At 67.3% G+C, this 57,326-nt stretch carries 49 protein-coding genes and 1 pseudogene (2 of these 50 only partly in view); 4 read left to right on the forward strand and 46 right to left on the reverse strand.

Annotated features, from left to right (window positions below; genetic code table 11):
* The 3 genes from betA to betI form a co-directional block, all read right to left on the reverse strand.
* Positions 1-1,597 carry the 5' portion of a choline dehydrogenase gene (betA, locus tag SriyCCGPB3_RS10005; protein WP_049429885.1) on the reverse strand. It extends 86 nt beyond the left edge of the window, so only the first 1,597 of its 1,683 coding nucleotides appear in the window; it begins with the start codon at positions 1,595-1,597; its stop codon lies off the left edge, out of view.
* 101 nt (positions 1,598-1,698) lie between these two features.
* Complete coding sequence (gene betB / locus SriyCCGPB3_RS10010; protein ID WP_110712190.1) at positions 1,699-3,171, reverse strand: betaine-aldehyde dehydrogenase; 1,473 nt, start codon at positions 3,169-3,171, stop codon at positions 1,699-1,701.
* A gap of 38 nt (positions 3,172-3,209) precedes the next feature.
* Entirely contained in the window at positions 3,210-3,800 is a 591-nt protein-coding gene (gene betI / locus SriyCCGPB3_RS10015; protein WP_110712191.1) for a transcriptional regulator BetI, read from the reverse strand.
* A 170-nt stretch (positions 3,801-3,970) separates the two neighbouring features.
* On the opposite strand from betI, the gene SriyCCGPB3_RS10020 reads away from it, so the two are divergent.
* Positions 3,971-5,521 carry a BCCT family transporter gene (locus SriyCCGPB3_RS10020; protein WP_110712192.1) on the forward strand — a complete coding sequence of 517 codons (1,551 nt, stop codon included), beginning with the start codon at positions 3,971-3,973 and terminating at the stop codon, positions 5,519-5,521.
* Positions 5,522-5,672: 151 nt separating this feature from the next.
* Here the strand turns inward: SriyCCGPB3_RS10020 and acnA are convergent, their stop codons facing one another.
* Entirely contained in the window at positions 5,673-8,426 is a 2,754-nt protein-coding gene (gene acnA, locus SriyCCGPB3_RS10025) for an aconitate hydratase AcnA (RefSeq protein ID WP_350260245.1), read from the reverse strand.
* A 302-nt stretch (positions 8,427-8,728) separates the two neighbouring features.
* Here acnA and SriyCCGPB3_RS10030 point away from each other — a divergent pair, with 302 nt between their 5' ends.
* From SriyCCGPB3_RS10030 to acnB, 3 genes are read left to right on the forward strand one after another with little or no spacing between them, the layout of a single operon-like run.
* Complete coding sequence (locus SriyCCGPB3_RS10030; protein WP_005409505.1) at positions 8,729-8,953, forward strand: AbrB/MazE/SpoVT family DNA-binding domain-containing protein; 225 nt, start codon at positions 8,729-8,731, stop codon at positions 8,951-8,953.
* Positions 8,954-8,959: 6 nt separating this feature from the next.
* Positions 8,960-9,358, forward strand: coding sequence for a type II toxin-antitoxin system VapC family toxin (locus SriyCCGPB3_RS10035; RefSeq protein ID WP_008267153.1), 399 nt, complete (start codon positions 8,960-8,962; stop codon positions 9,356-9,358).
* Between the two features lie 40 nt (positions 9,359-9,398).
* Positions 9,399-11,990, forward strand: a complete 2,592-nt coding sequence (gene acnB, locus SriyCCGPB3_RS10040; RefSeq protein WP_032129839.1) for a bifunctional aconitate hydratase 2/2-methylisocitrate dehydratase — start codon at positions 9,399-9,401, stop codon at positions 11,988-11,990.
* Between the two features lie 130 nt (positions 11,991-12,120).
* On the opposite strand, the gene SriyCCGPB3_RS10045 is transcribed toward acnB, so the two are convergent.
* From SriyCCGPB3_RS10045 to SriyCCGPB3_RS10250, 42 genes and pseudogenes are all read right to left on the reverse strand, one after another.
* A complete protein-coding gene (locus SriyCCGPB3_RS10045; protein WP_350260246.1) occupies positions 12,121-12,930 on the reverse strand; it encodes an alpha/beta fold hydrolase in 810 nt (269 codons plus the stop codon).
* Positions 12,931-13,248: 318 nt separating this feature from the next.
* The gene (locus SriyCCGPB3_RS10050) at positions 13,249-14,322 is read right to left on the reverse strand and encodes a protein-glutamate methylesterase/protein-glutamine glutaminase (RefSeq protein WP_153854877.1); all 1,074 of its coding nucleotides are present in this window, start codon (positions 14,320-14,322) and stop codon (positions 13,249-13,251) included.
* Entirely contained in the window at positions 14,319-14,915 is a 597-nt protein-coding gene (gene cheD, locus SriyCCGPB3_RS10055; protein WP_008264676.1) for a chemoreceptor glutamine deamidase CheD, read from the reverse strand. Before cheD ends, SriyCCGPB3_RS10050 begins: the two co-directional genes overlap by 4 nt.
* Positions 14,912-15,781, reverse strand: a complete 870-nt coding sequence (locus tag SriyCCGPB3_RS10060; RefSeq protein ID WP_350260247.1) for a CheR family methyltransferase — start codon at positions 15,779-15,781, stop codon at positions 14,912-14,914. Before SriyCCGPB3_RS10060 ends, cheD begins: the two co-directional genes overlap by 4 nt.
* A 37-nt stretch (positions 15,782-15,818) precedes the next feature.
* Complete coding sequence (locus tag SriyCCGPB3_RS10065; RefSeq protein ID WP_350260248.1) at positions 15,819-18,089, reverse strand: methyl-accepting chemotaxis protein; 2,271 nt, start codon at positions 18,087-18,089, stop codon at positions 15,819-15,821.
* Positions 18,090-18,993: 904 nt separating this feature from the next.
* Positions 18,994-21,208, reverse strand: a pseudogene (locus tag SriyCCGPB3_RS10070) (methyl-accepting chemotaxis protein); the annotation flags it as partial.
* 101 nt (positions 21,209-21,309) lie between these two features.
* Positions 21,310-21,693, reverse strand: a complete 384-nt coding sequence (locus SriyCCGPB3_RS10075; protein ID WP_110712203.1) for a hypothetical protein — start codon at positions 21,691-21,693, stop codon at positions 21,310-21,312.
* A 136-nt stretch (positions 21,694-21,829) separates the two neighbouring features.
* Entirely contained in the window at positions 21,830-22,321 is a 492-nt protein-coding gene (locus SriyCCGPB3_RS10080; RefSeq protein ID WP_110712204.1) for a chemotaxis protein CheW, read from the reverse strand.
* A 260-nt stretch (positions 22,322-22,581) separates the two neighbouring features.
* Complete coding sequence (locus SriyCCGPB3_RS10085; protein ID WP_350260249.1) at positions 22,582-23,355, reverse strand: flagellar brake protein; 774 nt, start codon at positions 23,353-23,355, stop codon at positions 22,582-22,584.
* Positions 23,356-23,512: 157 nt separating this feature from the next.
* A complete protein-coding gene (locus tag SriyCCGPB3_RS10090) occupies positions 23,513-25,762 on the reverse strand; it encodes a methyl-accepting chemotaxis protein (RefSeq protein ID WP_350260250.1) in 2,250 nt (749 codons plus the stop codon).
* Between the two features lie 392 nt (positions 25,763-26,154).
* A complete protein-coding gene (locus SriyCCGPB3_RS10095; RefSeq protein WP_180847599.1) occupies positions 26,155-28,146 on the reverse strand; it encodes a chemotaxis protein CheA in 1,992 nt (663 codons plus the stop codon).
* 45 nt (positions 28,147-28,191) lie between these two features.
* Complete coding sequence (locus SriyCCGPB3_RS10100) at positions 28,192-28,557, reverse strand: response regulator (protein WP_005409521.1); 366 nt, start codon at positions 28,555-28,557, stop codon at positions 28,192-28,194.
* On the reverse strand, positions 28,554-28,862 hold the full coding sequence (locus SriyCCGPB3_RS10105) for an STAS domain-containing protein (RefSeq protein WP_350260251.1): 309 nt from the start codon (positions 28,860-28,862) through the stop codon (positions 28,554-28,556). Before SriyCCGPB3_RS10105 ends, SriyCCGPB3_RS10100 begins: the two co-directional genes overlap by 4 nt.
* A 297-nt stretch (positions 28,863-29,159) precedes the next feature.
* Positions 29,160-30,386, reverse strand: a complete 1,227-nt coding sequence (locus SriyCCGPB3_RS10110) for a chemotaxis protein CheW (RefSeq protein ID WP_350260252.1) — start codon at positions 30,384-30,386, stop codon at positions 29,160-29,162.
* Positions 30,383-31,165 (reverse strand): ParA family protein, encoded by a 783-nt coding sequence (locus SriyCCGPB3_RS10115; RefSeq protein ID WP_094001345.1) that lies wholly within the window; start codon positions 31,163-31,165, stop codon positions 30,383-30,385. Before SriyCCGPB3_RS10115 ends, SriyCCGPB3_RS10110 begins: the two co-directional genes overlap by 4 nt.
* A 4-nt stretch (positions 31,166-31,169) precedes the next feature.
* Positions 31,170-32,186 carry a flagellar motor protein MotD gene (gene motD / locus SriyCCGPB3_RS10120; RefSeq protein ID WP_110712209.1) on the reverse strand — a complete coding sequence of 339 codons (1,017 nt, stop codon included), beginning with the start codon at positions 32,184-32,186 and terminating at the stop codon, positions 31,170-31,172.
* Position 32,187: 1 nt separating this feature from the next.
* Positions 32,188-32,928, reverse strand: a complete 741-nt coding sequence (locus tag SriyCCGPB3_RS10125; protein WP_049444851.1) for a flagellar motor protein — start codon at positions 32,926-32,928, stop codon at positions 32,188-32,190.
* A 90-nt stretch (positions 32,929-33,018) separates the two neighbouring features.
* Entirely contained in the window at positions 33,019-34,863 is a 1,845-nt protein-coding gene (locus tag SriyCCGPB3_RS10130; protein WP_350260253.1) for a chemotaxis protein CheA, read from the reverse strand.
* A gap of 2 nt (positions 34,864-34,865) precedes the next feature.
* A complete protein-coding gene (locus SriyCCGPB3_RS10135; RefSeq protein WP_350260254.1) occupies positions 34,866-35,471 on the reverse strand; it encodes a protein phosphatase CheZ in 606 nt (201 codons plus the stop codon).
* On the reverse strand, positions 35,471-35,863 hold the full coding sequence (gene cheY / locus SriyCCGPB3_RS10140; protein ID WP_006365466.1) for a chemotaxis response regulator CheY: 393 nt from the start codon (positions 35,861-35,863) through the stop codon (positions 35,471-35,473). Before cheY ends, SriyCCGPB3_RS10135 begins: the two co-directional genes overlap by 1 nt.
* Positions 35,864-35,920: 57 nt before the next feature.
* Positions 35,921-36,664, reverse strand: a complete 744-nt coding sequence (locus tag SriyCCGPB3_RS10145; protein WP_350260255.1) for an RNA polymerase sigma factor FliA — start codon at positions 36,662-36,664, stop codon at positions 35,921-35,923.
* Entirely contained in the window at positions 36,661-37,548 is an 888-nt protein-coding gene (locus SriyCCGPB3_RS10150) for a MinD/ParA family ATP-binding protein (RefSeq protein ID WP_008267550.1), read from the reverse strand. The genes SriyCCGPB3_RS10145 and SriyCCGPB3_RS10150 overlap by 4 nt, the downstream gene beginning before the upstream one ends.
* Positions 37,535-39,157, reverse strand: coding sequence for a flagellar biosynthesis protein FlhF (gene flhF, locus SriyCCGPB3_RS10155; protein ID WP_350260256.1), 1,623 nt, complete (start codon positions 39,155-39,157; stop codon positions 37,535-37,537). Before flhF ends, SriyCCGPB3_RS10150 begins: the two co-directional genes overlap by 14 nt.
* A gap of 145 nt (positions 39,158-39,302) precedes the next feature.
* On the reverse strand, positions 39,303-41,363 hold the full coding sequence (flhA, locus tag SriyCCGPB3_RS10160; RefSeq protein ID WP_180855435.1) for a flagellar biosynthesis protein FlhA: 2,061 nt from the start codon (positions 41,361-41,363) through the stop codon (positions 39,303-39,305).
* Between the two features lie 44 nt (positions 41,364-41,407).
* Positions 41,408-42,538 (reverse strand): flagellar biosynthesis protein FlhB, encoded by a 1,131-nt coding sequence (gene flhB, locus SriyCCGPB3_RS10165; protein ID WP_110712214.1) that lies wholly within the window; start codon positions 42,536-42,538, stop codon positions 41,408-41,410.
* Positions 42,539-42,676: 138 nt separating this feature from the next.
* Positions 42,677-44,809 (reverse strand): putative bifunctional diguanylate cyclase/phosphodiesterase, encoded by a 2,133-nt coding sequence (locus SriyCCGPB3_RS10170; RefSeq protein ID WP_110712215.1) that lies wholly within the window; start codon positions 44,807-44,809, stop codon positions 42,677-42,679.
* A 275-nt stretch (positions 44,810-45,084) separates the two neighbouring features.
* A complete protein-coding gene (gene fliR / locus SriyCCGPB3_RS10175; RefSeq protein ID WP_350260257.1) occupies positions 45,085-45,876 on the reverse strand; it encodes a flagellar biosynthetic protein FliR in 792 nt (263 codons plus the stop codon).
* Between the two features lie 13 nt (positions 45,877-45,889).
* Positions 45,890-46,159, reverse strand: a complete 270-nt coding sequence (locus SriyCCGPB3_RS10180; protein WP_012510965.1) for a flagellar biosynthetic protein FliQ — start codon at positions 46,157-46,159, stop codon at positions 45,890-45,892.
* An 82-nt stretch (positions 46,160-46,241) separates the two neighbouring features.
* Positions 46,242-47,021: a flagellar type III secretion system pore protein FliP gene (gene fliP / locus SriyCCGPB3_RS10185; protein ID WP_350260258.1), complete on the reverse strand. Its 780-nt coding sequence runs from the start codon at positions 47,019-47,021 to the stop codon at positions 46,242-46,244.
* 1 nt (position 47,022) lies between these two features.
* Complete coding sequence (gene fliO / locus SriyCCGPB3_RS10190) at positions 47,023-47,442, reverse strand: flagellar biosynthetic protein FliO (RefSeq protein WP_433963292.1); 420 nt, start codon at positions 47,440-47,442, stop codon at positions 47,023-47,025.
* On the reverse strand, positions 47,439-47,774 hold the full coding sequence (gene fliN / locus SriyCCGPB3_RS10195) for a flagellar motor switch protein FliN (protein ID WP_005409543.1): 336 nt from the start codon (positions 47,772-47,774) through the stop codon (positions 47,439-47,441). Before fliN ends, fliO begins: the two co-directional genes overlap by 4 nt.
* Positions 47,771-48,775 carry a flagellar motor switch protein FliM gene (fliM, locus tag SriyCCGPB3_RS10200; protein WP_049431106.1) on the reverse strand — a complete coding sequence of 335 codons (1,005 nt, stop codon included), beginning with the start codon at positions 48,773-48,775 and terminating at the stop codon, positions 47,771-47,773. The genes fliN and fliM overlap by 4 nt, the downstream gene beginning before the upstream one ends.
* Before the next feature lie 10 nt (positions 48,776-48,785).
* A complete protein-coding gene (locus SriyCCGPB3_RS10205) occupies positions 48,786-49,301 on the reverse strand; it encodes a flagellar basal body-associated FliL family protein (RefSeq protein WP_164162381.1) in 516 nt (171 codons plus the stop codon).
* A gap of 192 nt (positions 49,302-49,493) precedes the next feature.
* Entirely contained in the window at positions 49,494-50,630 is a 1,137-nt protein-coding gene (locus SriyCCGPB3_RS10210; RefSeq protein ID WP_164162382.1) for a flagellar hook-length control protein FliK, read from the reverse strand.
* Positions 50,630-51,097 carry a flagellar export protein FliJ gene (fliJ, locus tag SriyCCGPB3_RS10215; protein WP_110712220.1) on the reverse strand — a complete coding sequence of 156 codons (468 nt, stop codon included), beginning with the start codon at positions 51,095-51,097 and terminating at the stop codon, positions 50,630-50,632. Before fliJ ends, SriyCCGPB3_RS10210 begins: the two co-directional genes overlap by 1 nt.
* Positions 51,098-51,100: 3 nt before the next feature.
* A complete protein-coding gene (locus SriyCCGPB3_RS10220; protein ID WP_088435729.1) occupies positions 51,101-52,486 on the reverse strand; it encodes a FliI/YscN family ATPase in 1,386 nt (461 codons plus the stop codon).
* Positions 52,483-53,124, reverse strand: coding sequence for a FliH/SctL family protein (locus SriyCCGPB3_RS10225; RefSeq protein WP_164162383.1), 642 nt, complete (start codon positions 53,122-53,124; stop codon positions 52,483-52,485). The genes SriyCCGPB3_RS10220 and SriyCCGPB3_RS10225 overlap by 4 nt, the downstream gene beginning before the upstream one ends.
* Positions 53,121-54,107 carry a flagellar motor switch protein FliG gene (gene fliG, locus SriyCCGPB3_RS10230; RefSeq protein ID WP_024958226.1) on the reverse strand — a complete coding sequence of 329 codons (987 nt, stop codon included), beginning with the start codon at positions 54,105-54,107 and terminating at the stop codon, positions 53,121-53,123. The genes SriyCCGPB3_RS10225 and fliG overlap by 4 nt, the downstream gene beginning before the upstream one ends.
* A gap of 7 nt (positions 54,108-54,114) precedes the next feature.
* The gene (gene fliF, locus SriyCCGPB3_RS10235) at positions 54,115-55,761 is read right to left on the reverse strand and encodes a flagellar basal-body MS-ring/collar protein FliF (protein WP_110712222.1); all 1,647 of its coding nucleotides are present in this window, start codon (positions 55,759-55,761) and stop codon (positions 54,115-54,117) included.
* A gap of 13 nt (positions 55,762-55,774) precedes the next feature.
* A complete protein-coding gene (gene fliE, locus SriyCCGPB3_RS10240; RefSeq protein WP_005409552.1) occupies positions 55,775-56,140 on the reverse strand; it encodes a flagellar hook-basal body complex protein FliE in 366 nt (121 codons plus the stop codon).
* 510 nt (positions 56,141-56,650) lie between these two features.
* Entirely contained in the window at positions 56,651-57,070 is a 420-nt protein-coding gene (locus SriyCCGPB3_RS10245; protein WP_350260259.1) for a hypothetical protein, read from the reverse strand.
* Between the two features lie 185 nt (positions 57,071-57,255).
* Positions 57,256-57,326: the 3' portion of a sigma-54 dependent transcriptional regulator gene (locus tag SriyCCGPB3_RS10250; RefSeq protein ID WP_350260260.1), read on the reverse strand. It continues 1,435 nt past the right edge of the window; the window shows 71 of its 1,506 coding nt (coding positions 1,436-1,506); its start codon lies off the right edge, out of view; its stop codon occupies positions 57,256-57,258.

Genomic DNA, 57,326 nt, shown 5'->3' on the forward strand with positions numbered 1-57,326 from the left:
CGGCCAGCTTCTCGGCCATCATGATGGTCGGTGCGTTGAGGTTCCCGGTCACCACCTGCGGCATGATCGAGGCATCGACGATGCGCAGGCCTTCCAGCCCGTGCACGCGGCCCTGGCCGTCGACCACGGCCATCGGGTCATCGGCATGGCCCATCTTGTTCGAGCACGACGGGTGGTAGGCGGTCTCAGCGTGCTCGCGCACGAACGCATCGATCTGCGCATCGGTCTGCAGCGCGCTGCCCGGCGAGATTTCGCGGCCGCTGTACGGAGCCAGCGCCGGCTGCGCGAAGATCTCGCGGGTGATCCGGATCGCCGCGCGGAACTCGCGCCAGTCCTGGTCGTGCGACATGTAGTTGAACAGGATGCTCGGATGTTCGCGCGGGTCCTTCGAACGCACGTGGATGCGGCCGCGGCTGGGCGAGCGCATCGAGCCGACGTGCATCTGGAAGCTGTGCGCCTTGATCGGGTTGGAGCCGTTGTAATTGATCGCCACCGGCAGGAAGTGGTACTGCAGGTTCGGCCAGTCGAACTCGGCGTCGCTGCGGATGAAGCCACCGGCTTCGAACTGGTTGCTGGCGCCGATGCCGGTGCCCAGGAACAACCACTCGGCACCGATCGCCGGCTGGTTGTACAGCTTCAGTGCCGGCGCCAGCGACACCGGCTTCTTGCACTCGTACTGCAGGTACATTTCGAGGTGATCCTGCAGGTTGGCGCCGACGCCCGGCAGGTGGTGCACCAGGTCGATGTCGAGGCTGCGCAGCAGGTCGGCCGGGCCGACGCCCGAGCGCTGCAGGATCTGCGGCGAGGCGATGGCGCCGCCACACAGCAGCACTTCGCGGCGCGCGGTGGCACGCTGCGGCTGGTCGTTGTGCAGCCACTGCACGCCCACCGCACGCTTGCCCGAGAACAGGATGCGGTCGGTCAGCGCGTGGGTGACGATGGTCAGGTTCGGGCGCGGCTTGGCCAGGTCCAGGTAGCCACGGGCGGTGCTGGAACGACGGCCCTTCGGGGTGACCGTACGGTCCATCGGGCCGAAGCCTTCCTGCTGGTAGCCGTTGAGGTCGTCGGTGCGCGGGTAGCCGGCCTGCACGCCGGCTTCGACCATCGCAGCGAACAGTTCGTTGTTGCCGGCCTTCGGCGTGGTCACCCGCAGCGGGCCGTCGCCACCGTGGTAGTCGTTGGGGCCGATGTCACGGGTTTCCGCCTTGCGGAAGTACGGCAGGCAGTCCAGGTAGGTCCAGTCTTCCAGGCCGGGCATGCTGGCCCAGTTGTCGTAGTCCATCGCGTTGCCGCGGATGTAGCACATGCCGTTGATCAGCGACGAGCCGCCCAGGCCCTTGCCGCGGCCGCAGTCCATGCGGCGGTTGTTCATGAAGGGCTCGGGATCGGTCTTGTACGCCCAGTTGTAGCGCTTGCCCTGCAGCGGGAAGGCCAGTGCCGCCGGCATCTGGGTACGGAAGTCGAGCCGGTAGTCCGGGCCACCGGCTTCCAGCAACAGCACGCTGACATCGGCATCTTCGGTGAGGCGGGTGGCCAGCACGTTGCCGGCCGAACCGGCGCCGATGATGATGTAGTCGTACTCGTTATGGGTGCTCATGGGTGTCTCCTGCGGGCCGGGGCGCGCTGCGTGCAGGCGTCCCGGCGGAATGTCGGATCGGCGCGGTGGCCGGACGAAGGTGCGCGCTCGCGGCGCGCCGATCAGAACACGCTGGCGTAGTCGCCCAGTTCCACCTGCACCGACTTGATGCGGGTGTAGTGGCCGAGGGTGGAGATGCCGTTCTCACGGCCGACGCCGGATTCCTTGTAGCCGCCAACCGGCATTTCGGCCGGCGATTCGCCCCAGGTGTTGATCCAGCAGATGCCGGCTTCCAGGCGGTGGATGATGCGATGGGCGCGGCTGACGTCCTTGCTGACCACACCGGCGGCGAGGCCGAAGGTGGTGTCGTTGGCACGACGCACCACTTCGTCTTCGTCGTCGTAGGCGAGGATGCTCATCACCGGCCCGAAGATCTCTTCCTTGACGATGGTCATGTCATCGCGGCAGTCGGAGAACACGGTCGGCAGCACGTAGGCGCCATTGGCCAGCGCGCCTTCGGTGGCACGGCCGCCGCCGGTCAGCAGGCGAGCGCCTTCGGCCTTGCCGCTTTCGATGTAGCGCAGCACGTTTTCCATGTGCGGGAAGCTGGTCAGCGGACCGAAGTTGGTCTCGGCGGCCATCGGGTCGCCGATGCGGATGCGCTTGACGCGCTCGACCACAGCGGCTTCGAACGCGGCCAGCATGCTGCGCGGCACGAACACGCGGGTGCCGTTGGTGCAGACCTGGCCGGAGCTGAAGAAATTGGCCATCACCGCGATGTCGGCGGCGCGGTCGAGGTCGGCGTCATCGCAGATCACCAGCGGCGACTTGCCGCCCAGCTCCATGGTCACTTCCTTCAGCGACGAGGACGCGGCGCTGGCCATGACCTTCTTGCCGGTGGCGACGCCGCCGGTGAAGGAGATCTTCTCGATCACTGGGTGCTCGGTCAGCCACTGGCCGATCTCGCGGCCCGGGCCCTGCACGACGTTGAACACGCCGGCCGGCACACCGGCTTCGGTGTAGATCTCGGCCAGCCGGATCGCGGTCAGCGGGGTCACTTCGGACGGCTTGAACACCATCGCGTTGCCGGCGGCCAGGGCCGGGGCCGACTTCCACATGGCGATCTGGACCGGGTAGTTCCAGGCGCCGATGCCGGCGACCACGCCCAGCGGCTCGCGGCGGGTGTAGAAGAAGCTCGATTCACGCAACGGCAGCTGGATGCCTTCGATGGCGGTGGCCAGGCCGGCGTAGTACTCGACCACGTCGGCACCGGTGACGATGTCCACGGTGGTGGTTTCGGCCAGCGCCTTGCCGGTGTCCAGGGTTTCCAGGTGCGCCAGTTCGTCGTTGCGCTCGCGCAGGATTTCGACCGCGCGGCGCAGGATGCGCGAACGCTCCATGGCGGTCATCGCGGCCCACACCTTCTGGCCTTCGGCCGCGCTCTGCACGGCGCGTTCGACGTCGGCCTGGCTGGCGACCTGCACTTCAGCGATCACGTCGCCGGTGGCCGGGTTGACGGTCTTGAAGGTCTTGCCGCTGGTGGCGTCGACGCGCTGGCCGTGGATGTAGAGCTGTTGGACGGGCAGGGTGGTCATGGGGCGTACTCCTTGGAAGGGGGCGGGTGCTGAAGCGCTTATAGCGCGACAGCCTGCAACTGGAAGTCGATGTAGCCGTAAGCGATGCGCCGGGACTTCTCGGCGTTGAACTGGCCGCCGACCAGGCTGCCGCGCAGCCACAGGCCGTCGATCATCGCGGCCAGGCCACGGGCGGCCAGGCGGGCCTGCGGGTGGGGCAGCAGGCGGTTGAACTGGTGGCACAGGTTGGAGAACAGGCGCTGGTCGTTGGCGCGCTGCAGCCGGGCCAGTTCCGGCTGGTGCATGCTCGCAGCCCAGAAGGTGAGCCAGACGCGCATCGCGGTGCCGTTGATCTGGCTGTCGTCGAAGTTGCCGTCGACGATGGCGCGCAGTTGCTCGCGCGGGTCGTCGCCGGCGCCGGCGCGGTAGCGGGCCACTGCGTCCTTCAGTTCGCGCAGGATCTGCCGCATTGCAGCATTGAGCAGGCCGTCCTTGTCGCCGAAGTAGTGGGCGACGATGCCGCTGGACAGCCCTGCCTTCTTCGCGATGGTGGCGACGGTCGCATCGGCCATGCCGATCTCGTCGATGGTCTGGAAAGTGGCCCGGATCAGCTGTTCGCGCCGTACCGGTTCCACGCCTTTCTTCGGCATTGTCTCTCCACGGATTGCGACCCGAAGGATCGGGCTGCCCGCCATTATGCTTTTTATTGATTGAACGTTCAATCAATAAACCCTAGGATGCGCTCGCGCCCCACGCCATGGGCCCGGTTTACCGGTCCGGCCCCGCCCATGTGCTCCCTCGGACTTGATGAGACGACCCCATGTCTTCCCTGGCTCATCCCAAGCGTTCGCCCCTGCGCTTGAACCGTTTTGTCTTCTTCAGCTCCTCGGTGTCGATCGGCATCCTCGGGCTGCTTACCGTTCTCTATCCCGAAAGCAGCGAGCACTGGCTGCAGTGGGCGCAGGCCGAAGTCTCGGCGGCGTTCGGCTGGTGGTACATGCTGCTGATCGTGCTGTGCCTGGGCTTCGTGCTGTGGCTGGCGTTCTCGCCGTACGGCCGCATCCGCCTGGGCCACAACGAGGAATCACCGGCGTTCGGCTACGTGGCCTGGGTGTCGATGCTGTTCTCGGCCGGTATCGGCATCGCGCTGCTGTACTACGGCGCCTACGAGCCGCTGGACCATTTCCTCAACCCGCCCGGGCAGCCCGGCGGAACCGTGGCCGCCGGCCGCGAGGCGATGGTGCTGACCTTCCTGCACTGGGGCCTGCACGGCTGGGCGCTGTATGCGCTGGTCGGCGTGGCGCTGGGCTATTTCGCCTACCGCCGCGACCTGCCGCTGGCGTTGCGCTCGGCGCTGTACCCGATCTTCGGTGAGCGCATCCATGGCCGCATCGGCGACATGGTCGATGGCTTCGGCATCCTTGCCACGCTGATCTCGATGGTGACCAACCTCGGCATCGGCGCGCTGGTGGTGCAGTCCGGCCTGGTCTACCTGTTCAACATTCCGGATACGCCGCAGGTGCTGGTGGCGATCGTGCTGGTGATGATGGTGGTGGCTACCATCGGCGTGGTGGCGGGTGTGGAGAAGGGCATTGCCTGGCTCTCCAACCTCAACGTGCGCCTGCTGTGCGGCCTGCTGCTGTTCGTGCTGGTCACCGGCCCGACCCTGCACCTGTTCGATGGCCTGATCCAGAACACCGGCGATTATCTCGGCGCATTCGTGCGCAAGAGCTTCGACATGTACCTCAACGATCCGAAGGGCCGTGAGTGGATGGGCTCGTGGACGCTGTTCTACTGGGCGTGGTGGATCGCCTGGGCGCCGTTCGTCGGTCTTTTCGTGGCGCGCATCTCGCGTGGCCGCACCATCCGCGAAGTGATCATGGGCGTGCTGCTGATCCCGCTCGGCTTCACCCTGGCGTGGCTGTCGATCTTCGGCAACACCGCCATCGACCTGGTGCTCAACCACGGCCAGGCGATCCTGGGTGACGTGGCCCAGCATGATGCGGCGATGACGCTGTTCAAGCTGCTGGAGTACCTGCCCGCCGCGCCGTACGTGGCCGGTGCCGCGGTGGTGATCGGCTTCGTGCTGTTCCTGACCCCGGTCGACTCCGGCACGCTGATGATCGCCAACCTGTGCACCCGTCGCGTTGACGACGGCGTGGAGGATGGCCACGACGCGCCGATCTGGCTGCGCGTGTTCTGGGCGGCCGGCATCACCGTGGCCAGCGTCGGCCTGCTGCTGGCCGGCAACTTCAGTGCGATGCAGACGGCGGTGGTGCTGTGCGGCCTGCCGTTCTCGTTCACCCTGGCGTTCTACATGTGGGGCCTGCTGAAGGCCCTGCGCACCGACCCGGACGCACCGCGCCGCTGAGCGCGCACCTGGCGCCCATCCCGGTGCCGCCGGAGATGCGGTAGAGCCAGGCCATGCCTGTCTGCAGAGAAACAGGAAGGGCCGGATCCGCGAGGATCCGGCCCTTTTGTTGGGTAGTCGACTAGCAGTCGACTCTACCGAGAGCGGAACGTTACTTGCTGGCCAGCTGGCGCAGCACGTACTGCAGCAGGCCGCCGTGGCGGAAGTACTCCACTTCCTTCGGGGTCAGCAGCATCACCGAGACCTCGAAGGTCTTCTTGGTGCCGTCGGCCTTGGTCGCGGTGACCGTGGCGCGCTTGCTGGCACCGTCCTGCAGGCCGGTGATGTCGATCACTTCCGAACCGTCCAGGCCCAGGCTCTGTGCGTTCTCGCCGTTGCGGAACTGCAGCGGCAGCACGCCCATGCCGACCAGGTTGGAGCGGTGGATGCGCTCGAAGCTCTCTGCGATGACCGCCTTCACCCCCAGCAGCAGGGTGCCCTTGGCCGCCCAGTCACGCGACGAGCCGGTGCCGTATTCCTTGCCGGCCAGCACCACCAGCGGCACCTTGTCGGCCTTGTACTTCATGGCGGCATCGTAGATCGCCAGCTTCTCCGGCTGGCCGCCGCCGGCCGGGTAGTACAGGGTGTTGCCGCCTTCCTCGCCACCGAACATCAGGTTCTTGATGCGGATGTTGGCGAAGGTGCCGCGGACCATCACGTCATCGTTGCCGCGGCGGCTGCCGTAGCTGTTGAAGTCGGCCGGCTGCACGCCGCGCTCCTGCAGGAAACGGCCTGCCGGCGAGTCCTTCTTGATGTTGCCGGCCGGGGAGATGTGGTCGGTGGTGATCGAATCGCCGAACAGGCCCATCACGCGTGCGCCGTGCACGTCGTCGATGCTGCCGGTCTGCATGGTCATGCCATCGAAGTACGGCGGGTTCTTGATGTAGGTGGAGGCATCGCTCCACTCGTACAGGTTGCCGTCCGGCGAGGCGATGGTGTTCCAGCGGGTGTCACCCTTGAACACGTCGGCGTAGTTCTGCTTGAACATCTCCGGGCCGATGGTGGCGGCGATGACATTGCCGATTTCCTTGTTGCTCGGCCAGATGTCGCGCAGGAACACCGGCTGGCCATCGCTGCCGGTGCCCAGCGGCTGGGTGGTCAGGTCGATGTCGGTGGTGCCGGCGATGGCATAGGCCACCACCAGCGGCGGGCTGGCCAGGTAGTTCATCTTCACTTCGGGGTGCACGCGGCCCTCGAAGTTGCGGTTGCCGGACAGTACCGAGGTGACGACCAGGTCGCCGGTGGCGATGCCGGCGCTGACTTCGGTCGGCAGCGGGCCGGAGTTGCCGATGCAGGTGGTGCAGCCGTAGCCGACCACGAAGAAGCCGATCTTCTCCAGCTCCTTCAGTACACCGGCCTTTTCCAGGTAGTCGGTGACCACGCGCGAACCCGGCCCGAGCGAGGTCTTGACCCACGGCTGGCGGTTCAGGCCCTTGGCGGCCGCATTGCGGGCCAGCAGGCCGGCGCCGATCATCACCGCCGGGTTGGAGGTGTTGGTGCACGAGGTGATGGCGGCGATGACCACCGCGCCATCCTTCAGCCGTACCTTGCGGTTCTCGATCTCGATGTCGGCGAAGCCCTTGGCCAGCTGCTCGTTGCCGACCGCGGCGCCGCCGCCTTCGTTGACGAACGAGGAGACGTCGTCGCTGCGCTTGTCACGGTTGGCGGTCATGCCGACCAGGGCTTCGCGGTAGTTCTTCTGCACGTCTTCCAGCAGCACGCGGTCCTGCGGGCGCTTCGGGCCGGCCAGCGACGGCTTCACCGTGCCCATGTCCAGTTCCAGCGTGGTGCTGTACTGCGCATGCGGGCTGCCCGGTTCGTGCCACAGGCCCTGTGCCTTGGCATAGGCTTCGACCAGATCGATCTGCTCTTCGCTGCGGCCGGACAGGCGCAGGTAGTTCAGCGACTCGGCGTCGATCGGGAAGATGCCGCAGGTGGCGCCGTATTCCGGCGCCATGTTGCCGATGGTGGCACGGTCGGCCAGCGGCAGGTGCTGCAGGCCGTCACCGTAGAACTCGACGAACTTGCCGACCACGCCCAGCTTGCGCAGCATCTGGGTGACGGTCAGCACCAGGTCGGTGGCGGTGGCGCCTTCGGGAAGCTTGCCGGTCAGCTTGAAGCCGACCACCTGCGGGATCAGCATCGACGACGGCTGGCCAAGCATGGCCGCCTCCGCTTCGATGCCACCCACGCCCCAGCCCAGCACGCCGATGCCGTTGATCATGGTGGTGTGGCTGTCGGTACCGAACACGGTATCGGGGTAGGCAACCGCCTTGCCGTCCTTGTCCGCCGTCATCACCACGCGGGCCAGGTTCTCCAGGTTCACCTGGTGGACGATGCCGGTGTTCGGCGGCACCACCTTGAAGTTGTCGAAGGCCTTCTGGCCCCAGCGCAGGAAGCCGTAGCGTTCCTGGTTGCGCTGGAACTCGATTTTGCCGTTGAGGTCCAGCGCGTCCGGCTTGCCGAACACGTCGACCTGCACCGAGTGGTCGATGACCAGTTCGGAGGGAATCTGCGGGTTGATCTGCTCAGGCGAGCCGCCGAGCTTGACCACCGCGTCGCGCATCGCGGCCAGGTCGACCACGCAGGGCACGCCGGTGAAGTCCTGCAGGACCACGCGCGCCGGCATGAAGGCGATCTCGGTGTCCGGCTCGGCGGCCGGGTTCCAGCGGGCCACGGCTTCGATGTGGTCCTTGCCGACGGTGACGCCGCCGTCCTCGTGCCGGAGCAGGTTCTCCAGCAGGATCTTCATCGAGTAGGGCAGGTGGGAGATATCGAAGCGCTGGCCCAGCGTGGGCAGGCTGAAGTAGTCGTAGGTCTTGCCGCCGACGTTCAGCTGGCTGCGGGTGGAGAACGAATCGCTCATGCGGGGTAACTCCTTCTTGCGGATGGCTTGCAGTGGCCCGCGCATGGGCGGACCTGCTTGCGGTCGCCGCGGGCCTGACGGCCCCGGTGGTCCCAGTATGAACCCCAGACTGAATGGATTCATCCGGGCCGGGTTCCGGCCTGCGGCATCGGTTCCAGACTACAGGGGAAGGTGTATGGCGTATGTCACGTTTGTGGCCGATCCTTTGCGAGGCAAGGGCTGGCGGGTTGCCGGTCCTGTTCAGGGTGGAAGTATGCCCGGGGAAGTATGTATAATTTGTGCATACTCTGGAGGGCCTACCGATGGAAGCCACTGTTGCAGAACGCGGACAGATCACCCTGCCCAAGGCGGTGCGTGATGCCCTCGGCCTGACCAAGGGCACGCTGCTGAAGGTCGAGCTGGACGGCAGCCGCATCATCCTGCGCAAGAGTGTTGACGATGCCATTTCACGGGCGCGCGGCAAGTTCGCGCTGGACGGTTTCGAATCGTCCGACGCAGCGGTACGTGCGGTGCGTGACGAGGAATAAGCCGTGATGATCGCCGTCGACTCTCCGGTGCTGGTCGAGCTGCTCAGCAATGGTCCGCAGGCCGATGCCGTGGAAGCCATCCTCAGGCAGAGCCTGGTAGGCGGCCGTGTGGTGGTCTGCGGCGCGACCCTGGCCGAGGTCTGCGCATCGCTGCGCGGCGGCGCCGAGGTGCTCGAAGCGCTGGAAGAAATGGGCGTGCACTTCAACCCGATGGAAGCCAAGTCGGCGCTGCGCGCCGGCGAGATGCACCGCCGTCACCGCCAGCGCAGCGGCAGTCGCCGCAGCCTGGACGAATTCATGGTCGGCGCCCACGCACTGCTGCAGTGCGATGGCCTGATCACCTGGAACGACACGTTTTACCGCGACTACTTCAAGGGCCTGAAGCTGATCGTGCCGCAAGCCTGAGCCCACTTTTTTTCAACCTACGCATTACCCGGGAGTTGTCATGTTGGAAGCCTACCGCCACCACGTCGCCGAGCGCGCTGCGCTTGGCATCCCGCCGCTGCCGCTGAGCGCGCAGCAGACGGCCGATGTCATCGAACTGCTGAAGAACCCGCCGCAGGGCGAGGCCGAGTTCCTGCTCGACCTGCTGACCCACCGCGTGCCGGCCGGCGTCGATGACGCGGCCAAGGTCAAGGCCTCGTACCTGGCGGCGATCGCCCTGGGCAGCGAGCAGAACCCCCTGATCAGCCGTGAGCGCGCCACCGAACTGCTGGGCACCATGCTCGGCGGTTACAACGTTGCCCCGCTGGTGCAGCTGCTGGACGACGCCAGCGTCGGCACCATCGCCGCCAACGGTCTGAAGAAGACCCTGCTGGTGTTTGATGCCTTCCACGATGTGCAGGAAAAGGCAAAGGCTGGCAATGCCAATGCCCAGTCCGTGCTGCAGAGCTGGGCCGATGCCGAGTGGTTCACCAGCAACCCGGAAGTGCCGCAGAGCCTGACCGTCACCGTGTTCAAGGTGCCGGGCGAAACCAACACCGACGACCTGTCGCCGGCGCCGGACGCGACCACCCGCCCGGACATCCCGATGCACGCCCTGGCGATGCTGAAGAACAAGCGCGACGACGCGCCGTTCACCCCGGAAGAAGACGGCAAGCGCGGCCCGATCCAGCAGATCCTCGACCTGAAGGACAAGGGTCACCTGGTCGCCTACGTTGGCGACGTGGTCGGCACCGGTTCCTCGCGCAAGTCGGCCACCAACAGCGTGCTGTGGTGGACCGGCGATGACATTCCGTTCATCCCGAACAAGCGCGCCGGTGGCGTCTGCCTGGGTTCGAAGATCGCCCCGATCTTCTACAACACCATGGAAGATGCCGGCGCACTGCCGATCGAGCTGGACGTGTCGAAGATGGAGCACGGCGATGTGGTCGAGCTGCGTCCGTACGAAGGCAAGGCGCTGAAGAACGGTGAAGTGATCGCCGAGTTCCAGGTCAAGTCCGAAGTGCTGTTCGACGAAGTGCGCGCCGGTGGCCGCATTCCGCTGATCATCGGCCGTGGCCTGACCGGCAAGGCGCGCGAAGCGCTGGGCCTGGCCCCGACCGACCTGTTCCGCCTGCCGGTGCAGCCGGTCGATACCGGCAAGGGCTTCTCGCTGGCGCAGAAGATGGTCGGCCGCGCCTGTGGCCTGCCGGAAGGCCAGGGCATGCGCCCGGGCACCTACTGCGAACCGAAGATGACCTCGGTCGGCTCGCAGGACACCACCGGCCCGATGACCCGTGACGAGCTGAAGGACCTGGCCTGCCTGGGCTTCTCGGCCGACCTGGTGATGCAGTCGTTCTGCCACACCGCCGCCTACCCGAAGCCGGTGGACGTGAAGACCCACCACACCCTGCCGGAGTTCATCTCCACCCGTGGCGGCGTCTCGCTGCGCCCGGGCGACGGCGTGATCCACAGCTGGCTCAACCGCATGCTGCTGCCGGACACCGTCGGCACCGGTGGTGACTCGCACACCCGTTTCCCGGTGGGCATTTCGTTCCCGGCCGGTTCGGGCCTGGTTGCCTTCGCCGCTGCCACCGGCGTGATGCCGCTGGACATGCCGGAGTCGGTGCTGGTGCGCTTCAAGGGCAAGATGCAGCCGGGCGTGACCCTGCGTGACCTGGTCAACGCGATCCCGCTGTACGCGATCAAGTCGGGCCTGCTGACCGTGGCCAAGGCTGGCAAGAAGAACATCTTCTCCGGCCGCATCCTGGAAATCGAAGGCCTGCCGGAGCTGAAGGTCGAGCAGGCGTTCGAACTGTCCGACGCCTCGGCCGAGCGTTCGGCGGCCGGTTGCTCGGTGCGCCTGAACAAGGAGCCGATCATCGAGTACCTCAACAGCAACATCACGCTGCTGAAGTGGATGATCGCCGAGGGTTACCAGGACCCGCGTTCGCTGCAGCGCCGTATCGAGAAGATGGAAGCGTGGCTGGCCAACCCGGAGCTGCTGGAGCCGGACGCCGACGCCGAGTACGCCGCTGTCATCGAGATCGACCTGGCCGACATCCACGAGCCGATCGTGGCCTGCCCGAACGACCCGGACGACGTGAAGACCCTGTCCGAAGTGGCCGGCGCCAAGATCGACGAAGTGTTCATCGGTTCGTGCATGACCAACATCGGTCACTTCCGTGCGGCTGCCAAGCTGCTGGAAGGCAAGCGTGACCTGCCGACCCGCCTGTGGGTGGCCCCGCCGACCAAGATGGATGCTTCGGAGCTGACCAAGGAAGGCGTGTACGGCACCTTCGGCGCCACCGGCGCACGCATGGAAATGCCGGGCTGCTCGCTGTGCATGGGCAACCAGGCGCAGATCCGCGAAGGCTCCACCGCGATGTCGACCTCGACCCGCAACTTCCCGAACCGCCTGGGCCGCAACACCAACGTGTACCTGGGTTCGGCGGAGCTGGCGGCGATCTGCTCGCGCCTGGGCCGCATCCCGACCAAGGAGGAGTACATGGCGGACATCGGCGTGATCAACGCCAATGGTGCGGAGATCTACCGCTACATGAACTTCGACCAGATCGAGGAATACCAGGACGTGGCCAAGACGGTCGCTGCCTGATGCGGTAACGCCGGCCGCTGGCCGGCATCCCGTTGAAACAAGGAACCCCCGGTGAGCGCCGGGGGTTTTTTGTTGGGTGAGACGTGTAGAGCCGAACCCCTGCCAGGCGGCTGTTTCCCTTGCCTGCGCGTCAGCAGGACGGTGCCAGCGAGAGTGAGCGCTGCAGCCAGGCATCGAGCTGGACGCTGACGAAGGTCGGATTCTCCAACGTGGAGATGTGGCCGGCGTCAGGTATCGATTGCAGGCGGTAGCCGATCCTTTCCGCCATCTGCCGCGCCTCGGTGAGGGGGCGCGGCAGATCCAGTTCGCCGCTCAGGATCAGTGTTGTTTCCGGGTCCAGATCCTTCAATGCCGACAATCGATCCGGGCGGCCGAAAATCAGGCGGCCGAGCGGCACTACCGCATTCAACAGGCGCTCGCGGGGCCAGGACAGCAGCCGTTGCCGGAACAGCAACCGGATCGGATCGTCGGTGGCGATGCCCGGGCGGAAGAACAGTGGCACGATCTGTTCGGCCATCGCTTCGGGGATGCAGCCCAGCTGTTCGATCAGGTCGAGCATGCCGAAATAGCGCTGCCGTGACGCCTCCGGTTCCGCACCGAGGTAGGTGTCCATCAGGATCATCGAGCGGACCTGTTCGGGGCGCTGCAGTGCCAGTTCCGCTGCCCACATGCCGCCCACCGAGAGCCCGGCCACCGCGTACTGCCGGATGTCCAACGCATCCAGCAAACGGCCGACTTCGCGCGCGAGGGACGCCGGTGTGGTGAGGGCGGCTGACAGGGGCAGATCGTTGTCGTGTCCGGGCAGTTCCGGAATGATCAGGCGGTAGCGTCGCGACAGCAGCTGGATCTGGGGCGCCCACATGCTGCGGCCCCAGAGATAGCTGCCGCCAAGGACGATGGGAAAGCCGGTGCCGATATCGTGATGAGTGAGAAGGGGCAAGGGGAGGCTCCATGGAAGGGAGTCTCACGCTGCGGCGGGTGGGGGATGCACGTCCAATGTGGCAGATCGACGAGGTTCCCCCCCGGGTGCAAACGAGGTGATTGCGTCATGCATGTGCGTAAGCAGCACTAGTGAAATGCCAGTGTCCGACGGTATTGCCAGATCGAACGGGTTGAATGCGACGTCTGGTCGGTGTGTTTGGCCTGATGCTGAGCCGAGCATGGGCTATGCCGGGCGTCCTTGCCCGGCCCCCTGCGGGCCGTCGCAAGCGACGTTGGCAACGGCTCCTGCCGTTGCCTTCGGCTCTACAGCTCCCCATCAACCGCGCGCCAGCGCCAGCAAGCGCTCGGCAATTCGTTCCAGCGGCACCTGTTCCTCGGCGGCGCCGAGCTTGAACGCTGCACCGGGCATGCCCCAGACCACGCTGGTGGCCTCGTCCTGCACCAGCGTCGGTGCGCCGGCCTGGCGCATTTCCAGCAGGCCGCGTGCGCCGTCATCGCCCATCCCGGTGAGGATGGCGCCGATGGCGTTGCCGCCGGCGTTCTGCGCGACCGAGCGGAACAGCACGTCCACCGCGGGCTTGTGCCGGTTCACCGCAGGGCCGTCGTCGACGCGGCAGCGCCAGCGCGCACCGTCGCGGATGATCCGCAGGTGCTTGCCGCCGGGTGGCAGGTAGGCATGGCCAGGCAGCACTGCTTCGCCATCGCTGGCCTCGCGCACGGCCATCGCCGAGTGCCGGTCCAGGCGTTCGGCGAAGGCACTGCTGAAGCTGGCCGGCAAGTGCTGGGTCATCACCACGGCCGGGCCGTCGGCGGGCATGCCTTCCAGCACCACACGCAGCGCTTCGGTGCCACCGGCCGATGAGCCGATTGCGATCAGCCGGTCGGTGGTGCGGAACTGCGGTGCAGCTGGCCGCATTGCAGGAGCTGCTTCGAGCAGGAGTTTCGGAGCGGCCGCACGCACCAGCGGGCGCACCCGTGAGCGCGCCGCCATCTTGACCTTGGCGATGATCTCATCGGCGTAGCCCTGCAGGCCGCGCGCCACGTCCAGCTTCGGCTTGGAGACGAAGTCGACCGCACCCAGCGCCAGCGCCTGCAGGGTGGTGTCGGCGCCGCGTTCGGTCAGCGAGGAGATCATCACCACCGGCAGCGGGTGCAGGCGCATCAGGTTTTCCAGGAACGCCAGCCCGTCCATGCGCGGCATTTCCACGTCCAGGGTGATCACGTCCGGGGCCAGGCGCTTGATCTTCTCGCGTGCCAGCAGCGGGTCGGCGGCGGTGCCGACCACGTCGATGGACGGATCGCTGGACAGGATCTCGGTGAGCATCTGGCGCACGACGGCGGAGTCGTCGACGATCAGGACCCGGCAGGGGGCGTTGCCGGTCAGGGTCATTCGAACAGCTCCACGCCACCGGTGACCGGGGCCTTGGACAGGCGTGCACGCACGGCCGATTCGGTCGCAGCCACTTCGGCTTCATGGGCATGCGGCAGACGCTGCACCACCACGCGGCCGGTATCGGCGAAGAACCAGATCTTGCGCGGATGGATGCCGCACAGGTCCTCGGCGATGATCGGAATGTGCTCGGCCTGCAGGTACTGGCGCACGAACTCGGCGTTGCGGGTGCCGACCGGGTTGCTGGTGAAGCCCTTGAGGACGTTGGCGCCGCCGAACACCTTGGCTTCGATGCGCTTGCGGTGCGCGCCGCGCTTGAGCATGTCGTTGATCAGCAGTTCCATCGCGTAGCTGCCGTAACGCGCGGGCGCGCCGTCGCCGGCGTTGCCCTCGGGCAACAGGAAATGGTTCATGCCGCCGATCTTCAGCACCGGATCGCGCAGGCAGGCGGCCACGCAGGAGCCCAGCGTGGTGGTCAGCGCGGTGGTGTCGTCGACCACCAGGTACTGGGTCGGCAGCAGCTTGGCCGCAATGGTCTTGAAGCGCGCGTCCTGGTAACGCATCACATCATCGGTGCGCAGCGATGCGTTCATGCGCTGGCCTTTGCCGCACGGCGGTACAGGGTGCGTCCGCAGGGCTGGATCAGGTCGGCGGCGTGCAGGTAGTTCTCCGAGTGGCCGGTATACAACAGGCCGTCGTCGGCCAGGTGCTGTACCAGACGGCCGAGGATGGCGCGCTGGGTCGGCTTGTCGAAGTAGATCATCACGTTTCGGCAGAACAGTGCGTCGAACGGGCCGCCGACGTCGTAGCGCGGGGCAAGCAGGTTCAACGGGCGGAACTCGATCAGCTCGCGCAGCGCCGGCAGCACACGGCACTGGCCCTCGTTGGGGCCGCTGCCACGCTGGAAGTAGCGACGGCGCAGGTCCGGATCGAGGTTGGTGACGCGGTCGATGTTGTAGACGCCGCGGCCGGCGGTGGCGAGCACCTGGGTGTCGACGTCGGTGGCGATGATGCGTACCGGTGGCTTCAGGGTGCCGAAGGCTTCGCAGGCAGTGATCGCCATCGAGTAGGGCTCTTCGCCGGTGGAGGCGGCGCACGACCACAGCAGCAGCGGCGTGCGGCTGGAGCGTTGCTGCAGCTCCTCGCGCAGCTTGTCGAAGTGGTGCGGCTCGCGGAAGAACGAGGTCAGGTTGGTGGTCAGCGCGTTGGTGAACGCCTGCCACTCGTCACCGTCTTCCTGCTCCAGATGGTCCAGATACTGCTGGAAGCTGCGCATGCCCAGCGTGCGCAGGCGGCGCGACAGGCGGCCATAGACCATGTCGCGCTTGGCCGGCGCGAGGGCGATGCCCACGCGCTGGTAGATCAGGTCGCAGACGCGGCGGAAATCACGGTCGGCGAACTCGAATTCGCGCGGGCCGGTGACGATGGGAGTAGGACTTTGCACGGGGGACGTGTCCATCGGCAGAGGCGGCGGCCGAAGCCGCCGCGGGTGGGTCTCAGAATTCCTGCCAGTCGCTGTCGCTGGCGACGAAGGTGCTGGCGTTGCTGCTGCGACGGACCGGGGCGGGCGTGCTGGTCGGCTGCGGACGCGCCACGGTGGTGACGCGGGCCGGCTCGACGCGCGCGGCCACGGCCTTCATGGCGGCCGAGACCTGGTTGTCGAGGCGGAAAATCGCTACGGCATCAGCCAGCTGTGCGGCCTGGTCTTCCATCGCACGTGCAGCGGCGGTGGCTTCTTCCACCAGTGCCGCATTCTGCTGGGTGGTTTCGTCCATCTGCACCACGGTCTGGTTGACCTGCTCGATGCCGGCCGACTGCTCCTGCGAGGCGGCGGAGATCTCGGCCATGATGTCGGTGACGCGCTGCACCGAGGCGACGATCTCGCCCATGGTGCTGCCGGCCTGGTGCACCAGGCTGGAGCCTTCGGCGACCTTGCCGACGGAGTCGTCGATCAGGCCCTTGATCTCTTTGGCCGCGGCGGCCGAGCGCTGGGCGAGGGTGCGTACTTCGCTGGCGACCACGGCGAAGCCGCGGCCCTGTTCACCAGCACGTGCGGCTTCCACTGCGGCGTTCAGCGCCAGGATGTTGGTCTGGAAGGCGATGCCGTCGATGACGCTGATGATCTCGGCGATCTTCTTCGACGAGGCTTCGATGGCCGACATGGTGTTGACCACCTGGCCGACCACGCTGCCACCCTGCGAGGCCACGCCTTGCGCGCCGATGGCGAGCTGGTTGGCCTGGCGGGCATGCTCGGCGTTCTGGCGCACGGTGGAGGTCAGTTCCTCCATCGAGGCGGCGGTTTCTTCCAGATTGGCGGCCTGCTGCTCGGTGCGGCGCGACAGGTCGTTGTTGCCCGACGCAATCTCGCCGGCGGCGAGGGTGATGCTGGAGGCGCTGGCCTGGATCTGGCCGACGATCTGGGTCAGCTGCGCGACGGTGGTGTTGGCGTCGTCACGCATGCGCGCGAACACGCCCTGGTAGTCACCGTGCATGCGCGCGGTCAGGTCACCCTCGGCGATGGCCGACAGCAGCTGCGAGAGCTTGCCGAGGTTGTCATCGCTGACCGCCATCATCGCGTTGAGGTTTTCCAGCATCAGGCGGAAATCGTGATCGAAGCGCTGTGCGTCGCCACGGCGGCTGAAGTCGCCGGCCGCGGCGGCGCTGGCCAGCTGCTTGATCTCGGCGTTGATGCGGCCGAGGTTGGCCTTGACCGTATCGACGGTGGTGGTCATCGCGGCTTTTTCGCCGGGGTAGCGCGCGATATCGCGGCTGAGGTCGCCGACCGCGTACTGCTGGACCACGTCCAGCACGTCGTGCAGGGTCTGCACGTGGCCGCCGACCAGCGCATTGGTTTCCTGCACCATCAGCCCGTACTCGCCGGGGAAGGCGCTGGCGTCGATGCGGTAGCTCAGTTCGCCGGCATCGTGGCGGCGGGCCATCTCGCGCTGGCCACTGATCACCGCGTGCAGCTGCTGCTGCATGCCGGACATCGCCTCCAGCAGTCGGCCGGTTTCGTCATGCGGCTGCGGGCCGATGTGGCTGTCCAGCCTGCCACCGGCGATACCCTCGGCCACGGCCGTGGCCTGCTTCAGCGGCACGGCGATGCGGTTGCCGATGACCCAGCTCAGGGCCAGCACGATCAGCACCAGCACGCCACCAGAGACGGCCATGATGGCGGTGAACACCAACGCCTGCTTCTGCACGTCGTCCATGTAGACGCCGCTGCTGACCACCCAGTTCCAGGGCGCAAACAGGCCGGCGTAGGCGACCTTCTCGACGTCGCCCTTGCTGCCCGGCTTGGCCCAGCGATAGTTGACGAAGCCACCGCCGGCCTTGGCCGCTTCGACCTGGTCGTAGTAGATCCGCACGCCGTCGTCGGTGCGGAAGTCCTTCATGTCCTTGCCGACCAGGTCCTTGCGGAACGGGTGCATCAGCAGGCGGTAGCCGGTGTCGTAGATGTTGAAGTAATACGTATCGTTCTCGGCGCGCATGACTTCCAGTGCCTGCAGCGCAGCGCTCTTGGCGGCCTCTTCGCTGAGCTCGCCGGTACCGGCCAGGCGATGGTAGTGCTGCAGGATGCCGTAGCTCATTTCGACCTGGGTCTTCAGCGCGGTCTTGCGGGTCTCGGTCAGGTCCAGGTACTGCATGCGGGCGGCGATCACCGAGAGCGCGATCACGCCGAGCGCGATGAGCAGCGTCAGCAGGTTGAGCTTGCGCCGGACGGAGAGGTTGCTGAAGTAGTGTTGCCAGCGATGCATGAGATTCATCGAGCAGGACCAGGTCGAAACGGGCGGGCGGCGCCGAGCCGGTCACAGCGGGACAAGCGGTGACAACCCCGTTATCGGCCGCGCGGGCGGGGGATTGAGGTGCGGTGCCCGAACGTATTCAGGTTTCCTTGCAGCGGCGGCTGCGGCGCTGCCTGCGGCAGGCTTTTGAAGCGACGGCAACAGCAACAGCAACGGCCGGTCATGGCGATGGGTTGCTACGGGTTGGCCGGGTTGGGGTGGGCAGGCAGGACACGCCGTGAACCCATCCATGGGGGCTCGATGGCGCCATCCATGGCGCCAACGGTCCTGCCTGCCCACCCCGACCCGGCCCGCCAGGGCTTCACTTCGGCGGACGGCAAGAGCGTTGGGTTTCCAAGTGGAAAGAGGGGTCAGATCCGTTTTCCTGCGGAAAACGGATCTGACCCCGGAAGCGGTGTGGCTGTTGCTGTTGCTCTTGCTCTTCTTTCTTCAATCCGGGGTGGACGCGCACGGAAAGTGTCCGTGGCCGGGAGGGTGGGTTGCGCAGGGGCGTAAGCGCCATGGATGGCGCGCCCGAGCCTACAAGGACGTATTCACGGCGGCCCCTGCGCAGCCCACCCTCCCGGGCAACCCTCAGTAGCCACGCGCCTACCGCGACCACCCCGAGGGGCATCGCCGTTGGCTGGATATCCAGATACCCCGTAAACGAAAACGCCCCGGCGCAGGGCCAGGGTGTTCTCGTACACCAGGTCAGGCAGGCATCAGAACTCCTGCCAGTCTCCGTCGGCCAGTTCGGTGGCCATCGGGCGACCACCGGCGGTGCGGCGGGCCGGCGGGGCGATCGGGGCCGGTGCGGCCGGTGCGGCAGCACGCGGGGCCGGGGCAGCGGTGATGCGCGGGGCAACCACGGTCTCGGCTTCGTCCACCACGAAGATCGACACCGCTTCGCTGAGGTGGCCGGCCTGTTCTTCCATCGCACGTGCGGCGGCGGTGGCTTCTTCCACCAGTGCAGCATTCTGCTGGGTGGTTTCGTCCATCTGCACCACGGTCTGGTTGACCTGCTCGATGCCAGCACTCTGTTCCTGCGAGGCGGCGGAGATCTCGGCCATGATGTCGGTCACGCGCTGCACCGAGGCGACGATCTCGCCCATGGTCGCACCGGCCTTGTGCACCAGCGCCGAGCCGTCGTTGACCTTGCCGACGGAGTCGTCGATCAGGCCCTTGATCTCCTTGGCGGCCGCGGCCGAGCGCTGGGCGAGGGTACGCACTTCGCTAGCGACCACGGCGAAGCCGCGGCCCTGTTCACCGGCACGGGCGGCTTCCACTGCGGCGTTCAGCGCCAGGATGTTGGTCTGGAAGGCGATGCCGTCGATGACGCTGATGATCTCGGCGATCTTCTTCGACGAGGCTTCGATGGCCGACATGGTGGTGACCACCTGGCCGACGACTTCACCGCCCTGCGAGGCGACGCCATGCGCGCCGATGGCGAGCTGGTTGGCCTGGCGGGCATGTTCGGCGTTCTGGCGCACGGTGGAGGTCAGCTCCTCCATCGAGGCGGCGGTTTCTTCCAGGTTGGCGGCCTGCTGCTCGGTGCGGCGCGACAGGTCGCTGTTGCCCGATGCGATCTCGCCGGCGGCCGAGCTGATCGCACGACTGGACTGCTTGATGCGGGTGACGATCTCGCTCAGCTGCGCGGCGGTCGCGTTGGCGTCGTCGCGCATGCGGGCGAACACACCCTGGTAGTCGCCGTGCATGCGCACGGTCAGGTCACCCTGCGACAGTGCGGCAAGCAGCCCGGAGATCTGTTCGATGCTGCCGGCGTTGGCGTCCAGCAGGCCGTTGATCTGCTGGGCCAGCTGCAGGAAGAAGCCTTCCTTGTCGGTGGCATCGATGCGGCCGGACAGGTCGCCAGCGGCGGCCTGGGCGATCACGCGGGCCACTTCGGCTTCGACCTGCGCTTCCTGGGTGCGGTCGCGCCATTCCACCACGTAGCCGACGGTGTCGCCGCCTTCATTGCGGATGGTCGAGACCACCTGGGCGAACTGGGCATCGCCGTATTGCATCGGGCGACGGGCGACGCCGTGTGCCTTCAGGTTGCCCAGCAGGGTCTGGTCCATCTCGCCGCGGTGCTCGAGTACGGTGACCGGCTTGCCGATCAGCGAAGCCTGCGCATCGAAGTCCGGCAGGTCGCGGCGGACTTCGTCCTGGTACTGGCTCAGGGTCTGCTGCAGGGCGCGGTTGCTGTAGACGATGGTGTTGCTGGTGTCGGTCAGGTACACGCCGGTCGAGCTGTAATCCAGCGCGGTACGGATGCGCAGGTTCTCGCGGGCGACGGCCTGGTCGGTCTCGATGCGCTCGCGCAGGTCGCGCTGCATGCGCTGCATCGCCTGCATCAGTTCGCCCACTTCGTCCTGGCGGCTGACGTCGATGTGGCCATCGAGCTTGCCGCCGGCCACATCGTTGGCAACCGAGACGGCGCCGCGCACGCTGCCGACCAGGGCACGGGCAAACAGCCACACCAGCACCAGGCCGAGTGCGGCGCCGCCCAGCAGGGCGATCACGGTCAGCACGGCCGAGGCGGAGTAGGTGGATTCGGCCTCTTCGCGCGAGGCGCGGGCGAGGCGGTTGTCTTCGGCGATCAACGCTTCCAGCGCCGAAGCGGCCTTGCGGTGCTTGGTGCGGGTCTCGCCGACGAAGGTATCGATGGCGTCGTCCGGCAGGTCCAGTTCCAGCATCTCGGTGACGCTGTCATAGGAGGCCAGGGCGTCCTTCCATTCCTTGGCGAAGGTGTCGAACAGCTTCTTCTGCTGTGCATTGTCGACCAGTGCCGGGTAGCCCTTGATCGACTTGTCCATGCTCTCCCGCAGTTCAACGGTCTGCTTGCGTGCGTCGGCCTTGACGTCGTCGCTGGCGCGGATCAGCTGCTGGTACGCGGCGTTGCGGTACTCACCGAGCATGCCGCGCATTTCGCCCGCCATGCGGATGCTCTCCATGCGTGAACCGGCCAACTCGGTGGTGACATTGTTCAGCGAGTGCAGGCCGCGATAGGCGACGATGCCCTGCAGCAGCATCACCAGCAGGAGGACACCGAAGGTCAGCAGCAGCTTCGGCATCAGTTTCAGGTTGTTGATCCACGGCATGGGCGTTGCGAGCTCCTAAGGCAGACGCGCCCGGGCATCGGGCCCGGTTGCAGCAGAAACCACGCCGGCGCGAAGTCCGGCGTGGTTCGACGGACAGCGGATTACTTGATGTTGGCCAGCTTCAGGCCAGCCGGCGAGCTGACTTCGATTTCCGCACGCGAGGCGTCGCGCTGGATCTTGCCGATCACGCACACGGTCTTGCCTTCCAGGGTTTCCAGCGGGAAGGCGAACTTGCCGCGGTTCTCGCCAGCGATACGGGCCGAGAAGGTGTGGCGCGGGAAGGCGCCGCCCATGTACAGGAAGGTCGGCTGGCCTTCGGAACCTTCTGCGTAGCGGGCCTTCTCGACCTTGCCGCAGACCATGCCGTCCTTGCCGACCGAGCGCGGTGCCAGTTCCGGCGGGATCATGTCGGCCGACTGCGCGAACGCGGCGGAAGCAGTGGTAGCCAGGACAGCGGCCGAGACGAACGCAAGCAGGGACTTCATCGAGATGTATCTCCGGGGATGGTGATGGTCGTTCCGGTCCTGCGCGCTCCTGCGCGACCGGCTTCTGTCCCCCTATCGGCATCGCGAAGGGGAACTGAAGGGTTTTGTGACCAGAACGTGAAGCAGGTCCGCTGGATCAGGCGGCAGCGTCTTCGGCAAGGGCGGTCTGGCCCATGTCGGCGCTGTCGAGCAGGGTTTCGATGTCCAGCAGGATCAGCATGCGGTCGTCGTGGGTACCGATGCCGGAGATGAAGCGGGTATCGACGGCGGCGCCGAATTCCGGGGTCGGGCGGATCTGCTCTGCCGACAGCGGGATCACGTCCGAGACGCTGTCGACGACGATACCGACCACGCGGTCTTCCACGTTCAGTACGATCATCACGGTGAAGGCGTCATAGCGGGCGTTGTCCAGGCGCAGCTTCAGGCGCAGGTCGATGACCGGCACGATGGTGCCGCGCAGGTTGATCACGCCCTTGATGTAGTCCGGGGCATCCGGCACGCGGGTCACCGCGTCATAGCCGCGGATTTCCTGGACCTTGAGGATGTCCACCCCGTAGTGCTCGGCACCGAGGGTGAAGCTGAGGAATTCGCCACCGGCGCTGGCGGCGGAGCTGGTCTTGTCGTTCATCGAGGGGTCCTGGTTCTGCCGGAAGTCCCGGTGTCAGGCTCGATATCGGCCCCTCGGTGGGGGACTTTAGGTGCCCGGGGAAGGCATCCACGCATGGCGTGGATCTACACGGGAAGCGGTAGTGCCGGCCGCTGGCCGGCAGCGGCCGTCTCCACGTTGTCGGGGATGGGGGTCAGATCCCTTTTCAGGGAAAGGGGATCTGACCCCGGTATACGTTCCAGGGTTGCCGGCCAGCGGCCGGCACTACCGGTTGGACCGTCTCAGAGCTCGCCGTTGCGGCGTGCCTTGCGCTGCCGGTCGATGCGGAAGATGTAGCGCTGGATGGCGCTGTCGGCGCCGCGCGGCAGGGTTTCGAAGCGCATGCCCACGCGCTTGACTTCGATGCCGTTGGGCTGGCGCTGCGGCAGTAGATTGCAGACGACCAGCTCGATGTCCAGGTCGGGGCCGTCGGGCAGCGACAGCTGTGCCGGATAACGCTTCTGCAGGCCGAACACCGCACAGTCATTGGGGACCACCACGGCCAGGCCGCCACCGCTGATGTCCACCACCCGCATCGACAGCGCTTCGGCACGTGCTTCGCCGGGTGGCAGCAGCAGCTGCGGCGAGTCGGTGACCGGGGTCTCCAACCGGTACAGCTCGCGGCGCTGCAGGTGCACCAGTTCGTCCGGCAACGGGGCGCGGAAGGCGACGTGACCGTCGTTGTCCACGCGTTGCAGTTCGTGCAGGCGGAACCGCACCAGCACGCGCTCGAGCTGGGCAAAGCACAGCAGGTGGTCAGCCTGTTCGGCGGCGCGGTTGGACGCCTCCTGCGGGCTGCCATCGAGCAGCAGAGTGTCCTCGTCCTCATCGAGATCGAGCAATGCGGTCGGGAACGAGCGGTCGCGACCGTCGATATGCGCATTGATCAGTGATCGCTGGTCGATCAGCGAGCGCAGCAACTGCCGCAGCTGGCGCGGGTTGCGGACCAGGAAACGTTCGTCGGCGGCATCAGCCGCGTGGACATCATGCACTGCAGTGTCGTTGCCGTCGGACATGGAATCTACGGTCAGGGGCGGGCGCCAGCACGCGTTGGCGCGAGGCTCGATGGGGATATCGGCCTCTGCCCCGGATTATGAAGTGAGAATTACATCACTTTCCATGCGTGCGGGATCGGATCCCTCTTCCGCAGAAGAGGGATCCGACCCCGGTAGATCAGAACTCCTGCCAGTCGCCGTCCGCGGCCAGTGCCGGCTGTGCCGCCGAGCTGCGCAGCGGGCGCGCGGGAGCCGGCTTTGCCGCAGGTGCGGCGGCCGCGACCTGGCGCGGTACCGGTGCCGCCAGCGGGCGTGCCGGGATGGCCGTCGTTCCCTGAGATGCCAGCCGGAAGCGGGCCACGGCTTCACCCAGCTGCACCGCCTGGTCTTCCATCGCACGCGCGGCGGCGGTGGCTTCTTCCACCAGTGCCGCATTCTGCTGGGTGGTTTCGTCCATCTGCACCACGGTCTGGTTGACCTGCTCGATGCCGGCCGACTGCTCCTGCGAGGCGGCGGAAATCTCGGCCATGATGTCGGTGACGCGCTGCACCGAGGCGACGATCTCGCCCATGGTGCTGCCGGCCTGGTGCACCAGGCTGGAACCTTCGGCGACCTTGCCGACCGAATCATCGATCAGGCCCTTGATCTCTTTGGCGGCCGCAGCCGAGCGCTGGGCGAGGGTACGCACTTCGCTGGCGACCACGGCGAAGCCGCGACCCTGTTCACCGGCACGCGCGGCTTCCACCGCCGCGTTCAGCGCCAGGATGTTGGTCTGGAAGGCGATGCCGTCGATGACGCTGATGATCTCGGCGATCTTCTTCGACGAGGCTTCGATGGCCGACATGGTGGTGACCACCTGGCCGACGACTTCACCGCCCTGCGAGGCGACGCCATGCGCGCCGATGGCGAGCTGGTTGGCCTGGCGGGCATGCTCGGCGTTCTGGCGCACGGTGGAGGTCAGCTCCTCCATCGAGGCGGCGGTTTCTTCCAGGTTGGCGGCCTGCTGCTCGGTGCGGCGCGACAGGTCGCTGTTGCCCGACGCGATCTCGCCGGCGGCCAGGGTGATGCTGGAGGCGCTGGCCTGGATCTGGCCGACGATCTGGGTCAGCTGCGCGACGGTGGTGTTGGCGTCGTCACGCATGCGTGCGAACACGCCATTGAACTGGCCATCCATGCGCGTGGTCAGGTCGCCGGCGGCGATCGACTGCAGCAGCTGCGAGAGCTGGCCCAGGTTGCCATCGGCGACCTGCATCATGGTGTTCAGGTGCTCGATCATCAGCTTGAAATCATGCTGGAAGCGCTGAGCGTCGCCGCGCTGGCTGAAGTCGCCGGCCGCGGCGGCCGAGGCCAGCTGCTGGATCTGGGTGTTGATCGCCAGCAGGCTGGCCTTGGCCGCATCCATCGATTCGTGCAGGATCGCGCGGCTGCCGGGCAGGCGTCGGGCGTCCGGGGCGAGGTTGCCGATGGCGTACTGGTTGAGCACGTCGATGGCATCACGGATCGCATCGAGGTGCTCGAAGATCACGGTATTGATGCCGCCGGCCAGCTGGCCATACACGCCCGGGAAGTCTTCCGGAATGCGATGGCCGATGTCCGGTCCGGCATGCATCTGCGCCATCAGCTGGGTCTGCTCGGAGAAGCGGCGCAGCATCGCGGTCATCTCGGCGGTGGCGGCCAGCATCTTGCCGGCTTCGTCCTTGCTGGTGGCCTGGGTGCTGACGCTGAGGTCGCCACGGGCAACGGCCTGGATGGCATGCACGGCCTTGCCCAGCGGGCCGGTGACGGCGCGCGAGATGACCGTTGCCAGTGCGGCGGCCACCAGCGACAGCAGCACGATGCAGCCGATGATGGCGATCATGCTGGTGCGGTGGGTGGCATTGGCAGCGGCGATCTTGCCGTCCATCAGGCCGGCGATGTGGGTGCCGAGGGTCTTCATCGCGGCGAACAGGTCACGACGGGCCGGGCGCGACTGTTCGTCGGAAATCTGTTGCGCCAGGGCGCCATCGCCGGCAGCCACGGCCTCGCGCATCGCCTTGTTGGCGGCGAAGTAGCGTTCCAGCTGCACGTTGGCCGCGCGATAGAGTTCGCGCTCCTTGTCCAGTGCCGGCAGCGCCGAGTACGCGGCCAGTTCGTCATGCACGGCCTTGGCGGTGTCGTCCATGCGCTTGTTGTAGTCGGCAACTTTCTCCGGCTGATCGAGCATGCTCAGCAGGGCCAGTTCGTAGGTGCGGAACTCGCCCAGCTGCGAGCGTGCCTCGCCCAGATGCTGGACCGACGGAATATCGTTGCTGGCCATCTCGCCCAGCTGATTGTTGGCCTCGCTCAGGCGCAACAGGGCGAAGGCGCCGAGGACCAGGGTCATCAACGTGGTGAGGGTGAACCCCACGGCCAGCTTGCGGGCGATGGGCAGATCTTGGAACCACTTCATGCAGGGTGCTCCAGGTGGGCAGGGTGCCGGCGTCGTTGCGTCGGCTGGGGGTGGTTGCAGAGCGAACGGGGGTGCCCGGTGGGGGTTCGGTGACGGCCGTCAAAGCGAGATAGCGGCGTGCTGTGGGCGGACTTTATGGACGCAGATCACATTCGGTTGCGTAGGGATGACCGCGCGAAAGTGCTGCAGTGGCGAGGCTTGCGCTTCGGTGGCGTGGTTGCGAACGAAACCAGCGCGGCGACGGAGATCACGGAATGGGTTCGGGCGCGGATTGGGGTCAGATCCCTTTTCAAAGAAAAGGGATCTGACCCCAGCCACACATGGCTGGAGCGCACGCAAACAAAAACCGCCGCCCCGAAGGGCGGCGGTCCAGTGCACGCATGCAACGTGGATCAGGCGGCCTGCGGCATCCGCAGCGAGCGCACCAGTCCGCCGATGTCGACGATCAGCGCGACGCGGCCATCGCCGAGGATGGTGGCGCCGGACACTCCGCCGATGCGGCGGTAGTTGTTCTCGATGTTCTTCACTACCACCTGCTGCTGGCCGACCAGCTCGTCCACTTCCAGTGCGATCTTCTGGCCATCGCCTTCCACCACCACCACCAGCGATTCGCTGCCCGGTGCGCGGTTGCCGTAGCCGTAGTACTCGCTCAGCGACAGGATCGGCAGGTACTCGCCACGCACGCGCAGCACGCGGCCTTCGCCGGCCATGCTGCGGATGTCCTCGGCCTGCGGCTGCAGGGCTTCCAGCACGTAGGCCAGTGGCAGGATCAGGGTTTCGCCGGCCACCGCCACGGTCATGCCATCGAGGATGGCCAGGGTCAGCGGCAGGCGGATCAGCGTGCGCGTACCAGCACCGAGGCTGCTCTCGATCTGCACCTCGCCACCCAGTGCCTGGATGTTGCGGCGGACCACGTCCATGCCGACGCCACGCCCGGACAGATCGGTGACTGCATCCGCAGTGGAGAAGCCCGGCTGGAAGATCAGGTCCCAGACCTGCGAATCGGTCGGGTTGTCCGGCACCGCCAGGCCGCGTTCGTGGGCTTTGGCCAGGATCTTGGCGCGGTCCAGGCCGCGACCGTCGTCGCTGACTTCGATGACGATGTGGCCGCCCTGATGCGAGGCCGCCAGGGTGATCGTGCCGGTTTCGTCCTTGCCCGCACCACGACGCACGTCGGGCATTTCCAGGCCGTGGTCGATCGAGTTGCGCACCAGGTGCACCAGCGGATCGGCGATCTTTTCGATCAGGCCCTTGTCCAGTTCGGTGCCTTCGCCGACGGTACGCAGGCGCACCTGCTTGCCGAGGCGGCTGGACAGGTCGCGGACCAGGCGCGGGAAGCGGCGGAACACCGCATCGACCGGCAGCATGCGCACGCCGATCACTGCTTCCTGCAGGTCGCGGGTGTTGCGTTCAAGCTGGTCCAGGCCGGCGAACAGGCTCTCGGCGTGGACCGGGTCCAGTGCGTGCGAGACCTGCTTGAGCATGGCCTGGGTGATGACCAGTTCGCCGACCAGGTTGATCAGTGCATCGACCTTGTCGACGCTGACCCGGATCGAGGTTTCGGCTTCCTGGGCAGCGCCGCCGCTGGCGGTCGCTGCAGCGGGTGCTGCGGATGTTGCGGCAGGAGGTGTGGAAGGGGCTGCTGCAACCGGTGCCTGGGTGGCCAGGCTCGGCGGCGCGGCGGGACGGATGTCCAGTTCGCAGTCGTCCAGCACCCAGGCAAAGGTGTCTTCGATCTTGCTGCGCGGCACCTTGCCGACCAGGCCCAGGTCCCACGCCAGGTGGGCTTCGAGCGGATCGAGCTGGGCGAAGCCCGGCAGGCGGTCCATGCGCGCGGCAACCTGCAGCGAACCCAGGTGCTCAAGTTCGCGGATGATGCGCAGCGGGTCGTTGCCGCTCATGAACAGCGATGGCGCCGGGGTGAAGCCGATCTGCCAGGCTTCCGGCGTATCGTCCACCTTGGCTGCGGCGGCCGCCGGGGCGCTCGCTGCGGCCTGACCGGAAAGAACCGCCTCCAGGCGCGCCTTCACCGCAGCAACTGCGGCGGGATCGGCGGCCTGGCCGTGTTCGGCTTCGCGCAGCAGGGCGCGCAGCACGTCCACCGAGGACAGCATGGCGTCGACGGCGTGGCCTTCCAGCGCCCGCTTGCCGGCACGCAGCTCATCGAGCAGCGTTTCCAGCACATGGGTCAGGCCGGCGATCGCATCGAAGCCGAAGGTGCCGGCGCCGCCCTTGATCGAGTGGGCGGCGCGGAACACCGAATTGATGATCTCCGCGTCCTGCTGCCCCGATTCCAGGGCCAGCAGGCCAGCCTCCATCGCGTCGAGGCCTTCGCGGCTCTCCTCGAAGAAGGTGGCGTGGAAGCGTTGCAGGTCCATGCTCATGGCAGTGGTGGTCCGGAAGCGAAGAGGGGGAGCGGTGGCGGGCGGTCAGCCCAGCACTTTCTGCACGGTGGCGACCAGCTGTTCCGGATTGAACGGCTTGACCAGCCAGCCGGTGGCACCGGCGGCCTTGCCTTCGGACTTCTTGTCGGCAGCCGATTCGGTGGTCAGCATCAGCAGCGGCGTGAACTTGTAGTCCGGCAGCTGGCGCAGTTCGCGGATCAGCGCGATGCCGTCCATGTTCGGCATGTTGACGTCGGTGACCACCGCATTGAAGCGCTGGCCCTTGGCGCGACCGAGCGCGACCGCGCCGTCTTCAGCTTCTTCGACGGCAAAACCGGCCGAGGTGAGGGCGAAGGAAACCATCTGGCGCATCGACGCCGAATCGTCCACCACCAAGATACGTGCGCTCATGCAGCGTTCTCCACAGATTTCAGGTTGTCATGGGTTACGTCCAGGCCCAGGGCCTGGGTGACGCCCAGCAGGCGCGCGGCGTCACGGAAGGTTGCGGTGCAACCGTGGAAGCCGGTGCCCAGGCCTGCCTCGCGGCGGGCCTGCACGAACGCACACAGCACCTGCACGGCGGCCGTGTGGATGCGGGTGACCTGGCTGGCATCCAGGGTCAGCTCGCCTGCCTGCGCCACCAGCGGGGCGAGGCGGTTCTTGAGCTCGGTGCTGCTCTCGATGCCGAGATCCTCACCCAGTTCGACAGTGCTCATCGTTGCTCCGGACAAACGGTTCCGTGATCCATAACGGCACCCCGGCGGGGTTCTTTAGAAGAATCGACGCGGCGCGTCGATGCGGTGTTCTTCGGGGACGCCATCCAAAAGGGGACGGAGGGGATTAAGTCGCAACTGGCTCGGCGCTTTGCGCCGATGCGGTGCCTGTCGGGGACGCAAGGAGTTGATCCGTTGGATCAACACCTTACGTCCCCACTGCGTGGTCGCCGTTGCCGAGGGTGGCTGCGGGAGAGCCTGGTCGATTGCGACTTAATCCCCTCCGTCCCCTTTTCCCGCTCAGTTCAACAGCCGGGTGGCATCCAGCAGGATCATTGGCCGCTGGCTGACCCGGGCCACGCCACGGAACAGATCGTTGGAGATCTGGCAGATGCGTGCGGTATCGGGCGGCTCGATCTGCGAGTCGGTGAGGTTGGCAACGTCTTCCACTGCCGACACGCGCAGGCCGATGGTTTCGCCGTCTTCTTCCAGCACCACGATTCGGGTCTGCGAATCGTCCTCGGCGGGGGCGGCGCCCAGGTGCAGGCCGAGGTCCATCACCGGTACCACCTGGCCACGCAGGTTCATGATGCCCAGCATGGCCGGCGCAGTGCCGCGCAAGGGCAGCAGCGGCACTGGCAGCACCACTTCCTGCACTTTCAGCAGTTCCAGTGCATAGGCCTGGGTGCCGCAGCGCAGGCGCAGCCAGCGCGAGGTGCGCTCGCCGGCACGGCGGTTCTGCGGGTGTGGGCTGCGGGCCGGCTGGTGGGCCTGGGCCTGCAGTTCCTGCCAGTTGCTGGGACGGCTGCTGGCGGGGGCATCCACGGCCACGCGCGGCGGCGGCGCGGCGGCCGCGCGTGCGGCCGGGGCAGGGCGTTGCGCCTGCGCTGCAACCGGTGCTGCGACCACGGCAGGTGGCGGCGTGGCAACGTCCTCGCCACCGGCAGCGGCTTCGAACGCTGCCTGCAGGCCGGGACTGTCGGTGTGGGCGAGTCGATGGCTGTCGGCCGTATCGGTCTCGTAGATCACTTCGTCGGGCAGATCGTCCCAGGTGGGTTCCGGGCCTGCCTGGGCGGTGGCGGGCGCAGGGGCCGTCTCGTGGATCACCTCGTCAGGCAGGTCATCCCAGGTCGGTTCGCGCTCGAGGGCGGCGACAGGCATTGCGGCGGCCTCGAAGGCGGCCTCCAGTGCTGCGTCGTCCTCTGCCGTGGCAGCAGAAGCAGTCCCCGTTTCGTAGATCACTTCGGCGGGCAGATCGTCCCAGGTGGGCTCGCGCTCGGCCGTTGCGGCGGCCTCGAAGGCGGCTTCGAGCGTGGCGTTGTCGACGGCAGGCGCAGCGGCGACGGTCTCGGTTTCGTAGATCACCTCGGCCGGCAGGTCATCCCAGGTCGGTTCGCGCTCCGGTTCCGATGCGCTGGCCGAAGCCGGGGCGGGGCTGTCCGGCGTTGGCAGCACGACGGCCGCCGGGGCGATCGCTTCGCCCAGCAGTTCGTCCAGATAGTCGTCCAGTACGCCGGTGCTGTTCATGCGGCCTGCTCCAGGGCACGGGCGTCCTCGCCGAGGATCCAGTTCAGGGCGCGGCGATAGGCGGCCAGGCCGCGGCCCGGGTAGTCCTCGCCGACGCTCGGCAGGGTCAGGCCCGCCGCGTTGCTGATGCGGGTATCGATCGGAATCGCGTCTTCCCACACGCGGCTGCCGTGACGATCCTGCATCGTGCGCAGCGACTCGTTGCCTGCGCGCGTGCGGCGGTCGAACAGGGTCGGCAGGATCGATATCGGCAGCGGACGGCGGCGCGAGCGCTCGACCATCTCGCCGGTGCGGACCATGCCATCGAGCCCATGCAGTGCCAGCGGCTCGGCCTGGGTGGGGATGATCAGGCGGTCGGCCGCGGCCAGTGCGTTGATCATCAGCAGGCCCAGGGTCGGCGCACAGTCCAGCAGGATGTAGTCGTGCTGGCCCTGGTGGCGTGCCAGCGCGTTCTGCAGGGCCAGGCCAAGGCCAGGCTGGTTGGCGCTGCGGCGCTCCAGCGTGGCCAGCGCCGACTGCGCACAGACGTAGTCCAGGCCATGGATGCTGCTGGCATGGCACAGGCTGGCGAGGTCTGCGGGCGGGGCGCCGAACAGTTCCAGTACGCCGGCCGGCGGCGGATCCACCGGCACGCCGAACGCGCGGCTGAGCGAGGCATGCGGATCGAGATCGATCAGCAGTACGCGATGGCCAAGTGCGGCCAGGCCGCGGCCGAGGGCGAGGGTGGTGGTGGTCTTGCCGACTCCGCCCTTCTGGTTGGCGACTGCCCAGATGCGCATCGGATTACTCCTTCATTGCCGGGGGAACGGCGGCGCCGACACGGCTGCCAGCCGGCACCGGCGGCAACGTCACCGGTGCGATGGGGGAGGTGGCGGTGCTGGCCGGCGTTGCGGCGGCCTGCTCGGTGCTGGTGCTGTCGGCGGCGCCGGTGGCAGCGTTCAGGCGCTGGCCCAGCGGATCCACCGAATGCGAGGTGTCAGCCAGGATGATGACCATCACCCGGCGGTTGCGGTTGCGGCCCTGCGCGCTGTCGTTCTCTTCGCGCGGGCGGAACTGGCCGTAGCCGACCATGGCCAGCCGTGACGGCTGCACGCCCTGGTCGGCGAACAGGTGCACCACGCTGGCCGCGCGCCCGGCTGACAGCTCCCAGTTCGACGGGAACGTGGCAGTGGCGATCGGCACGTTGTCGGTGTGGCCTTCCACGCGCACGCTGTTGGGTACGTCGCGCAGGACCTCGGCCAGGCTGGCCAGGGTCTGCCGCGCATGTACGTCCAGCGCCGCCGAGCCGGTGGGGAACAGGATGTCGCTGTTGATCTCGACTTCGATCCACAGTTCGGTGCGGCGCACGCTGATCATGCCGCGGTCGATCAGCGGCGCCAGTGCGGCGGTGAGGCGGTCGGCGATGCTGTTGAGCTGGCGCTCGGCGCGCGCGATCTGCTCCTGGTTGTGCACCGAAACAGGCATGCGCATCTGCGAGGCCATCGACGGCAGCAGGGTCGGGTCGTGCGACGGTGCCGGCGCGGACGGGCCGATCTTGGTACCGGATTTGATCACCGACGGGCTGTCCCAGCCACCGCCCTGCACCTGCTTGTTGCCGACCTGCACCGGATTGATCGTGCGCGGTGCGCCACCGAAGGCATCGGTGAGCGCGTCGGCCATGATCCGGTACTTGCCCTCGTTCACCGAGGAAATCGCATACATGACCACGAAGAAGGCGAGCAGCAGCGTCATCAGGTCGGCATAGGGGATCGCCCATGCTTCGTGGTTGGCGTGCTCTTCGTGGTGCTTGCGGCGGGCCATGTCAGTGCAGGAAGCCGGAGAGGTTGGTTTCGATGTTGCGCGGGTTCTCGCCCTGGGCGATCGAGATCAGGCCTTCGATGACCATTTCGCGGTCGCGGGTGTTGTGCGAGATCACACTCTTGAGCTTGGCCGAGATCGGCAGGAACAGCAGATTGGCCGAGGCGATGCCGTAGATGGTGGCGGTGAACGCTGCGGCGATGCCGTGGCCGAGCTTGCTCGGATCGGCCAGGTTCTTCATCACCGCGATCAGGCCGAGCACGGCACCGATGATGCCCAGCGTTGGCGCATAGATGCCCATCGCTTCGAAGACCTTGGCACCGGCCTGGTCCTGGTGTTCCTGGCTGCCCAGTTCGATTTCCAGCATGTGCCGCATCGATTCGGGTTCGACGCCGTCCACCAGCAGCTGCAGGCCCTTGCGCAGGAACGGGTCCTGCTGTGCTTCCACCTGCGATTCCAGGCCCAGCAGGCCCTGGCGGCGGGCGATGTTGCTCCACTCGACGATCTGCTGGATCAGTTCGCGGCGATCGCTGTGCGGCGGGCGCACGACCCAGCGCACGATCTTGAACGCATGCTTGAACACCGCCGGCGAGGTATGCAGCAGGATCGCGGCGATGGTGCCGACGATGACGATCACGAACGCCGCAGGCGACCACAACGACGCCAGGCCGGCGCCCTTGAGGATGCTGCCACCGACCAGCGAGGCCAGGGCGAGAAAGAGTCCAATGAGGCTGAGTCTATCCATGGATCCGGTATCGGCTTGTATGAATGGGACTTGAGACACCGGTACGGGCTACTGGTGCGACTTCACAGTTTTACGGGTTCAGCAAGCGGGTCAGTCATGTGGGCTGCGCAGTCCATCCACGTCCAGGATCAGCGCCATGCGACCATCGCCGATCAAGGTTGCACCGGCGTAACCGCGCAGGCCGCGCAGGGCTTTCGGCAGTGGCTTGATGACCACTTCCTCGCGCCCGCGCACCTGGTCCACGACCAGGCCGAAGCGCGCTTCGCCGGCCTGCAGCACCACGATGGTCAGCAGGGTCGACGCGGCCGGCGTCACATCCAGCCACTGGCGCAGATCGACCAGCGGCAGGGTGTGCGAGCGGCGGTCAAGCACGGCGCGGCCGTCGAACCAGCCGAGCGACGTGCGCGGTGCGTGCAGCACTTCCATCACGCGCGCCAGTGGCAGCGCATAGACATCCTCACCGGCCTGCACCAGCAGGGTCGGCAGGATCGCCAGGGTCAGTGGTACTCGGATCATGAAGCGGCTGCCACGGCCCAGTTCCGACTGGATCTGGATCTGGCCGCTAAGCTCGCGGATCCGCGACTGCACCACGTCCATGCCGACGCCACGGCCGGAGATGTCGGTGACCTGCTGCTTGGTCGAGAAGCCCGGCAGGAACACCAAGTGCAGGCATTCCTCGCTGCTCAGGCGGGCGGCGGCTTCCGGGTCGATCAGGCCCTTCTCGCGCGCCTTCGCGCGCAGCTTTTCCGGGTCGATGCCAGCGCCATCGTCCTGCACCTCGATGCTGACGTAGTCGCCTTCCTGCTGTGCCGACAGGCGCACATGGCCCATCCGTGGCTTGCCCTGTGCTTCGCGCAGGTCGGGCATTTCCACGCCATGGTCGATGGCGTTGCGGACCAGGTGCACCAGCGGGTCGGCCAGGGCTTCCACCAGGTTGCGGTCGAGCTCGGTCTCGGCGCCGATCAGCTCCAGGTCCACTTCCTTCTTCAGCGAGCGGGCGACGTCGCGGGCGACCTTGGGGAAGCGCGAGAACACCTTGCCCACCGGCTGCATGCGGGTACGCATCACGGCCGACTGCAGGCGGGCCGTGGCGATATCCAGAGTGGACACGGCGCGGTCCAGCTCCTCGTCACGCAGGCGCGCACGCAGGGTCTTGAGCCGATTGCGCGACAGCACCAGTTCGCCGATCAGATTGACGATCGCATCCAGGCGCTTGGTGTCCACGCGCACGGTGTGTTCGGCTTCGGCCAGCGGCTTGGCGGCCGGCTTGGCCGCCGGTGCCGGTGCGGCCGCCGAGCGCGGGGCGGCGGTCGGCGCCGGTGCCACTACCGCAGCGGGCTTGGCGCCCGGTGCGGCGCCACCGTGCAGCTGGTCGAGCAGGGCTTCGAATTCGTCTTCGCTGATCAGTCCGTCGTCAGCCTTCTTCGCAGGCGTGACCGCGGTCGGCGCATTGCCGCCGTGCAGCTGGTCGAGCAGGGCCTCGAATTCGTCGTCGGTGATCAGGTCGCTGCCACCGGCAGCGGGCACGGTGACGGCCACGGGCGCGGCGGCACCGCCGCCATGCACGTCGAACTGGGCGATCAGGTCCGGCGGTGCATAGCCCGGTTCTGTGCCGGAAGACACGGCATCCAGCATCGACTGCAGGTAATCCAGCGATTGCTGGGCGGCATCGAAGTGGTGGGCCTGCAGCACGGCCTGGCCGGCACGCGCGGCGCCCAGCGCTTCTTCAGCGGCGTGGCACAGCTCGACCATGGCAGTGACGCCGAGGAAGCCAGCACCGCCCTTGAGCGTGTGGTAGCCGCGGAACACCGCGTTGAGCTGATCGCTGTCCTGCGGTGCCTGCTCCAGCGACACCAGCTGTTCGCCGAGGCGATCCAGGATCTCCTGCGCCTCGATGATGAAATCGGCAGTGATGTCGTCGGATACCGCGCTCATGCTTACAGCCCCAGATCCGACAACAGGTCGTCGGCGTCGTTCTGCGAGACCGCGTGGCGGTCCAGTCCCTTCAGTGCCGGCCCGGCCAGTTCCGGGTCGGTGCGATGCTGTTCCGGCGGCAGGCCGAGCGCGCCGAAACCTTCATGCACGCGGCGGACGATGCCGACCACGCGGCGGATGATCTGGCCGGTCAGGTCCTGGTAGCTCTGGGTCAGGGCGATCTCGGTGAGGTTGTGGCGGATGCGATCGAGCTGCGCGTCCTGGCCCGGCTGCAGGCCTTCGGCGCGCAGCTGTTCGGTCAGGCTGCGGCATTCTTCGGCCAGGTCCAGGGTGCGGTGCGTGGCCTGTTCGGTCATCGCCACCACGTGGTCCAGGCGCGCGCAGGCATCGTCCAGTTCGCCGGCTTCGCTGGGTACGGTCGGCAGTTCACCCAGCGCCTGTCCCAGTTCGCGGGCCAGCCGCGAAAGGCCGCTCATCATCGGCTGCGTGCGCAGCGCGACCAGTCCGTCGATGCGCTGCCGCCAGGCGGCCTCATCACCGGACTCCAGCGCGTCCAGGGCTTCCTGCAGGCGCAGGGCGAGGGCGTTCTTGTCGACCGTGGTATCCATCAGGCGCTGGCCGCCAGGCGTTCGAAGATCTTGCCGAGCTTCTCTTCCAGCGTCTGTGCAGTGAACGGCTTGATGATGTAGCCGTTCACACCGCTCTGGGCGGCTTCGATGATCTGCTCGCGCTTGGCTTCCGCGGTGACCATCAGCACTGGCAGGGTCTTCAGCTTGGCATCGGCGCGGATCGCCTTGAGCAGCTCGATGCCGGTCATCACCGGCATGTTCCAGTCGGTGACCACGAAATCGAACGGCTGGCTCTGCAGCAGCGACAGCGCAGCATGCCCGTCCTCGGCTTCGGCGGTATTGGTGAAGCCCAGATCGCCCAGCAGGTTCTTGACGATTCGACGCATGGTCGAGAAGTCGTCGACGATCAGGATGCGCATGTTCTTGTTCAAAGCAGAATTCCTTTGTTGTTCATTCCGGGTGGCCGGGGGCAGCCACCTCGGGCATGTTCATTCTTCCAGGCCGGCGTCTGCCGCCTCGAAAATCTTCAGTCGACCACGCAGGCGCAGCACGGCCTGGCCGTGGATCTGGCAGACCCGCGACTCGCTCACGCCGAGCACCGCGCCGATCTCCTTCAGGTTCAGTTCCTGCTCGTAGTAGAGCGAAAGCACCAGCTTTTCGCGCTCGGGCAGGTGGCCAATGGCCTTGCCCAGTTCGCGACCGAATTCGCCCCGCTCCAGCACCTGCTGCGGGGTCGGTCCGCCCTGGGCGACGGTGTCCAGCTCGCCCTGGTCCTCGATGCGCGATTCCAGGCTCAGCACCTGGCCGCGCGCAGCGTCTTCCATCAGTCGCAGGTATTCGGGCAGCGGCATCTCCATCGCAGCGGCCACTTCGGTGGCGCTGGCGGCGCGGCCACTGCTCTGTTCCAGGCGGCGGATTGTGGCGGCGGCATCACGAGCACGGCGGTGCACGGAACGCGGCACCCAGTCACCACGGCGGATCTCATCGATCATCGAACCGCGGATGCGGATCGAGGCGTAGGTCTCGAACGAAGCACCCTGGTCGGCGTCATAGCTGCGCGAGGCCTCGATCAGCCCCATCATGCCGGCCTGGATCAGATCGTCGACTTCGACGCTGGCAGGCAGGCGTGCGGCGAGGTGGTGGGCGATGCGCCGCACCAGGTCCGAGTGCAGGGCGATGACCTCGTTGGCTGCCGAGCGCTGCACTTCCCTGTATTGGGCTGCGCCTTTCATGCCGCCACCCCGCGCTGCTTGAGGATGCGTTCGAGGAAGAATTCAACGCCGCCACGCGGTTCGGTCGGCGCCTGCCAGCGTGCGGTGCGGCGCGCGATCTCGGTGATCGCAAGCGCGGCGGGGCTGGACGGATAGGCCTTCACCACCGGCTGCTGGCGCTGCACCGACAGGCGCAGCCAGTCATCCTGCGGCACACAGCCCAGGTAGTTCAGCGACACATCGGCGAGGAACTTCTCGCAGACACGGGTCAGCTTCTCGTACAGCACGCGGCCCTCGTTCGGGTCGCGCACCATGTTGGCCACCACCTGGATACGGTCCACGCCGCGCTCGCGCGACAACACCTTGATCAGCGCATACGCGTCGGTGATCGAGGCCGGCTCGTCACAGACCACCACCACGGTGTCCTGCGCGGCCTGGCAGAAGGTCAGTACGCCGTCGGTGATGCCGGCGGCGGTGTCCACCACCATGATGTCCAGTTCGCGCTCCAGCTCGGAGAACACGTTGACCAGGCCAACGTGCTCGGCCGGGGCGAGCTCGGCCATGTGGCGGCGGCCGGACGCGGCCGGGACCACCAACACGCCGTTCGGGCCTTCGACGATGACGTCTTCCAGCGAGCAGCGGCCGGCGACCAGGTCGGCCAACGTAAAGGTGGGGTTCAGCCCCAGGATCACGTCGATGTTGGCCAGGCCGAGGTCGGCGTCCAGCAGCAGCGTGCGCTTGCCCATGCCGGCCAACGCCACGGCCAGGTTGGCCGAGACGTTGGTCTTGCCCACGCCGCCCTTGCCGCCGGTCACGGCGATGGTGCGCACAGGGCCGAGCGGCTCGCTGCGGGTGGCCGACAGCGGGAAGGTCTTGGTCAGCTTGGCGTACTCACGCGACGGCATGGTTCAACTCCGGGTTGCAGGGCATATCGGCCGCTCGGCGCAAATCTTCAAGGCGAAGTACAAGATTGGCTGCACTGGCCCGGTGCAGGTCCTCCGGGACGTCCTGGCCATCGGTCACCCAGGTGATCGGCAGGGCATGGTCCACGGCCACCGACAGGGCGTTGCCGAAGCGGCCGGTCTCGTCCAGCTTGCTCAGCACCAGGCCCTGCAGGTTGGCGGCGCCGAAGCGGCGGACCACCTCGTCCATGTCGCCGAAGCTGGTGTTGGCCGGCAGTACCAGCAGGGTGCGGACCTGGCGCGCGGCGCGCAGCCACTGCAGCTGGGCGGCCAGTGCGCGGTCGCGCGGGCCCAGGCCGGCGGTGTCGATCAGCACCAGCTTGTAGTCCTTCAGGCGTTCCAGCAGCTGGTCCAGGTCGGTGCCGCTGTTGGCCTCGTGCACGGCGATGCCGAGCTGGCGGCCGTAGCCGTACAGCTGCTCGCGGGCGCCGATGCGGGTGGTGTCGGTGGTGACCAGGGCGACGTCACGCGCAGCGTGCTTCTCGGCGAAGCGCGAGGCCAGCTTGGCGATGGTGGTGGTCTTGCCGGCGCCGGTGGGGCCGACCAGTGCGATCACACCACCTTCTTCCAGCGGGTCGACCGGGGCGATCGGCAGCTTGCGCGAGATCAGCCCCAGCATCAGGCCACGGCCACGGTGGGCTTCGGTTTCCAGCGGGATCTGCATGGCCACGTCGCGGGCGAGGCCGGCATCGAAGCCATACTCGTCCATCAGGTCCAGCGCGGTGGCGCGCACTGGGCAGCCGCGCAGGCGCTCGTCGGTGAAGCGGTTCATCTCGCGCTCGATCACCTGGCGCATGCCGGCCACTTCCTGGCGCAGCTGGCGGATCTCGGCGTCGTCCTGGGCAACCAGGGTCAGCGCCGGGGCCGGAGCCAGCATGGGGGCCGGGCTGGCTTCGCCGGCGGCTTCGACCGCTGCCGGTTCGCTGGCGGCGATCGCGGGCTGCGCTTCGGTCATGGCAGCGGTCGGCAGCGGCGGCGGCTGCACGGCCGGGGCCGCGCTTTCGTGATGCGCCTCGTGCGGCGGGTCGATCTGGAAGCGGGCGCGGTTGGCCGGCGCGGCGCTGGCGGGTTCCGCTGCGACGATGGCCTCGGCGAACGGGGCGAAGATCTGTTCCGGCAGCGCCGGTTCGTTGACGGCGGCACGCGCCAGGGTGGCGGCGAAGCCGGTACTGCCGCGGGTCGGTACGATCTCGTCGGCACTGTCCAGGGTGCGACCGGTGGCGCCGACGGCGGCGCGGGCGAGGGCGGCCACCGCCGAGGTGGTGGCAGCCACCGGTTCCGGCGCCGGGGTGGTGCTGCGGCGACGGGTGACCGCAGCGATCACCGCATCGGCAGCGGTGCGCGGCTTGGGTGCCGGCGGCGGCGCCACGTCGCGGCGCGAGGCTTCCAGCGCACGCTGCACGGCGCTCTCGTCGTAGTTGGCGGCGGCGACGATCTCGATGCCTTCCTCGATCCGGCGGTTGGACAGGATCACGGCGTCAGGACCATGTTCCTTGCGCACCAGGTTCATGGCCGAGCGCATGTCGGCGGCGACGAATCGTTTGATTTTCATGCTGTGGTCACGGGACGAAGACGGCGGGGTGGCGGTCGGAGAACTCGGGTGGTCGGTGGTCTGCACGGTGCGGGTTCCCCTTGGTATCTGTCTGTTGCGTTGGTTCGAAAGTGGTGTCTGTTTTCTGGCGCTTCGGAGGGCGGCGTCAGCTGATCGTTCCGACCAGCTTCAGGCGCTTGTCCTCCGGCACCTCGCTGTAGGCCAGGACCGACAGCGACGGAACGCTGTGGCGGACCAGGCGGGCCAGCGCGGCGCGCACCGGGCCAGGTACCAGCACGACCGCGGGCTCGTTGCGGGCTTCCTGCTTGCTGACACATTCGGCCAGGCTCTGGTGCAGTCGCTCAGCGAGTCCGGGTTCCAGCGCGGCGCCGTTGCCCTGCGTGGACTCCTGCAAGACACGTTCCAATTGCGGGTTGAGGGTGAACACCGGCAGCTCCGCCGACATTCCGGCGATCTCCTGCACGATGAAGCGGCCCAGCGCGGTACGCACGGCAGCGGTCAGCACCGCCGGGTCCTGGCTGTTCGGAGCGTGTTCGACCAGTGCTTCGGCGATCTTGCGCAGCTGGCGGATCGGAATGCGTTCGACCAGCAGGTTCTGCAACACGCGCACTACCGCCGACAGCGGCAGCGCCTTCGGCGTCAGATCTTCGACGAGCTTGGGCGCGCTCTTGGCCAGGTTGGCCAGCAGGTGCTGCACTTCCTCGTGGCCGAGCAGTTCCGGCGCGTGCTCGCGGATCAGGTGCGAAAGGTGGGTGGCGACCACGGTGGCCGGATCGACCACGGTGTAGCCGAGCGTTTCGGCCTGGGCGCGCTGGTGCGGCTGGATCCAGGTGGCATCCAGGCCGAACGCGGGGTCCTTGCCGGCGATGCCTTCCAGTGCGCCGAGCGCGCTGCCCGGGTCCAGCGCCAGCTCACGGTCGGGGTGGATCTCGGCGGTGGCCACCGGTACGCCGTGCACCAGCACGCGGTAGCCGTTGGCCGGCAGTTCCAGGTTGTCGCGGATGTGCACCGACGGGATCAGGAAACCGACGTCCTGGGTGAGCTTGCGCCGCACGCCCTTGATGCGTGCCATCAGTTCGCCACCCTGGCTGCTGTCCACCAGCGGGATCAGCCGATAGCCGACCTCCAGGCCCAGCGGATCGACCGGGCGCAGTTCGTCCCAGCTCAGTTCGGCAGTCGGAGCCGGTGCCGCCGGGCGGCCAAGTGCGTTGAGCGCGGCAGCGTCATTGCCTGCGGCTGCCGGATCGGTGGCCGCGGCCTTGCCCTTGCGGTAGACCTTCCAGGCGATGAAGCCGAGGATCGCGGACAGCGTCAGGAAAGCGACGTTGGGCATGCCCGGCACCAGGCCGACCACGCCGATGATGCCGGCGGTGATCGCCAGCGCGCGGTACTGGCCGAACACCTGGCCGGTCATGGCCTGGGCCATGTCCTGCGAACGCGAGGCGCGGGTGACCAGCATGGCCACTGCACTGGAGACCAGCAGGGCCGGCAGCTGCGCCACCAGACCGTCACCGATGGACAGCAGGGTGTAGGTGGCAGCGGCTTCGCCGAACGGCATGCCATGCTGCAGCACGCCCACGGCCAGGCCGCCGAGCATGTTGATGAACAGGATCAGGATGCCGGCGATGGCATCACCACGGATGAACTTGCTGGCACCGTCCATCGCACCGTAGAAGTCGGCTTCCTCGCGGACTTCCTCGCGGCGCAGCTTGGCTTCTTCGCGCGTCAGCAAACCGGCGTTGAGGTCGGCGTCGATCGCCATCTGCTTGCCGGGCATCGCGTCGAGGATGAAGCGCGCGGTCACTTCCGAGACGCGGCCGGCACCCTTGGTGATGACCACGAAATTGATGATGGTCAGGATCGCGAACACCACGATGCCGACCGCGTAGTTGCCGCCGATCACGAATTCGCCGAACGCGGCGATGACCTTGCCCGCGGCGTCGTGGCCGTTCTGGCCGTTCAGCAGGATGACGCGGGTGGAGGCTACGTTCAGCGCCAGCCGCAGCATGGTGGTGATCAGCAGCACGATCGGGAAGATCGTGAAGTCCAGCGGGCGCTTCACGTAGACCACCGCCAGCAGCACCATCAGCGAGATGGCGATGTTGAAGGTGAACAGGGCATCGAGCACCGGCGCGGCCAGCGGCACCACGACCATGGCCAGCAGGGCCAGCACGATCAGCGGTGCGCCAAGGCCCTGGCGGATCATCTCCAGGGCGCGGTGGGTGTTGAAACCGGCGGAGGGCTGGGCGCTCACGGGCGGCCTCCCTTGCCGAATTCATCCACCTGGATGTGCGGGGCATCCGGCATCGGACCAGTGCGCCAGGCGCGCAGCTGGTAGACGTAGGACAGGACCTGGGCGACGGCCGAATACAGTCTCACGGGGATTTCCTTTCCGAGTTGGCCTTCCCGATACAAGGCCCGTGCCAAAGGCGGGGCGGAGACGATCGCCACCTTGTTGCCGTCGGCCACTTCACGGATGCGCAGGGCGGTCTCGTCCACGCCCAGGGCGACCACGGTGGGGGCGTTCATGGCGCCGCCCTCGTACTTCAGGGCCACCGCGTAGTGGGTGGGGTTGACCACCACCACGTCGGCGGTGGGCACCGCCTCCATCATCCGGCGGTTGGCCATCTGCTGCTGCAGCTGGCGGATACGGCCCTTGACCTCGGGGCTGCCCTCGCTTTCCTTCATTTCCCGGCGCAGCTCTTCACGCGTCATCTTCAGCTTGCGCATCCAGTTCCAGCGCTGGTAGGGCGCATCGATGGCGGCCAGCACCAGCATCGCGCCGGCGGTGGCCAGCAGCAGGCGCAGGGTGAAGCCCAGGCCGTCGGTGATGGCGGTCTCCAGCGGGTGGTGGATCAGCCCGCGCAGGGTGTCGAAGCCGGTCCACACCACCAGCCCGGCGGCGACGCCGACGAAGGCCACGCGCAGCAGCGATTTGGTGAACTCGGCGATGGCTTCAGGGCCATACAGGCGCTTGAGCCCGCTCATCGGGTTCATGCGGTTGAAGTCGGGCATCATCGCCTTCTGCGACCAGCGCAGGCCGCCCATCACCAGCGGGGCGACGAAACTGGCCAGCAGGCAGACCAGCACCAGCGGCGCGATCACCAGCATGAACTGCAGCAGCAGGTCGCCGAAGTGGCCGAACAGTTCCTTCGGGTTCTGCCGCAGGCTCTGCTCAGGGCTGAGTGCGTGCTTCATCCAGGCGCTTGCACCACGGCCGATCGAGCCGCTCATGGCCATCACCGCCAGTACGCCGGCGCCGAACACGGCGGCCGTGCCAAGTTCGCGCGAGCGCGGCAGGTTGCCCTGTTCACGGGCGTCGCGCAGGCGTTTTTCGGTAGGTTGTTCGGTCTTTTCGCCGGCGGATTCGTTCTCGGACATCACGGGCACTGCGGCAGGGGATGCCGGGGTGCGTGCAAGAACCGTTCCGTGATGGGTTCATGTGCCAACCAAGGTTGGCACCTACCAGAGCAGGTACCGGCAGCCCCGGGGCGTGCCCGGTGGGCGCGCGGCCCGGTGTCAGCCGGGCGGGTGCTGCGTCGGCGGGCTCTGCGCCAGCTCCACCCGTGGGCGAGGCAGGTCGTGCAGCTGCATGAAGCGGGCGGCGTCGACCGGGCGGCCGAGCAGGTAGCCCTGCAGGAAGTCGCAGCCCAGGCGCTCCAGGTAGGCGCGCTGTGCGGCGGTCTCCACGCCCTCGGCCACGATGTCCATGTCGAGCGCGTGGCCCAGTGCCACGATCGCCGAGACGATCACCACGTCCTCGGCGCTGTGCTCCAGATCGCGTACGAAGGCATGGTCGATCTTGATCTCGGTGGCGGGCAGCCGCTTCAGGTACAGCAGGCTGGAGTAGCCGGTGCCGAAGTCATCGATGGAGATGCCCACGCCCAGCGCCGACAGCGCCTGCAGCAGGCGCAGGCTGGCATCGGTATCGCGCATGACCGTGCTTTCGGTGATTTCCAGCACCAGGTGGCGTGGGGCAATGTCGTAGCGTTCGATCACTTCGCGCACATCCTGCAGCAGGTGCGGCGAACTGAACTGCACCGGCGACAGGTTCACCGACATCGACCAGCCCTCGTGGCCGGCATCGTGCCAGCGCCGCAGCTGCAGGCAGGCCTGGTCCAGCGCCCAGCGCCCGATGTCGTTGATCGCACCGCTGCGTTCGGCCAGCCGGATGAAGCGGTCCGGCGGGATCAGGCCATGCTCCGGATGGCGCCAGCGGATCAGCGCTTCGGCACCGGCCACTTTCTGCGTGGCTACCTGGATCTTCGGCTGGTAGTGCAGGAACAGCTGCTCGCTGCCGATGGCCCGGCGCAGGTCGGCCAGCAGCCGGAACTGTTGTTCGGCGCTGTCATTCATCCAGTCGGCGAACAGCACGAAGGCGTTGCGTCCGGATTCCTTGGCCTGGTACATCGCTGCATCGGCAAAGGCCATCAGCTGCCGCTCGCTGGCAGCGTGGTCGGGACAGATCGCCACGCCGATGCTGGCGGTCACCTGCAGTTCGTTGTCGGCCAGCAACGGGCCGCTGCCGACCGCCTGAAGGATGCGCCGAGCCAGGGTGGGCAGGTCCTCATCGTGCTCGATGCGTACCACCAATACGAATTCGTCACCGCCCAGACGGGCCAGCATGTCGTTGGGCCGAAGCAGCTGCCGCGTGCGTTCGGCCACTGCCACCAGCAGTGCATCACCGGCCTGGTGGCCATAGGCATCGTTGACCTGCTTGAAGCCATCCAGGTCCATGAACATCACCGCGAAGCGGCTGCCGCCCTGTTCGGCCTCGGCCAGCGCCTGCACGATGCGACGCTGCAGCAGCAGGCGGTTGGGCAGGCGGGTAAGCGGATCGTGAAGTGCGGCCTGGGTCAGTTCCTGCTGTGCGTCGGTCAGTGAGGTACTCAACAGGGAATTGCGCAGGCGCAGCAGCTGCGCCTCCACCCGCTGGTCCAGCCAGGAGACCACCAGCACCACGGCCAGGATGGCGACGGTCAGCACCACCACCAGCATGGCCAGCCATTCGCTCTGCAGCCCATCGCCGACGGCTGCGCCGCAGATGCTGCCTTCCGGAAAGCGCGCGGCGGCCATGCCGGTGTAGTGCATGCCGACGATGGCCAGCCCGAGCAGGCCGGCAGCCGCGAGCCGGTCGCCGACACGGGTGCGCTGCGCGCGCAGGCGGAACGCCACGTACAGCGCAGTCCACGAGGCGGCCACCGCTACCATCAGCGAGAACAACAGCCAGCCCGGGTCGTAGTCGATGCCAGGCTGCATGCGCATTGCGGCCATGCCAACGTAATGCATGCCGGCAATGCCGGTGCCCATCAGCAGCGCGCCACCGGCCAACCGCGGGTGGGGCAGGGTGCGCAGTGAAACCAGCCACAGCGCGAACACCGATGAGGCGATCGCCAATGCGAGGGAAAGCAGGGTGATGGGCAGGTCGTAGCCGAGCGGAATGGGCAGGTCGAAGGCGAGCATGCCGATGAAGTGCATCGACCAGATGCCCAGGCCCATGGCGAAGCCACCACCGAGGCGCCACCACCAGGCCGCGCCCTTGCCGGGTGCAGTGACCGTGCGCCCGGCCATGGCCAGCGCGGTGTACGAAGCCATCACGGCAACCAGCAGCGAGATCGCCACCAGCCACGGGTTGTACGTGCCTACCAGCATTCGTCAGTCTCCCGGACCTGCCTGTCGACGGAAACCACGGTGGGGCATGCATGAGGCAGGCCGACGCAGGGCGGCGGCCACGTGCGGCATCCCCCCGGTTGCCGCGCATTCACTCTAACGCGCAGACCCGGGGGAAGGGCAAGCAGCAAAGCGTGAAATTGCGCCCCTGTAGAGCCGGGCCCATGCTCGGCTAGTGTTCCGGCCAATGGCAGCCGAGCATGGGCTCGGCTCTACAGAAACGAATGCATGGCAAGCGGCAATGCGTGATGACAGGGTCAGTGTATGACCGCGTCCGCAGCCTGGAAGGCGGCATCGAACAGGCGCTGTACCGGCGGGCCCATTTCCCCGGCCAGCAGCGCCAGCAGGAACAGGCCCAGCAGCAGCGACACTGGCAGGCCGAGCTGGATCGGGTTCAGCGCTGGGGCCGCACGGGCCAGGACGCCGAACGCAAGGTTCACCGCCAGCATTGCCACAGTCAGCGGGATCGCCAGGGTCAATGCGCCGCGCAGTACGGTCAGCAGGAAGGTTGGGGCGATGCTGAAGAAGGCGTGCGGGTCCGGCAGCGGGGCGCCGATCGGCAGCGCCCGGTAGCTGTCCACCACCAGCGAGATCAGCGCAAGGTGCCCGTTGGCGGTGAAGAACAGCAGGCCGAACAGCAGATAGAACCACTGCCCGATCACGCCGGAGGTGCCGCCACGCAGTGGGTCACTCATCTGCGCGAAGGCCAGGCCGGTGCCCTGGGCGATCAGTTCGCCGGCCATCGCGCCGGCCTCGAACACCAGCCGAAGCAGGAAGCCGACGGATACGCCGATGGCCAGTTCACGGGCGATGGTAAGGACCGTGGCGGCATCGAAACCGGTCCAGTCCGGTACCGGCGGCAGCAGCGGCGCCAGCGCGATGGCCAGGGTGCCAGCCAGCACCACGCGCACCCGCGCGGGTACGGCACGGGTACCGATCATCGGCATGGCCATGGCCACTGCGCCGATGCGCAGCATGGTCCACAGCACGGTGCCGATCATGCCGAAGGCCTGCAGGCCGTCGGCAGCCATCTGGGTGGCGGCGTCCATCGAAGCGCGTGTCCTAGCCGATCAGGTGCGGGATGCGCTGGAACAGCAGCGTGGTGAACTCCACCAGGTGGCCGATCAGCAGGCTGCCCAGCGCGAACAGCACCGCGGTCAGCGCCGCCGCCTTGGCAACGAAGGCGATGGTCGGCTCATTGAGCTGGGTCGCGGCCTGCACCACGCCCACCACCACACCGACCACCAGCACGGTGAGCAGCAGCGGGCCGGCCACCCACAACACGGTGATCAGGCCGCCACGCAGTTCGGTCAGGGCAAGTTCGGGAGTCATTCGGGTTCCATCTGCTCATGTAGCGTCGAGCCATGCTCGACTGTGCTTCTGTAGAGTCGAGCCATGCTCGACTGCCTCTCGATCACGCCGGATTGAAGCTCGCCGCCAAGGTACCGACGGTCAGCACCCAGCCATCCACCAGCACGAACAGCAGGATCTTGAACGGTGCCGACACCAGCATCGGCGACAGCATCATCATGCCCATCGACATCAGCACGCTGGCCACCACCAGGTCGATGATCACGAACGGGATGAAGATCAGGAAGCCGATCTCGAAGGCGGTCTTCAGCTCGCTGGTAACGAACGAGGCGACCAGCACCGGGAACGGGATCGCATCGGGGCTGGCGTAGGTGCCATGCCCGGCGATGCCGGCAAAGGTCATCAGGTCGGTCTCGCGGATCTGCGCCAGCATGAAGGCGCGCAGCGGCGTGGTGGTCAGCGTCCAGGCGGTCTGGAAGTCGATCTCGCCGTTGAGGTACGGCGCCATGCCGGTGCTCCAGGCCTTGTCCCAGGTCGGCAGCATGATCATTGCGGTGAGGAACAGTGCCAGGCCCAGCAGCACCTGGTTGGACGGCGTCTGCCCGGTACCCAGTGCCTGGCGCAGCAGGCCCAGCACGATGATGATGCGGGTGAACGAGGTCAGTACCAGCAGCATCGACGGGATCAGGGTGATCGCGGTCATCAGCAGCAGGGTCTGCAGCGGCAGGCTGACCGGCGCACCACCGATCTTGCCGACGTTGATGTCCGGCAGCGGGGTGGTCGGCGCGCCGGGTGTGGCGAATGCCAGCGCCGGCAACAGGCACAGGGCGAGCATCAGCAGCCACGGCATCAGGGTGGCAAGACGGGTACGGGTGACACGCATGTCAGGGGTCCTTGCGCAGCCGCTGTTGAAGCAGCTGGGCGAAATTCGGAAGATTCTTGAAGTCCGGCACGCGCACCGGCGCGGGCGGCGGCAGCGGTTCGGGCAGGGTGTGCAGGGTGTTGATGCCGCCAGCGGTGACGCCCAGCAGCAGCTGCTGGCCATTGACCTCGACCACCACCACGCGCTCCTTGGCACCGACACTCAGGCTGGCGACCACCTTCATGCCTTCGGCCGGGCGGAAGCCGCTGCCGGGCAGGCGCTTGAGCAGCCAGCCGAGGCCGATGACCAGCGCCAGCACTGCCAGCAACGCCAGCACCGCACCGAACAGGCTCGGCGCGGCGGCTGCGTGCTGGCCGATCTGCGGGCCGACCGGAGCGACGGTCTTGCCGACCGCCAGCAGTGTGGAGGCCAGCAGGCTCAACGCAGTCTCCGGATCCGCTCGCTCGGGCTGACCACGTCGGTCAGGCGCACGCCGAAGCGGTCGTTGATCACCACCACCTCGCCGTGGGCGATCAGGGTCCCGTTGACGAAAACATCCAGCGATTCGCCGGCGCCGCGTTCCAGTTCCACCACCGAGCCCTGGTTGAGCTGCAGCAGGTTGCGGATCGGCAGGCGGGCGCGACCGACTTCCAGCGACAGCGTCACCGGCACGTCAAGGATCACGTCCAGGTTCAGGTCCGGACCGTTCGCCTCATCGGCCTGCAGGCTGCTGAACTGGGCCGGGGTGGGTTCGAGGGCGTCGATATCGTTCATTGCGGGTCTTCCTGGATGACGGGTACGCGCGGGCGGGTGCCCGGCGGATGGGTAGCAGTGATCTTCACGGCGTTCATGCCGTTGGCGATGCCGAACTCGCCGGTGAACACCGGGATGTTCTCCACGCACAGCGGCACCTGCGGGCTGAGCTCGATCGGCAGGATGTCGCCGACCTTCAGCTGGGTCAGGTCACGCAGCGTCATGCGCTTGCTGGCCAGCACGCTGGACAGGGTCACCTCAGCGATGTTGAGCTGTTCGCGCAGGGTCTGGCCCCAGCTCTCGTCGCGATCATTGCGGTCGCTCTGGATGCCGGCGTCGAGCAGTTCGCGGATCGGCTCCAGCATCGAGTACGGCAGGGTCACGTGGATGTCGCCGCCACCGCCGTCGAGCTCGACGTGCAGGCGGCACACCACCACGTACTCGCGCGGCGTCACGATGTTGGCGAAGTGCGGGTTGATCTCCGAGTTGATGTACTCGAAGTCGACGTCCATCACCGGTGCCCAGGCCTCGCGCAGGTCGGCGAAGGTCTGCTTCAGCAGCAGGTGGATCACCCGCATTTCGGTGGCGGTGAACTCGCGGCCTTCGATGCGGGTCGGGTAGCGCCCGTCGCCGCCGAAGAAGTTGTCGACGATGGCGAACACCAGGGTCGGCTCGAACACGATCAGGCCGGTGCCGCGCAGTGGCTTGAAGCGGATCAGGTTCAGGTTGGTCGGCACATACAGCGAGTGCATGTAGTCGTTGAACTTGATCAGCTCGATGCCGCGCACCGACAGCTCGGCCGAGCGGCGGATCAGGTTGAACAGGCCGATCCGCCACAGGCGCGCGAAGCGCTCGTGGACCATTTCCAGGGTCGGCATGCGACCGCGGATGATGCGGTCCTGGCTGGCGAAGTCGTAGGAACGCGCCTCGCCTGACGGCGGCTCCGGATCGGTTTCGACCGCGCCACTGTCCACGCCGTGGAGCAGGGCATCGATCTCATCCTGGGACAGCAGGTCATTCATCGGTGGGCCCTTACTGGGTCACGAAGCTGGTGAACAGCAGATCGTCGGCGCCGTTGCTGCCGGTCTCGGCCTTGAGCACTTTCTGCACTTCGGCCAGCGAAGCGGCCTGCAGCTTCTGCTTGCCGGCGATGTCGGCGATCTGGTCGGGGCTAACCTGCGAGAACAGCATCAGCAGGCGTGCGCGGATGGCCGGGGCATGCGTCTTGATCGCTTCCAGTGCGGCCGGGTCGCGGGTCATCAGCTGCACTTCCAGCTGCAGGTAGCGCGGGCCGTCGACCGGGCCGTTGAGATTGACCACGAAGGCCGGGTCCAGCGCGAAGTACTGGGCCGGTGCCGGGGTCGTGGTCTTCTTCGGGGCCTGCGCGGCCTTGTCTTCGTGCTTGGACTGGGTGAAGAACCAGACGCCGCCACCGGCGGCAGCGGCGGCCAGCACGGCCACCAATGCGGTGATCAGGATCGGACTACGCGGCTTGGCGGTCTTGTCCTTCTCGGCGGTCTTCTTGGTTTTGTCAGCGGCTGCGGCCACGAGGTGAAGCTCCTGAGGGTTGCTTCACCGGGATATGCAAGGGGTGTGCCGGAGCCGGGGCAGAGGGGGGCGACGGAATTCCGTCGGGGTGCCGGTGGGGCCGTGCGGAGCAAGCTCCGCACCCACCAACGCGATACTGGTAGGTGCCAACCGTCCCGCTCTGGTGGGTGCCAACCTTGGTTGGCACGTCTGTCAGGCGTACGCGTCCAGCAGCCCGCGCTGGCGGATCAACTGAGTGGACGACACGCTGGTGTCACCCGGCGACGGTTCTCCGTCACCCGCGATGCCGCCACGACCGGCCTGGCCCGACGCATTGCCGTCACCACCGGGGCCCTGGTGGCCAACATCGGCGTGGGCCAGCTGGAAACCCTGTTCGCCCAGCAGTTCACGCAGGCGTGGCAGACTGCTTTCCAATGCCTGGCGCACCTCCACGTGCGGACTGCTGAAGCTGGCATGCACCTTGTCGCCGTTCAACTGCAGGCGAACATCCACCGGGCCCATGTCATCCGGACTCAGCCGGATGTGGGCGTGGCCGATCTTCTGGTCGGCCAGCCAGCCCAGGCGCGCACCGATGGCCTGGTCGAAACCATCGTCACCGAGCACCGGCTTCGGCGTTGGCTCGCCATTGAAGATGGCATTGCCGGTGGCCAGCGCGGCCTTCAGATCCTGCACGGCCGCGTTGCCCGGCGCATGCAGCAGCGGCGCCGTGGCGCGGTCGCCGATGAGGGATGCGTCGCTGCCTTCGCCACGTTCGCTGTGCTTCCCGGGCAGCACCATCTCAGGCAACGGCAGCGTGGCCGCCTGGTCGCTGCCGCTGCTGGCGGTGGACGATGTGGCCGCCGCCGCGGTGGACGGCAGGGCCGCTGCGACCGGCGCTGCAGCGGGCGCGGGCAGGGCGTTGCCGCCTGCGTCGCTGGCCGTCACTGCCGCGGCTGGCAGAGCGCTGGCAGGATCGGCAGGCGCCGGTATCGCCAGCACCAGCCCGGCCAGGCCGAGCGGTGGCCAAGGGGCTTCCTCGCTCGCGGCCGGGGTGTCCTTTTCGGCAACCGGCTTGGCCGGTGCTGCGGGCACCGTGGCGGCGGGCTCGTCGGGGGCGGCAGCGCTGTCCGGCCTGCGATCGGCGCCGGCCTGGCCGTTGCTGTCGGACGCTGGACTCTGCGTGGACGGCGTCGGCGTACTCGACGGCTTGGCAGGCGCATCGGCGCCCGTGGCGCCCCCCTGCAGCAGCTGGCTGAACTCTTTGCTGCCGTCACCGCGTGGCGCGCGCGTTGCGCTGCTGCCGGAATTCTGTGGCTGCGCGTTGGCACTGCCGGCCAATGGGGTAGGCATCACGAGCGGCCTCCCTGCTCGGTGCCGTCCTGGTCTTCGGCCTGCACCAGTCGTGCGCGACGCGCGCCAATGTCATCCATCTCGCGCTGGTCACGGCGGTCGGTCACCACCTTTTCCTGTGCGCGGTAGCTGGCAGCCAGCTGTTCCAGCACGGCCTTGTCACGGCTGGCCAGGATCAGCCGCGCGCGCTCGGCTTCCACTTTTTCGCGGTTGCCATCCACGGTGCGCTGCTGCTGCTCCACCGCGCTGTCGAGGCGGTCGAGGAAGGCACGCCGGTTCAGCAGCTGCGCCGGACTGGTCGCCGCCATCTGGGCGTTGGCGTACTCCTCGGCGTAGCGGCGCAGTTCGTCCAGTCGCGATAGATGGGTGTCGAGCACGCGCTGGCGTTCGGCAAGGTCGCGGGCAACCGCGTCCTCGTGTTCCTGGGCCCGCTTGAGCAGGGGATCGATGCGCTTGGACTGGTTCATGGCTTAACTCTCTTGTTCCACCAGGCGCTGCAGTGCCGCCTGGCTGTGCGGGAGATCTGCGGCCTTGGCAACGTCCTGGCCGAGGAACTCCATGATTTCCGGCCAGCGTTCCAGGGCTTCGTCGGTGGCCGCGTCGTTGCCGCGCTGGTAGGCACCGATGGCGATCAGATCGCGGTTGGCCGAGTAGGCCGAGACCAGCCGCTTCAGCTTGCGGATGCGCAGGCGCCACGGTTCGTCGGCGATTTCCGTGACCACGCGGCTGACCGACGATTCAACGTCGATGGCCGGGTACAGGCCACTGTCGGCCACGCGCCGCGACAGCAGGATGTGGCCGTCGAGGATCGCGCGCGCCGCATCGGCAATCGGATCCTGCGGATCGTCGCCTTCGGTCAGCACGGTGTAGAACGCGGTGATCGAGCCGCGGCCCTTGGCACCATTGCCGGCGCGTTCGACCAGTGCCGGCAGCTTGGCGAACACCGACGGCGGGTAGCCGCGGGTGGTCGGCGGTTCGCCCACCGACAGGCCGATCTCGCGCTGCGCCTGGGCGAAGCGGGTCAGTGAGTCCATCAGCAGCAGCACGTTCAGGCCCTGGTCGCGGAACCACTCGGCGATGGCGGTGGCACGGTAGGCGCCGTGCAGGCGCGCCAGCGGCGGACGGTCGGCGGGGCTGGCGACCACCACGGCGCGGCGCAGGCCTTCTTCGCCCAGCGTGGTCTCGACGAAATCGCGCACTTCGCGGCCACGTTCACCGATCAGGCCGACCACGATCACGTCCGCAGCGGTGTAGCGGGTCATCATGCCCAGCAGCGTCGACTTGCCGACGCCGGAACCGGCGAACAGGCCGACGCGCTGGCCGCGGCCGATCGGCAGCAGCGCGTTGATCGCGCGCACGCCCACGTCCAGCGGCTGGGTAATGGGTTCGCGCGCAAGCGGATTGATCGACACGCCGGCCATGCCGACGTGGCCTTCGGCGCGGATCGGGCCCTTGCCATCCAGCGGCACGCCGTCGCTGTCGATGACGCGGCCAAGCAGGCCTTCGCCCACTTCCACGCCACCGCGGCGCGCCGATGGCACCACCCGCGCATTGGGCAACAGGCCATGCAGCTCTGCGCTGGGCATCAGGTAGGTGCGCTCGCCGGCGAAGCCGACCACTTCGGCATCGACCCAGCCACCATCAACCACTTCCACCTTGCAGCTGGCGCCGAGGGGCGCCTCGCAGCCGACGGCTTCCAGGGTCAGGCCGACCGCGCGGCGCAGTACGCCTTCGCGGATCAGGCCGCGGCCATGGGCGGTATCCACACGCAGGCCATCGAGGCGACGGGCCAGGCGCAGGTTGCGGGCCATGGCCCAGTCGGCCGGTGGCGGCGTCGGCTGTGGATCGGGGGTCATGCATTGGCTCCGGTCTGGCGGATCACCGCGTCCAGCGCGCCGCGCAGGCGGGCTTCCAAGGTGCCGTCGATGCGCACCGCTTCGGCGTGCACGCGAAGATCGCCACGGCTCAGGCTGGTATCGGGCACCAGGCGCTGTTGCGGCGGCAGGCTCAGCAACGGGGCGAGGGCGGCGATGTCATCCGGGTGCAGCCGCACTTCCACTTCCCGGGTGCTGCCACCCACCGCGTCAATCGCTTCACCGACCAGCTGCGCCAGCAGTGCCGGGTCAGCTTCATAGGCGCGGCCGACCAGCGCGCCGGCGATGCGCACCGCCAGCTCGCCCAGTGCGCCGACCACTTCGTTCTCCAGCCGCACCAGTGGTCGGCTGAAGTTGTCGAGGATGCCTTCGATCTGCGCAGCGAGGCGGCGCACTTCGGCCTGGCCCTGGCCATAGCCTTCGGCATGGCCGTGCTGGAAGCCTTCCTTCTCAGCGCTGTCCTGGATCGCCTGGATCTCCTCCAGGGTCGGCAGTTGCAGCGGCGGTTCGGGGTCGTGTTCCGGGTCCGGCTCGGTGAGCTCGAACGCATCCTCCTGCTCCAGCGCCGGTTCGGGCTGGGCCAGCAGGTCCGGGGCAAGCCAGCGCACGACGTTGCTCACAGCATGGCCTCCGCGCTGCCACCAATGGTGACGGTGCCTTCATCGGCCATGCGCTTGACGATGGCCAGGATCTCGCGCTGCGCGCCTTCCACGTCGGACAAGCGCACCGGGCCGCGGGCTTCCATGTCTTCCAGCAGGATTTCCGCCGCGCGCTGCGACATGTTGCGGGTGATCTTGTCGCGCACCTTGATGTCGGCGCCGCGCAGGGCCAGGCCCAGGCGCTCGCCGCTCACTTCGCGCAGCACCAGCTGCATTTCGCGGTCGTCGAGGTCGACCAGGTCGTCGAACACGAACATCAGGTCCTGGATGCGGTTGCTCAACGGCGCATCGATGCGCGCGATTTCGCCCAGGATCGCCTGGTCCTGGCCGCTGTCCATGAAGTTCAGGATGTTGGCCGCGCACTGCACGCCGCCAATGTTGGACGACTTCAGGTTCTGGTTGCCGGCGAACTGGCGCTCCATGATCTCGTTGAGTTCATTCAGCGCATTCGGCGGAATGCCGTCGAGGGTGGCGATGCGCAGCAGCACGTCCACGCGGGTACGGTCCGGCAGCAGTTTCAGCGCGTCGGCGGCCTGGTCGGTTTCCAGGTGCGCCATCACGATGGCGATGATCTGCGGGTGCTCGTTGCGCACCAGATCGGCCACCGCACGCGGGTCCATCCACTTCAGTGCGTCCAGGCCGGTGGTGTTGCGGCCGAGCAGGATGCGGTCGATCAGGTTGCCGGCCTTCTCGCTGCCCAGCGCCTGCACCAGCATGTTGCGGATGTAGTCGTCGGAGCCCACGCCCAGCGAGGTCTTCGAGCCCAGTTCCTGGCCGAACTGGTCCATCACCCGTTCCACCTGTTCGCGGGTGATGTCGGTCATGGTGGCCATGGCGATGCCGATCTTCTGCACTTCCTTGGGTTCCATGTGGCGCAGCACTTCGGCTGCGTCCAGCTCACCCAGGGACAGCAGCAGCACAGCCGCGCGCTGCACACCGGTCAGTGGCGCCTCAGTCATTGGCCACCCAACCCTTGACCACCTGGGCCACGCGCTTGGAGTCGGTCTTCACGGCTTCACGCGCCATCCGCAGTCGTTCCTCATATGAATCCACCGGCAGGGCCAGCGCATCCGGCCCGCCCAGGCTGGCCCGGTCGGCGCCGAGCGCCGGCAGTGGCATGCCATCGTCATCGACCAGCTGCACGTCCGCGGTATGCGGTTCCAGTGCCTGCGGGTCGTCCTTCTTGTTCTGGCCAGTGATCGCACGCAGGGCCGGGCGCAGCACGCCGAACAGCAGCGCCAGCACCACCACCGCGCCAAGCAGCATGCGGCCGGCATCGTGCACCCACGGCAGTTCCCACCAGGCCGGGCCTTCTTCGGGCGTGATCTCGCGCACGAACGGGGCGTTCATCACCGACACGGTGTCGCCACGCTCGGCATTGAAGCCGACGGCCTGCTTGACCAGCGCTTCGACGCGGGTCAGTTCGGCAGCCGACAGCGGCTGCGGGCTCATCTTGCCGTTGGCGCCGGCGCGCGGCACGTTGTCCACCAGCACCGCCACCGAGACGCGCTTGATGCGGCCGGCCGGCTGGCGAGTGTGCTGCAGCGTGCGGTCCAGCTCGTAGTTGCGGGTCGCGTTCTTGCTGCTTTCGGTCGGGGCCTGCGCAGTGGCCGGCGCGGCCTGCTGGCCCGGCGGGCTGTTGCTGGTCGCGCCCGGCACGCCCTGCGGGCCCGGCGTGCTGGTGGTGTTCTCGCTCATCTGCTCGCTGCGCAGCTTCTGCGGTTCACCGTTGTAGAGCTCACGGGCTTCCTCGGTCACCGAGAAGTCCATGTCCACGCTCACTTCCGGATTGACGCGGCCGGGGCCGGTCATCGGTTCCAGCAGCTCGCGGATGCGCTGGTTGAACGAGGTTTCCTGGCGGCGCACCTGCTCGAACTGGGCCGCGTTGACCGCCGCCTCGCTGTTCGGGTCGGTGATGCTGAGCATGCGCCCGCTCTGGTCGACCACGGTCACGCGTTCCGGAGCGAGGTCCGGAATGCTGGCCGCGACCATGTGCACGATGGCGTCCACCTGGCTGCGTTCCAGCTGCTGGCCGCCACGCAGTTCCAGGGTGACCGAGGCGCTGGCCACGTCACGCTGCCGGGTGAAGGCGCTGGGCTTGGGAATGGCCAGGTGCACGCGCGAATCGCGCACCGGGCGCAGCGTGTTGATGGTGCGCGACAGCTCGGTTTCCAACGCATGCTGGTAGCGCGCGCTTTCCACGAACTGGCTGACGCCGAAGCCCGGGTCGCGCTCCATCAGCTCGAAGCCGAGCTTGCCGCTGTCGGTCAGGCCGGAGCCGGCCAGCTTCAGGCGGGCGTCGTGCAGGTTCTTTTCCGGCACGGTGATGCCACCGGTGGCCGGGTCGAGGGCGAACGGGATCTGCGCGGCGCGCAGCAGGTCGGTCGCTTCAGCGGTCGCCTTCTGGTCCAGGCCGGTATACAGCGGGACCATGCCGGGCTTCTGCGACCAGAAGAACACGGACAGGCCTGCCGCCACCGCCACCGCGATCATCGCCATCAGGCCCAGCCGACGGGTGATCTGCAGACTCTGCAGGCGGTCGAACCATTGCCCGGCCTTCTCGGCGTTCAGGCTGTCCTTGGAGAGCGTCAGTGCCATGCGTCAACGTTCCTTACAGCGGCATGTTCATCACGTCCTGGTAAGCCTGGACGAGACGGTTGCGGACTTCCACGGTGGCGCGGAAGGCGATCTGGGACTGCTGCGAGGCGACCATCACCTTGGCCAGGTCGGCGCTGGGGTCGCCCATTTCGAAGGCCTTGGCGAGGGCGCCGGATTTCTGTTGCGCGTCGTTGACGCCGGCAATCGCACCACGCAGGGTTTCGGTGAAGCTGGCCGGCTGGGCCTGCGGTGCGTCCAGCACCGTGCCCGGCAGGGCATTGCTGCGCGGCGTTTCGCCCAGCGGGTTGAGCGCCGGCTGTCCCATCTGGGTCTGATAGGAGCGGATCTGCGAAAGGATCGAAGTGACGGAGTGGGACATCTGCAACGGTTCCAGAAACAGGGGATGGGGTTGTCTGCTGGAGCAGGTGCAAGTGCCGTGCCGAAACCGGTTTTCGATTCAGTGAAGTGAGGAGGTTGGGTGTGCGTGCGGGGTTGCACCCCGCTCCCCGCGGTAGTGTCGGCCGCTGGCCGGCAACATCAGCGGCAACGGCCGAAGCCGAAGCCGAAGCCGAAGCCGAAGCAACGGCAGAAGCTGGCTATCCGTGGGGTGGCGGGATGGGTCCGGTTGCGGGGGACGCCGTAAACCCGTCCCTGGGGGCTTGGCCGCGGCATCCATGCCGCGGACACCCCCGCAACCGGACCCACCCCGCCTTCGACAGTTTCCCGCGATCTGTCGGAATTGCATGGGCTGCTCTTGGTGGGTGTCGACCTTGGTCGACACGGCTCTTCTGGAGTCGTATCCCGTTGCTGCGCAACGGGCTCTGACCCCATGGTCATGTGTGGACGAGGCGTCGGCGAGGCGCCATTTAACTGGCGTCGGTTTTCTGGCCTATGGCTGCAGGGTCCATCGGCCGGAATTCTGGCGCTGGCGGGGTGCGATGGGGCCGTCGTGCTGGGTGTAGATGAAACGGCCCTGGTGGTCGGTCTGGCAGGTCAGCAGCAGGGTGTAGTGGGTAGGGCCGGCAGGGTGGGCTTCGGTCATCTGGATCTCGGCGATGTGCGGGGCCAGGCGCTGGTAGCGGTAGCTGCCGCCGATGCGCAGATCGGTGCCGAGGATGTCCAGCACGTACTGGTTGCCGGCGAAGCTGAGCTGGACCATGCGTCCGGCATTCGGATTATCTGGCTGGTACAGCGGGTCGCTGAGGTTGGTGAACTGGCGCTGGTCCAGTGTGGTGGGCAGGGTGCAGTCGGCGGCGGCGGTGGCCAGGGCCGGGCAGAGCAGGGCGGCGAGCAGGGTGAGGCGATGCATGGTCGGAGCTCCTTGGGATGTCCTTGCCATGCTCCGCACTGCGGCGGTGATGTCTTTAGGAAAACGTGCAAATGCAATGGGGCCAGATTCCTTTCCGCAGGAAAGGGATCTGACCCCAGGTACTGGAAACACCAACGCCCGGGCAAGCCCAGGCGTTCGTGCCCCCTTCATGCTGGTCGCGAGCTTCAGCCGGCCAGTTCGGCCTGCTCGCGTTCGATGCCGTACTTGCGCAGCTTTTCCACCAGGGTGGTTCGGC

Origin of the sequence: Stenotrophomonas riyadhensis (assembly GCF_040256885.1) — a bacterium.
Classification (GTDB): domain Bacteria; phylum Pseudomonadota; class Gammaproteobacteria; order Xanthomonadales; family Xanthomonadaceae; genus Stenotrophomonas; species Stenotrophomonas riyadhensis.

What these genes read in the sequence shown, in the direction of transcription:
- SriyCCGPB3_RS10075 (WP_110712203.1), bottom strand. Translation starts at nt 21,693, where the DNA reads ATGAAGTCCCTGCTTGCGTTCGTCTCGGCCGCTGTCCTGGCTACCACT.
- SriyCCGPB3_RS10125 (WP_049444851.1), bottom strand. Translation starts at nt 32,928, where the DNA reads ATGGATAGACTCAGCCTCATTGGACTCTTTCTCGCCCTGGCCTCGCTG.
- SriyCCGPB3_RS10090 (WP_350260250.1), bottom strand. Translation starts at nt 25,762, where the DNA reads ATGAAGTGGTTCCAAGATCTGCCCATCGCCCGCAAGCTGGCCGTGGGG.
- SriyCCGPB3_RS10095 (WP_180847599.1), bottom strand. Translation starts at nt 28,146, where the DNA reads ATGAGCATGGACCTGCAACGCTTCCACGCCACCTTCTTCGAGGAGAGC.
- SriyCCGPB3_RS10150 (WP_008267550.1), bottom strand. Translation starts at nt 37,548, where the DNA reads ATGCCGTCGCGTGAGTACGCCAAGCTGACCAAGACCTTCCCGCTGTCG.
- SriyCCGPB3_RS10060 (WP_350260247.1), bottom strand. Translation starts at nt 15,781, where the DNA reads ATGGACACGTCCCCCGTGCAAAGTCCTACTCCCATCGTCACCGGCCCG.
- betI (WP_110712191.1), bottom strand. Translation starts at nt 3,800, where the DNA reads ATGCCGAAGAAAGGCGTGGAACCGGTACGGCGCGAACAGCTGATCCGG.
- acnB (WP_032129839.1), top strand. Translation starts at nt 9,399, where the DNA reads ATGTTGGAAGCCTACCGCCACCACGTCGCCGAGCGCGCTGCGCTTGGC.
- SriyCCGPB3_RS10130 (WP_350260253.1), bottom strand. Translation starts at nt 34,863, where the DNA reads ATGAGCGCGGTATCCGACGACATCACTGCCGATTTCATCATCGAGGCG.
- SriyCCGPB3_RS10115 (WP_094001345.1), bottom strand. Translation starts at nt 31,165, where the DNA reads ATGCGCATCTGGGCAGTCGCCAACCAGAAGGGCGGAGTCGGCAAGACC.
- fliR (WP_350260257.1), bottom strand. Translation starts at nt 45,876, where the DNA reads ATGGACGCCGCCACCCAGATGGCTGCCGACGGCCTGCAGGCCTTCGGC.
- SriyCCGPB3_RS10080 (WP_110712204.1), bottom strand. Translation starts at nt 22,321, where the DNA reads ATGAACGACAAGACCAGCTCCGCCGCCAGCGCCGGTGGCGAATTCCTC.
- SriyCCGPB3_RS10085 (WP_350260249.1), bottom strand. Translation starts at nt 23,355, where the DNA reads ATGTCCGACGGCAACGACACTGCAGTGCATGATGTCCACGCGGCTGAT.
- cheD (WP_008264676.1), bottom strand. Translation starts at nt 14,915, where the DNA reads ATGAACGCATCGCTGCGCACCGATGATGTGATGCGTTACCAGGACGCG.
- SriyCCGPB3_RS10135 (WP_350260254.1), bottom strand. Translation starts at nt 35,471, where the DNA reads ATGGATACCACGGTCGACAAGAACGCCCTCGCCCTGCGCCTGCAGGAA.
- SriyCCGPB3_RS10020 (WP_110712192.1), top strand. Translation starts at nt 3,971, where the DNA reads ATGTCTTCCCTGGCTCATCCCAAGCGTTCGCCCCTGCGCTTGAACCGT.
- SriyCCGPB3_RS10210 (WP_164162382.1), bottom strand. Translation starts at nt 50,630, where the DNA reads ATGCCTACCCCATTGGCCGGCAGTGCCAACGCGCAGCCACAGAATTCC.
- fliN (WP_005409543.1), bottom strand. Translation starts at nt 47,774, where the DNA reads ATGAACGATATCGACGCCCTCGAACCCACCCCGGCCCAGTTCAGCAGC.
- fliE (WP_005409552.1), bottom strand. Translation starts at nt 56,140, where the DNA reads ATGTCCCACTCCGTCACTTCGATCCTTTCGCAGATCCGCTCCTATCAG.
- flhB (WP_110712214.1), bottom strand. Translation starts at nt 42,538, where the DNA reads ATGTCCGAGAACGAATCCGCCGGCGAAAAGACCGAACAACCTACCGAA.
- SriyCCGPB3_RS10105 (WP_350260251.1), bottom strand. Translation starts at nt 28,862, where the DNA reads ATGAGCACTGTCGAACTGGGTGAGGATCTCGGCATCGAGAGCAGCACC.
- flhA (WP_180855435.1), bottom strand. Translation starts at nt 41,363, where the DNA reads ATGATCCGCCAGGGCCTTGGCGCACCGCTGATCGTGCTGGCCCTGCTG.
- fliF (WP_110712222.1), bottom strand. Translation starts at nt 55,761, where the DNA reads ATGGCACTGACGCTCTCCAAGGACAGCCTGAACGCCGAGAAGGCCGGG.
- SriyCCGPB3_RS10030 (WP_005409505.1), top strand. Translation starts at nt 8,729, where the DNA reads ATGGAAGCCACTGTTGCAGAACGCGGACAGATCACCCTGCCCAAGGCG.
- SriyCCGPB3_RS10050 (WP_153854877.1), bottom strand. Translation starts at nt 14,322, where the DNA reads ATGACCCTGACCGGCAACGCCCCCTGCCGGGTCCTGATCGTCGACGAC.
- SriyCCGPB3_RS10180 (WP_012510965.1), bottom strand. Translation starts at nt 46,159, where the DNA reads ATGACTCCCGAACTTGCCCTGACCGAACTGCGTGGCGGCCTGATCACC.
- SriyCCGPB3_RS10170 (WP_110712215.1), bottom strand. Translation starts at nt 44,809, where the DNA reads ATGCTGGTAGGCACGTACAACCCGTGGCTGGTGGCGATCTCGCTGCTG.
- SriyCCGPB3_RS10065 (WP_350260248.1), bottom strand. Translation starts at nt 18,089, where the DNA reads ATGAATCTCATGCATCGCTGGCAACACTACTTCAGCAACCTCTCCGTC.
- fliJ (WP_110712220.1), bottom strand. Translation starts at nt 51,097, where the DNA reads ATGAACCAGTCCAAGCGCATCGATCCCCTGCTCAAGCGGGCCCAGGAA.
- SriyCCGPB3_RS10100 (WP_005409521.1), bottom strand. Translation starts at nt 28,557, where the DNA reads ATGAGCGCACGTATCTTGGTGGTGGACGATTCGGCGTCGATGCGCCAG.
- acnA (WP_350260245.1), bottom strand. Translation starts at nt 8,426, where the DNA reads ATGAGCGATTCGTTCTCCACCCGCAGCCAGCTGAACGTCGGCGGCAAG.
- SriyCCGPB3_RS10035 (WP_008267153.1), top strand. Translation starts at nt 8,960, where the DNA reads ATGATCGCCGTCGACTCTCCGGTGCTGGTCGAGCTGCTCAGCAATGGT.
- SriyCCGPB3_RS10110 (WP_350260252.1), bottom strand. Translation starts at nt 30,386, where the DNA reads ATGAACAGCACCGGCGTACTGGACGACTATCTGGACGAACTGCTGGGC.
- motD (WP_110712209.1), bottom strand. Translation starts at nt 32,186, where the DNA reads ATGGCCCGCCGCAAGCACCACGAAGAGCACGCCAACCACGAAGCATGG.
- SriyCCGPB3_RS10245 (WP_350260259.1), bottom strand. Translation starts at nt 57,070, where the DNA reads ATGCATCGCCTCACCCTGCTCGCCGCCCTGCTCTGCCCGGCCCTGGCC.
- SriyCCGPB3_RS10220 (WP_088435729.1), bottom strand. Translation starts at nt 52,486, where the DNA reads ATGACCCCCGATCCACAGCCGACGCCGCCACCGGCCGACTGGGCCATG.
- betB (WP_110712190.1), bottom strand. Translation starts at nt 3,171, where the DNA reads ATGACCACCCTGCCCGTCCAACAGCTCTACATCCACGGCCAGCGCGTC.
- fliM (WP_049431106.1), bottom strand. Translation starts at nt 48,775, where the DNA reads ATGAATGACCTGCTGTCCCAGGATGAGATCGATGCCCTGCTCCACGGC.
- fliP (WP_350260258.1), bottom strand. Translation starts at nt 47,021, where the DNA reads ATGCGTGTCACCCGTACCCGTCTTGCCACCCTGATGCCGTGGCTGCTG.
- flhF (WP_350260256.1), bottom strand. Translation starts at nt 39,157, where the DNA reads ATGAAAATCAAACGATTCGTCGCCGCCGACATGCGCTCGGCCATGAAC.
- SriyCCGPB3_RS10145 (WP_350260255.1), bottom strand. Translation starts at nt 36,664, where the DNA reads ATGAAAGGCGCAGCCCAATACAGGGAAGTGCAGCGCTCGGCAGCCAAC.